This is a genomic window from Nocardia kruczakiae NBRC 101016 (genome assembly GCF_001612965.1).
GTDB classification, from domain to species: domain Bacteria; phylum Actinomycetota; class Actinomycetes; order Mycobacteriales; family Mycobacteriaceae; genus Nocardia; species Nocardia kruczakiae.
In genome coordinates this window covers 1-57,671 of record NZ_BDBL01000001.1, presented here as the reverse complement: position 1 = coordinate 57,671, position 57,671 = coordinate 1, and the positions used below count along the sequence as shown (strand labels likewise).

General features: G+C 69.6%; 25 protein-coding genes (1 of these 25 running past the window's edge). 6 read left to right on the top strand and 19 right to left on the bottom strand.

The window, feature by feature from the left end; genetic code table 11:
- Positions 1-15,275, bottom strand: the beginning of a protein-coding gene (locus tag NK1_RS00125) for a non-ribosomal peptide synthetase (RefSeq protein WP_063006779.1). Its footprint begins 28,651 nt before the window's first position; only the first 15,275 of its 43,926 coding nucleotides appear in the window; it begins with the start codon at positions 15,273-15,275; the stop codon falls past the left edge of the window.
- A 393-nt stretch (positions 15,276-15,668) separates the two neighbouring features.
- On the bottom strand, positions 15,669-16,436 hold the full coding sequence (cobM, locus tag NK1_RS00120; RefSeq protein ID WP_063006610.1) for a precorrin-4 C(11)-methyltransferase: 768 nt from the start codon (positions 16,434-16,436) through the stop codon (positions 15,669-15,671).
- 72 nt (positions 16,437-16,508) lie between these two features.
- Here cobM and NK1_RS35495 point away from each other — a divergent pair, with 72 nt between their 5' ends.
- Positions 16,509-17,183, top strand: a complete 675-nt coding sequence (locus NK1_RS35495) for a cupin domain-containing protein (RefSeq protein WP_245660281.1) — start codon at positions 16,509-16,511, stop codon at positions 17,181-17,183.
- A gap of 11 nt (positions 17,184-17,194) precedes the next feature.
- Here the strand turns inward: NK1_RS35495 and NK1_RS00110 are convergent, their stop codons facing one another.
- The 3 genes from NK1_RS00110 to NK1_RS00100 all read right to left on the bottom strand — a co-directional run bounded on the left by NK1_RS00110 (position 17,195) and on the right by NK1_RS00100 (position 19,532).
- Complete coding sequence (locus NK1_RS00110) at positions 17,195-17,620, bottom strand: PPOX class F420-dependent oxidoreductase (RefSeq protein WP_063006609.1); 426 nt, start codon at positions 17,618-17,620, stop codon at positions 17,195-17,197.
- A gap of 98 nt (positions 17,621-17,718) precedes the next feature.
- Complete coding sequence (locus NK1_RS00105; RefSeq protein ID WP_063006608.1) at positions 17,719-18,336, bottom strand: response regulator transcription factor; 618 nt, start codon at positions 18,334-18,336, stop codon at positions 17,719-17,721.
- Positions 18,333-19,532, bottom strand: coding sequence for a sensor histidine kinase (locus NK1_RS00100; RefSeq protein ID WP_063006607.1), 1,200 nt, complete (start codon positions 19,530-19,532; stop codon positions 18,333-18,335). The genes NK1_RS00105 and NK1_RS00100 overlap by 4 nt, the downstream gene beginning before the upstream one ends.
- Before the next feature lie 129 nt (positions 19,533-19,661).
- On the opposite strand from NK1_RS00100, the gene NK1_RS00095 reads away from it, so the two are divergent.
- The gene (locus NK1_RS00095) at positions 19,662-20,711 is read left to right on the top strand and encodes an ABC transporter permease (protein WP_063006606.1); all 1,050 of its coding nucleotides are present in this window, start codon (positions 19,662-19,664) and stop codon (positions 20,709-20,711) included.
- A gap of 25 nt (positions 20,712-20,736) precedes the next feature.
- A complete protein-coding gene (locus NK1_RS00090; protein WP_063006605.1) occupies positions 20,737-21,465 on the top strand; it encodes an ABC transporter ATP-binding protein in 729 nt (242 codons plus the stop codon).
- 14 nt (positions 21,466-21,479) lie between these two features.
- On the opposite strand, the gene NK1_RS00085 is transcribed toward NK1_RS00090, so the two are convergent.
- From NK1_RS00085 to NK1_RS00060, 6 genes are read right to left on the bottom strand one after another with little or no spacing between them, the layout of a single operon-like run.
- On the bottom strand, positions 21,480-23,426 hold the full coding sequence (locus NK1_RS00085; protein ID WP_063006604.1) for an acetoacetate--CoA ligase: 1,947 nt from the start codon (positions 23,424-23,426) through the stop codon (positions 21,480-21,482).
- A gap of 7 nt (positions 23,427-23,433) precedes the next feature.
- Positions 23,434-24,252 carry an HpcH/HpaI aldolase/citrate lyase family protein gene (locus tag NK1_RS00080; RefSeq protein WP_063006603.1) on the bottom strand — a complete coding sequence of 273 codons (819 nt, stop codon included), beginning with the start codon at positions 24,250-24,252 and terminating at the stop codon, positions 23,434-23,436.
- 8 nt (positions 24,253-24,260) lie between these two features.
- On the bottom strand, positions 24,261-24,746 hold the full coding sequence (locus tag NK1_RS00075) for a MaoC family dehydratase (protein WP_063006776.1): 486 nt from the start codon (positions 24,744-24,746) through the stop codon (positions 24,261-24,263).
- An 8-nt stretch (positions 24,747-24,754) separates the two neighbouring features.
- Positions 24,755-25,915: an acyl-CoA dehydrogenase family protein gene (locus NK1_RS00070; protein ID WP_063006602.1), complete on the bottom strand. Its 1,161-nt coding sequence runs from the start codon at positions 25,913-25,915 to the stop codon at positions 24,755-24,757.
- Positions 25,912-27,945: an acetyl-CoA carboxylase biotin carboxylase subunit gene (locus tag NK1_RS00065; RefSeq protein WP_063006777.1), complete on the bottom strand. Its 2,034-nt coding sequence runs from the start codon at positions 27,943-27,945 to the stop codon at positions 25,912-25,914. The genes NK1_RS00070 and NK1_RS00065 overlap by 4 nt, the downstream gene beginning before the upstream one ends.
- Before the next feature lie 5 nt (positions 27,946-27,950).
- Positions 27,951-29,528, bottom strand: a complete 1,578-nt coding sequence (locus tag NK1_RS00060; protein WP_063006601.1) for a carboxyl transferase domain-containing protein — start codon at positions 29,526-29,528, stop codon at positions 27,951-27,953.
- 126 nt (positions 29,529-29,654) lie between these two features.
- Between NK1_RS00060 and NK1_RS00055 the strand changes: the two genes are divergently transcribed.
- Positions 29,655-30,278 (top strand): SACE_7040 family transcriptional regulator, encoded by a 624-nt coding sequence (locus NK1_RS00055; protein WP_063006600.1) that lies wholly within the window; start codon positions 29,655-29,657, stop codon positions 30,276-30,278.
- On the opposite strand, the gene NK1_RS00050 is transcribed toward NK1_RS00055, so the two are convergent.
- Complete coding sequence (locus NK1_RS00050) at positions 30,275-30,718, bottom strand: SRPBCC family protein (protein ID WP_063006599.1); 444 nt, start codon at positions 30,716-30,718, stop codon at positions 30,275-30,277. The genes NK1_RS00055 and NK1_RS00050 overlap by 4 nt on opposite strands.
- Positions 30,719-31,161: 443 nt before the next feature.
- Between NK1_RS00050 and NK1_RS00045 the strand changes: the two genes are divergently transcribed.
- Positions 31,162-32,415 (top strand): TetR/AcrR family transcriptional regulator, encoded by a 1,254-nt coding sequence (locus NK1_RS00045; protein ID WP_063006598.1) that lies wholly within the window; start codon positions 31,162-31,164, stop codon positions 32,413-32,415.
- A 5-nt stretch (positions 32,416-32,420) separates the two neighbouring features.
- Here the strand turns inward: NK1_RS00045 and NK1_RS00040 are convergent, their stop codons facing one another.
- Genes NK1_RS00040 through NK1_RS00030 form a run of 3 tightly spaced genes read right to left on the bottom strand, consistent with a single transcriptional unit; the run spans position 32,421 to position 34,319 of the window.
- Positions 32,421-33,071 carry a hypothetical protein gene (locus tag NK1_RS00040; RefSeq protein ID WP_063006597.1) on the bottom strand — a complete coding sequence of 217 codons (651 nt, stop codon included), beginning with the start codon at positions 33,069-33,071 and terminating at the stop codon, positions 32,421-32,423.
- A gap of 47 nt (positions 33,072-33,118) precedes the next feature.
- A complete protein-coding gene (locus NK1_RS00035) occupies positions 33,119-33,829 on the bottom strand; it encodes an NUDIX hydrolase (protein WP_036505725.1) in 711 nt (236 codons plus the stop codon).
- A gap of 52 nt (positions 33,830-33,881) precedes the next feature.
- Entirely contained in the window at positions 33,882-34,319 is a 438-nt protein-coding gene (locus NK1_RS00030) for a hypothetical protein (RefSeq protein ID WP_036505726.1), read from the bottom strand.
- 530 nt (positions 34,320-34,849) lie between these two features.
- On the opposite strand from NK1_RS00030, the gene NK1_RS00025 reads away from it, so the two are divergent.
- Positions 34,850-38,194 (top strand): ATP-binding protein, encoded by a 3,345-nt coding sequence (locus NK1_RS00025; protein ID WP_084460462.1) that lies wholly within the window; start codon positions 34,850-34,852, stop codon positions 38,192-38,194.
- Between the two features lie 140 nt (positions 38,195-38,334).
- Here the strand turns inward: NK1_RS00025 and NK1_RS00020 are convergent, their stop codons facing one another.
- The 4 genes from NK1_RS00020 to NK1_RS00005 all read right to left on the bottom strand — a co-directional run.
- Entirely contained in the window at positions 38,335-38,736 is a 402-nt protein-coding gene (locus tag NK1_RS00020; protein ID WP_063006595.1) for an ArsR/SmtB family transcription factor, read from the bottom strand.
- Positions 38,733-39,392: an SRPBCC family protein gene (locus tag NK1_RS00015; protein WP_063006594.1), complete on the bottom strand. Its 660-nt coding sequence runs from the start codon at positions 39,390-39,392 to the stop codon at positions 38,733-38,735. The genes NK1_RS00020 and NK1_RS00015 overlap by 4 nt, the downstream gene beginning before the upstream one ends.
- 125 nt (positions 39,393-39,517) lie before the next feature.
- On the bottom strand, positions 39,518-39,736 hold the full coding sequence (locus NK1_RS00010; protein ID WP_063006593.1) for an MbtH family protein: 219 nt from the start codon (positions 39,734-39,736) through the stop codon (positions 39,518-39,520).
- Positions 39,737-40,157: 421 nt separating this feature from the next.
- Positions 40,158-57,671: non-ribosomal peptide synthetase (locus NK1_RS00005; RefSeq protein WP_063006592.1), on the bottom strand; the 17,514-nt coding region annotated here is incomplete at its 5' end.

Here is a 57,671-nt window from a genome sequence, read left to right as displayed (position 1 = left end):
TCACCGCCGAAGACCACGTAGCGCAGAGCCAGCGGCCGGCCACCGGCCAGGCGATCGGCCTCGGCCAGCTGATAGAACGCCGAGGGGGTCTGGTTCAGCACCGTCACCCGTTCGCGGCGCAGCAGTTCCAGGAACTGCTCGGGCGAGCGCGAGGTGTAGTAGTCGACCACGACCAGCGTGCCGCCGAACAGCAGCGGACCCCAGATCTCCCACACCGAGAAGTCGAAGGCGAAGGAGTGGAACATCGTCCACACGTCGTCGGCGCCGAAACCGAACTCGCGATCGGTGTTGGCGAACAGCCGCACCACGTTCCGGTGCGCGACCGCCACACCCTTGGGGCGGCCGGTCGAGCCGGAGGTGTAGATGACGTAGGCGATATTGCTCGCCGACAGCGGCGCGTTGCGATCGGCATCGGTGATCGGGCCCTCGCCCGCGTCCACCAATTCCGGTGTCTCCGCGCCGAATCCGTCCATCAGCACGGTCGGCAGGCCGGTCGGCAGCTCCACCTCGGTGCCGCCGTCCACGATCACCCCGGCCGGGCGCGAATCCGCGAGCACATAGGCGATGCGTTCGGCCGGATAGCTCGGATCGATCGGCACGTATCCGGCGCCGGACTTGACTACCGCCAACAGGGCGACGACGAGATCCAGTGAGCGCGGCAGCACCACGGCGACCAGTGTCTCGGGGCCGGCGCCGTCGGCGATCAGCCTGCGCGCCAACTGGTTCGCGCGCCGATCCAGTTCCGCGTAGGTGAGCTGATCGGCGCCGAACTTCGCCGCCACCCGGTCGCCGTGCTCGGCGACCGCGGCGTCGAACAGATCCGACAGCGTCACGGCCCGGTCGGCGAACCGCCCGGTGCCGCCGTCCTCGCCGGCCGAGACCCAGCGCTGCGAGACGTCCAGGCGTTCGCCCTCGCCGAGCAGATCGATATCGCCCACCACCGTGGTGGCGTCCTCGGCGACACTGCTCTCGGTGACACTGCGCAGGATCCGCAGCAGTCGGTCGGAGAAGGCGGCGACGGTTTCCGGATCGAACAGATCGGTGGCGTAGGTCCACGACAGGGCGAGCCCCGCGCCGTCGGTGGCGTCGCCGACGGTCAGCTGGATATCGAATTTCGCCATTCCCGGATCGGCGTCGACGACCGCGAGATCCAGGCCGGGCAGGGCGGCCGTGGTGGCGTCGCGCTGTCCGGTGGCCTCGAAGGTCAATGCGACCTGGAACAGCGGGTGATGCGCCTGGGAACGCACCGGGCTGAGCACGTCCACCAGCCGCTCGAACGGCACGTCGGCGTTGGCGAAGGCGGCCAGGTCGGTCCGGCGCACCTCGCCGAGCAACTCGGCGAACGTGGCATCCGGGCGCACCGGAGTGCGCAGCACCAGCGTGTTGACGAACATGCCGATCAGATCGTCGAGCGCGCGCTCACCGCGGCCCGCGATCGGCGTGCCGATGGCGACGTCGGTGCTGCCCGACAGCCGCGCCGCCCAGGTGGCCAGCGCCGCGTGCATCAGCATGAACAGCGTCACGCCGTGGGCGCGCGCGTACTCGGTGAGCCGTGCGTGCAGGTCGGCGTCGATCGAGAACTCGTGTGTCGCACCGGCATTGGTGGCGATCTCCGGGCGCGGGCGATCGGCCGGCAGTTCGATCTGCTCGGGCAGATCGCGCAATTGCTCGGTCCAGTAGGCGATCTGGCGAGCGGCGACCGATTCCGGATCGTCCTCGGCGCCGAGCACCTCGCGCTGCCACAGCGCGTAGTCGGCGTACTGCACCGGCAGCGGCGCCCACTGCGGAGACTCGCCGCGCGAGCGCTCGGAGTAGGCGGCGACCACATCGCGCAGCAGCGGGCGCAGCGAGAAGCCGTCCCCGGCGATGTGGTGCATGACCAGCACGACCACGTGCTCGCGCGGGCCGAGTTCGAGCAGGGTGGCCCGGAATGGGACCTCGGCGGTCACGTCGAAGAAGACGTTGACCAATTCCGCCACGCGCGCGGGCACGTCGCCGGCGTCCACCGTCTCGGTGGCGAGTTCGACACCGGCGGCCTGCGCGGGCAGCACCCGCTGGTAGCCGTCCCCGGCGACCTCCGGGTACACGGTGCGCAGCGATTCGTGCCGCGCGACCACGTCGCGCACGGCCGCGGCGAAGGCCTCGCGGTCCAGCGCGCCGGTCAGCCGGATCGCGACCGGGATGTTGTTGACCGCGGTGCGGTTGTCGAACCGGTTGAGGAACCACATCCGCTGCTGGGCCGGCGAGAGTGGCACCAGTTGCGCGGTCTCGCCGTCCGGGAGCGCGACGGGCTCGGGCCGCGGCTGCGCGGTCAGCGCGAGCCGGCCGCCCTGTCCCGCTCGGGTTTCCAGTCGCGCGGCCAGCGCCGCCACCGTGGAGGCCTCGAACAGGGTGCGGACCCCGACCTCGGTGTCGAGCGCCGCGCCGAGCCGGGCCGCGACCTGGGTGGCGAGCAGCGAGTTGCCGCCGAGTTCGAAGAAGTCGTCGTCCAGGCCCACGCGGCCCAGGCCGAGGATTTCGGCGATCACGTCGGCGACGGACTGTTCCACCGAGGTGCTGGGCGCGCGGAACACCGTGGCCGCGAAGGTCGGTGCCGGCAGCGCCTTGCGATCCAGTTTGCCGGAGGCGTTGAGCGGGAAGCTGTCGAGCACCACGAAGGCCGCGGGCACCATGTACGCCGGAAGTTGTTCGGCCAGCGCGGATTTCACCGCGTCCACGGCGATCTCGGCGCCCGGTGCGGCGATCAGGTAGGCGACCAGCTGATCGCCGGTGCGATCGTCGGAGCGCACCACCACCACGGCCTGACCCACCGATGCGACGGCGGTCAGCGCGGATTCGATCTCCCCGAGTTCGATGCGCAGGCCGCGCACCTTCACCTGGAAGTCGGTGCGCCCGAGGTATTCGAGCTCACCGGATTCGGTCCAGACCACCAGGTCGCCGGTGCGGTACATGCGCTCACCGGCAGCTGCGCCCCTGCCCCCGGACCCGCCCCCGAAGGGATTGGCCACGAAGCGGTCCGCGGACAGATCCGGCCGCGCCACATATCCGCGGGCCAGCTGGGCGCCCGCCAGATACAGCTCACCCGCGACACCCACCGGAACCGGCTGCAGCCGCGCGTCCAGCACGTAGACCTGGGTGTTGAATACGGGCGCACCGATCGGCACCGACGCCACATCGGCGTCGACGACCTCGTGATAGGTGACGTCGACCGCGGCCTCGGTCGGGCCGTAGAGGTTGTGCAGGCGAGCGCCGGTCAGGCGGCGCAACTGCTGCGCGGTGGTGCCGGGCAGCGCCTCACCCGAGGCGAAGACGTTGCGCAGACCGGTGCATTCGGCCGCGGCCGGCTCTCCGACGAAGACCGCGAGCATGGACGGCACGAAGTGGGTGACCGTCACGCCCTCGCGCACGATGACCTCGGCCAGATAGGCCGGATCGCGGTGGCCGTCCGGCCGTGCCACCACCAGGCGCGCGCCGACCTGCAGGGGCCAGAAGAACTCCCACACCGACACGTCGAAGGTCGCCGGGGTCTTCTGCAGCACCACATCGTCGGCGGCCAGGCCGTACTGGGCGTGCATCCACACCAGGCGGTTCACGATCGCGGTGTGCGGAACGGCCACACCCTTCGGGCGGCCGGTGGAGCCGGAGGTGAAGATCACGTAGGCGGTGTTGCCCGGTCGCAGCGGCGCGGTCCGGTCGGCGTCGGTGAGCGGTGCGTCCGAATATCCGGACAGCTCGAGCCGATCGATACGCACCTCGGGCGCGATATCGCTTGCGGTGGAAGCATTTTCGCGCAGCGCCTCGCCCGAGGTCAGCACGCAGACCGGGCGGGCGGTGTCGAGGATGTAATCGGTGCGCTCGGCCGGATGATCCGGATCCAGCGGCACATAGGCGCCACCGGCGGCGGCCACCGCGTACATGCCGACCACCAGATCGATCGACCGCCGCATCCCCAGAGCGACCAGCGACTCGGGTCCGACCCCCTGGTCGACGAGCCAGCGGGCGAGCCGGCGCACGCGAGCGGCGAACTCGGCGTAGGACAGACTCGTCCCCTCGAAGATCACCGCGGTCGCGTCCGGCGTGCGCGCGACCTGCGCCTCGAACAGCGAGACCAGCGTCGCGGCGGCGTCGTCGGACACCGTCGGCAGCGCGGCGTCGATGGGGAATTCGGTGTCGTTCCAATGCCGCAGCACCAGAGCGTTCTCGGCGGCGTCGAGGACCGGCAGGGCGCCCACGGCGACCGACGGATCCGCGGCCACGGCCTGCAGTACGCGCACGAAGCGACGGGCGAACGTTTCGGCGAACACCTCGTCGAACAGATCGGTCGCGAAGACCAGTTCGGCGGCCATCTCCGCGCCGGCGGCGTCCGCGCCGGTGCCGACCGGCCCCTCGCTCAGCGTCAGCTGCAGATCGAATTTCGCCGTCTGCGAATCGATTCCGAGTTCGGCGACGGTCAGCCCGGGCAGCTCCAGGGCGGTGCGGCCGAGGTTCTGGAAGGACAGCATCACCTGGAACAGCGGATGCCGCGCCTGCGAACGCGCCGGGTTGAGCACCTCGACCAGCCGCTCGAACGGCACGTCGGCGTGGGCGAAGGCCGACAGGTCGCGCTCGCGGACCTGGGCCAGCAGTTCGGTGAACCGCGCGCCCGGGTCGACCTGGGCGCGCAGCACCAGGGTGTTGACGAACATGCCGACCAGGTCGTCGAGGGCCCGCTCACCACGGCCGGCGACCGGAATACCCACGGCGATGTCGTCGGTGCCGCTCAACCGCGCCAGCAGCGCGGCGAAGGCCCCGTGCACCACCATGAACAGCGTGCTCTGCTGGCCCTGCGCGACCCGGCTCAGCCCGTCGACCAGTTCACCCGGCAGGCGGAACCGGTAGGTCCCGGCCTCGTAGGTGGCGACGGCAGGCCGCGGACGGGTCGACAGCCGCAGTTCGTCGGGCAGGCCGTTGAGCGCGTTGTGCCAGTATCCGAGTTGTTCGGAGATGACCGACCGCGGATCGTCCTCCGAGCCCAGCGATTCCCGTTGCCACAGTGCGTAATCCGCGTACTGCACGGGCAGCGGCGCCCAGCCGGGCTCCGATCCGGCGGTGCGGGCCAGGTAGGCGGTCATCAGATCGCGCACCAGCGGGGTCATCGAGAAGCCGTCGGTGGCGATGTGGTGGACCACCACGACGAGCACATGGTCGGCGTCGCCGAGGCGGTAGAGCCGCAACCGGGTCGGCGGCACGGCGGTGACATCGAAACCGCGGCCGACGAATTCGATCAGCGCGGCCGTCAGGTCCGCCTCGGTCGTATCGACCACGTCCAGTTCGGGCACGGCCCGGGTCGCGGGCAGGATCTGCTGGTAGGCCAGGCCCTCGTGCGAGGGGTAGATCGTGCGCAGCGATTCGTGCCGGGCCACCACGTCCGCGATCGCGGTACGCAGCGCGTCGACATCGAGTTCGCCGGTCAGCCGCACCGCGGCCGGAATGTTGTTGGTCGCCGAATCGGTGTCGAAGCGGTTGAGGAACCACATCCGCTGCTGCGCCAGCGACAGCGGCGGGAATTCCGGGCGGGTGCGCGGCGTAAGGGCCTGGCGCACACCGGATCCCACCTGGGATTCGACGCGCGCGGCCAGACCGGCCACGGTCGGCGCCTCGAAGACGGTACGCACGCCGACCTCGGCGTCCAGCGCCGCACTCAGCCGCGCCACCACCTGGGTGGCGATCAGCGAGTTGCCGCCCAGATCGAAGAAGTCGTCGTCCACACCGACCGGACGCTCACCGGTGTCCAGGCCGAGGACGTCGGCGAAGGTCGCCGCGACGATCTCCTCGACCGGCGTCGACGGCGCCCGGAATTCGCGGGCCGCGAACACCGGCTGCGGCAGCGCGCGCCGGTCCAGTTTGCCGTTGGGGTTCAGCGGCATCGCGTCCAGCGTGACGATCGCGGCCGGAACCATGTAGGACGGCAGCAGCTGCGTCAGATGTGCCCGCAGCACCTCCAGGTCCACCACGCCGGCGGCCGGCACCACATAGGCGACGAGCTGATCACCCAGACGCGCGTCCGTCCGCACCACCGCGACCGCCTGGGCCACGGATTCGTGTGCGGTGAGGGCGGATTCGATCTCGCCGAGCTCGATGCGCAGACCGCGCACCTTCACCTGGAAGTCGGTGCGGCCCAGGTACACGATCGCGCCGTCGGCGCCGCGGCGCACCAGGTCACCGGTGCGGTACATCCGGGAGCCGTAGTCGGCGAACGGATTCGCGACGAAGCGGTCCGCGGTCAGGTCCGCCCGGCCCAGATAGCCTCGGGCCAGCTGATCGCCGGCGAGGTACAACTCACCCGCGACACCCGGCGGCACCGGATGCAGCCGCGCGTCCAGCACATAGGCCTGCGCGTTCCACACCGGCAGACCGATCGGGACCGCGCCGCGCACGTCGTCGGCCACCGCGGCATGGGTGGCGTGCACGGTGAATTCGGTGGGACCGTACAGGTTGTACAGCCGTGCCGTGCCGACCCGGCGGAACGCCTCGACCGCATCGGAGGTGAAGGCCTCACCGGCGACGAACAGCGCGCGCAGCGAGGCCAGCGCGGAGCTGTCGACGGCACCGGAGAAGACGGTGAGCATCGAGGGCACGAACGAGGTCATGGTGACCTGCTCGGCGGCGATCACATCGGCGAGATAGCGCGGATCGCGGTGCCCGTCGGGGGTGGCCACGACCATCCGGCCACCGACCGACAGCGGCGCGAACAGCTCCCACACCGAGACGTCGAAGGTGGCGGGCGTCTTGAACAACACCACATCGTCGGCGCCGATGCCGTATTCGCCGGTGATCCAGCGAATCTGGTTCACCACCGCGGAATGCGGGACGGCCACACCCTTCGGGCGGCCGGTCGAACCGGAGGTGAAGATCGTGTACGCCGGATTCGACGGGCGCAGCGGGGCGAGGCGATCCGCATCGGTCAGCGGCTCGTCGGAGTAGTCCGCGAGATCCAGCTCGTCCAAGCGCAGGACCGGACGGTCACCGGCCTCCAGGTCGCCGGCGTTCGCCGAGGTGGTCAGCACGCAGACCGGTTCGGCGGTGTCGAGTACGTAGCCGATGCGGTCGGCGGGCTGATCCAGGTCCAGCGGCACATAGCCGCCGCCGGCCTCGAGCACCGCGTACATGGCGACCACCAGGTCCGTCGAGCGCCGCAGTGCCAGCGCCACCCGCGCCTCGGGACCCACGCCGGCCTCGACCAGCCGCCGCGCCAACCGGCGCACGCGAGAGCCGAATTCGGCGTAGGTCAGGCTCTCGCCGGCCTCACGATCCACCACCGCGACCGCATCCGCGTGGGTGCGGGCGGCCTCGGCGAACAGCTCGGGAAGCAGTGTCGCGGAACCGATCTCGCGCGAGGTGTAGTTCCACTCGCGCAGTTCCCGATCGGCCTCGAGCGCGTCGATCAGCGCGATGTCGCCGATGGGGCGGTCCGGATCGGCCACCACCGCGGCCAGCACCCGGTCCAGGCGCTTGGCGAATCCGGCGATCGTCGGCTCGTCGAAAAGGTCGAGCGCATAGGAGAATTCGGCGGACATACCCGCCGCCACACCCTCGGCGTCCGGCGCCTCCTGCAGGGTCAGCTGGAGGTCGAATTTCGCCAGTCGGGCGTCGTAGTCGATGCCGTTGACCGACAGGCCCGGCAGTTCCAGGCTGGCGTGGCGGATGTTCTGGAAGGCCAGCATCACCTGGAACAGCGGATGCCGCGCCTGCGAACGCGCCGGGTTGAGCACCTCGACCAGCCGCTCGAACGGCACGTCGGCGTGCGCGAAGGCCTGCAGGTCGGTGTTGCGGGCCTGGGCCAGCAGTTCGGCGAAGGTCATGCCGCCGTCGACGTTCGTGCGCAACACCAGCGTGTTGACGAACATGCCGATCAAATCGTCGAGCGCGGCCTCACCGCGACCGGCGACCGGCGTGCCGATCGCGATATCGGAGGTACCCGACAGCCGCGCCAGCAGGATCGCCAGCGCACCGTGCACCACCATGAACGGCGAGGCGTTGTGGGTGCGGCCGAGCTCGGCCAGGCGCCGCTGGGTCTCCGGCGAGATGACGAACGAATAGGTACCACCGCGATACGACGCCACCGCCGGGCGCGGCCGGTCGGCCGGCAGCACCAGTTCGTCGGGCAGGTCGGCGAGTTCGCGGGTCCAGTACCGAATCTGGTTGGAGATCAACGAGTTCGGATCGTCCTCCGAACCCAGCACCTCGCGCTGCCACAGCGCGTAGTCGGCGTACTGCACCGGCAGTTCGGTCCAGGCCGGCTGCTCCCAGTTGGTGCGCGCGGCGTAGGCGACCATCACGTCGCGGGCCAGCGGATGCATCGACCAGCCGTCGGCGGAGATGTGGTGCACCACCATACCGAGCACGTACTCGGTTTCGCTGATCTCGAAAAGCCGTGCGTGCAAAGGCACTTCGTTGGTCACGTCGAACGACATGGAGGCCAGTTCGACGAGGTGGTCGATCAGATTGTGCTCGGTCACCGGCACCGGGGTCAGGTCCGGCACGATCTGCGCGGCGTCGAGCACCACCTGCACCGGCGCACTGCCGGTCTCCGGGAACACCGTGCGCAGCGATTCGTGGCGGTCGATCACGTCGATGACGGCGACCTGCAGCGCGGCCACGTCCAATTCACCCGAGAGCCGCATGGCGACCGGGATGTTGTTGACCGCCGAGGAGGTGTCGTAGCGGTTGAGGAACCACATCCGCTGCTGGGCGAGCGAGAGCGGCACCTGCTCGGGCCGCTCGCGCGCGACCAGGGATTTGCGCGCGCCGTCGCCGGCATGCGATTCCACCCGGGCGGCCAGCGCGGTGACGGTGCTGGCCTCGAACAGCATGCGCACCGGCACCCGGGTGTCGAGTGCGCTGCCGAGCCGGGAGGCGACCTGGGTGGCGATCAGCGAGTTGCCGCCCAGATCGAAGAAGTCGTCGTCGGCGCCGACGCGCGCCAGCCCCAGCACCTCGCCGAAGATCTGGGCGACGATCTCCTCGATCGGCGTTGCGGGCGTACGGAATTCGCGCACCTCGAACACCGGGGCGGGCAGCGCCCTGCGATCCAGCTTGCCGGAGGCGTTGAGCGGGAACTCGTCCAGCACCACGACCGCCGAGGGCACCATATAGCTCGGCAAGCGCTCACGCAGTGCGGCCTGGATGTCGGTGGTCTCGACCGACTCGTCGGCGGCCACCACATAGCCGACCAACTGGTCGCCGGTGACGGTGTCGATCACCAGGACGGCGGCCTGGTTCACGTCCGGCAGTTCGGTCAGCGCCGATTCGATCTCACCGAGCTCGATGCGCTGGCCGCGGAATTTGACCTGGAAGTCGGTGCGGCCGATGTACTCGAGTACGCCCGGCTCGCCGCCGGGGCGCTCCTTCCAGCGCACCAGGTCACCGGTGCGGTACAGGCGCGCTCCGGGCTCCCCGAACGGATCGGCGACGAACCGCTCCGCGGTCAGATCCGGACGGTGGCGGTAGCCGCGCGCGATCTGCGTGCCACCGAGGTACAGCTCACCGGCCACTCCGGCCGGTACCGGCTGCAACCCCTCGTCCAGCACGTACGCCCGCGCGTTCCACACCGGCCGGCCGATCGGCACCGCGCCGCCGTTCACCGCGCCGACCGGCCAGGCCGTGGCGTTGACGGTGAACTCGGTGGGGCCGTACAGGTTGTAGACCGCCGCGCCGCTGAAGCGCCGGAACAGTGCCACCGTGGCCGGGGCCAGCGCCTCACCACCGACGAAAATGGCTCGCAGCGAGGTGCATTCGGACGCGGGCGCGGTGGCCGCGAACACGGCCAGCAGCGACGGCACGAACGAGGTCATGGTGACCTGATGCCGCCAGATGACCTCGGACTGGTACAGCGGATCGCGATGCCCGTCCGGCGCGGCGACGATCACCTTGGCGCCGACGGCCAGCGTCGCGAACAGTTCCCACAGCGAGGCGTCGAAGGTGAACGGCGTCTTGTGCAGCACGACGTCGACGTCGCTGATGCCGCTCTCGCTGATCTTCCAGGAGATCTGGTTGACCATCGCGGCGTGGTCGACCGCCACACCCTTGGGCCGGCCGGTGGAGCCGGAGGTGTACAGCACGTAGGCGAGGTTGCCGGGCCGCAGCGCCGCACGACGCTCGGCGGCGGCGATCGGGCCGGCCTCGAAGCCCGCGAGATCGACGGTGTCGATCTCGAGCACCGGGCATTCGGTGGTCGACACCTCGTCGCGGGAGGTGGTCAGCAGCACCACCGGGCGCGAATTGGCGAGGACGTATTCGGTACGCTCGGCCGGGTGGTCGGGATCGATCGGCACATACCCGCCGCCGGCGGCGAGCACGGCGTAGATCGCCACGAACATGTCGATCGAGCGGCGGATGCCGACGGCGACGAGTTCGTCCGGCCCGACGCCGGACTCGATCAGCTTGCGCGCCAAGCGGTTCACCCGCTCGGCGAACTCACCGTAGGTGATCTCCCCGGCCGGTTCGACCGCCCCGATCGAGCGCTCGCCCGGGTCGAACAGCAGCGCGGTGGCGTGCGGCCGGATGCGCACCTGTTCGTAGAACAGATCCAGCACCGTGGCGAGCGCCGGCACCTGGTGCGCGGTGTCGTTCCAGTCCACCAGCACGCGGTCGCGCTCGGCCGGATCGAAGACCTCGATATCGCGGACCAACGTGTCCGGCCGGGCCACCACGGCTTCCAGCACCCGCAGATAGCGCCGATTGAATTCGGCGACGGTCGCGGCGTCGAACAGGTCGGTGGCATACGACAGCGCCGCCGAGATTCCGGCGGGTTCGCCGCGCCCGCCGCGCTGTTCGGTCAGCGTCCACAGCAGATCGAATTTGGCGATGTCGACATCGAGTTCGTCGGCGGTGACCGAGAGCCCGGGCAGTTCCAGGGCGGCGTGCGACATCTCCTGGAACGACAGCATCACCTGGAACAGCGGATGCCGGGCCTGTGAACGGGCCGGATTCAGCACCTCGACCAGTCGCTCGAACGGCACATCGGCGTGAGCGAAGGCCGACAGATCGGATTCCCGCGTGCGGGTGAGGAATTCGCTGAAGCGCTCGGCGCCGTCGACCTCCGACCGCAACACCAGCGTGTTGACGAACATGCCGATCAGATCGTCGAGGGCCTGTTCACCACGGCCGGCGACCGGCGTGCCGATCGCGATGTCCCTGGTACCGGACAGGCGGGCGAGCAACGTCGCCAGGGCGCCGTGCAGCACCATGAACAGCGAAACACCCTGCGCCCGAGCCAGATCCGACAGCCGGGCGTGCAGGTCGGGATCGATGTCGAAGGTGACGCGGCTGCCGTGGAAGCTCTGCAGCGGCGGGCGCGGCCGGTCGGCCGGCAACTCGAGCTGATCCGGCAGTCCCGCCAAAGCCTCACGCCAGTAGGCGATTTCGCGGGCGGCGACCGAGTCCGGATCGTCCTCGGCGCCGAGCACCTGACGCTGCCACAGCGTGTAGTCGATGTATTGCACCGGCAGCGGCGCCCACTGCGGAGCGTCGCCCTGTGCGCGCGCCAGATAGGCGGCGGCGACATCGCGGGCCAGCGGGCCGAAGGAGAAGCCGTCCGCCGCGATGTGGTGCACCACGAACGCCACCGCGTAGTCGTCGTCCACGCCGTCGGTGTCGGTCACGCGGTAGATGCGCACCCGGATCGGCAGTTCGCGCGAGACGTCGAAACCCGTGGAGGCGAATTCGGCCAGCACGGCGGGCAATTCGCCGCTGGTGATGGGCGCGACCGGAATGACGAAGTCGACCTCGTCGATCGGCACCACCAGCTGGTAGCCGCCGTCGCCGGACTCGGGGAACACGGTGTGCAGCGATTCCTGGCGCTGCATCACGTCCAGCAGCGCCTTGCGCAGCGCGTCGATGTCGACGGTGCCGCGCAGCCGCACCACGAACGGCAGGTTGTAGGTGGGCGCGGCGGGGTCGAACTGGTTGATGAACCACATCCGCTGCTGCGCCAGCGACAGCGGCACCCGGTCCGGGCGATGCTGCGCGACCAGCGGCGGGCGCGCCGCGAAGTCGCCGTCGCCGCCGTGTTCGGCCGCGGCGTCGGCCCGGGCCGCGATACCGGCCACGGTCGGCGTCTCGAACAGCGCGCGCACGCCCAGCTGCACGCCGAACGCGGCGGAGATGCGCGCGACGACCTGGGTCGCGACCAGCGAGTTACCGCCGAGGTCGAAGAAGTTGTCGTCCACGCCGACCCGGGGCTGGCTCAGCACGTCGGCGAAGACGCCGGCGACGATCTCCTCGGCCTGGGTGCGCGGAGCGCGATATCCGGTCGCGTCGGCGCTGAACACCGGTTCGGGCAGCGCTTTGCGATCCAGCTTGCCGGAGGTGTTGAGCGGGAACGCGTCCAGCACCATGATCGCGGCGGGCACCATGTAGCTGGGCAGCTTCTCGGCCACGAACCGGGTGAGATCCGACCCGTCGATCGAATATCCCGGCGCCGGAACGACATACGCCACCAGCTGCTGACCGGTCGCGGTGTCGACCACCAGCACGACGGCCTGACTGACCGCCGGATGGGCGAGCAGATCGGTTTCGATCTCGCCCAGTTCGATGCGCTGGCCGCGGAATTTCACCTGGAAGTCGGTGCGTCCGATGTACTCCAGGACGCCGGTTCCGTCGGCCTGCCGGCCCCAGCGCACCAGGTCACCGGTGCGGTACATCCGTTCGCCGGCGGTGCCGAAGGGGTTGGCGACGAACCGGTCCGAGGTCAGATCGGGCCTGCCGCGATAACCGCGCGCCAGCTGCCGCCCACCCAGATACAGCTCACCCGGGGCGCCGATCGCGACCGGACGCAACCGCGAGTCCAGCACGTAGACATCGACATTCCACTCCGGAATACCGATCGGAACCGTCGTGGTGTCGGCGGCGGTGGCCTCCCAATAGGTCACCGAGACCGCGGCCTCGGTGGGGCCGTACAGGTTGTGCAGGCCGGCATCCGGGTTGATCGCCCGGAACATCGCGGCGGTCTCCGGCGGCAGCGCCTCACCGATGACGAAAACCGCACGCAGCGAATCACATTGGCCCGCGGTGGCGTGCGAGGCGAAGACCGTCAGCATCGACGGCACGAAATCGGTGACGGTCACCGCGTGCCGCTCGATCATCTGCGCGACGTAGACCGGGTCGCGATGGCCGTCCGGATCGGCGACCACCAGTTTCGCGCCGACCATCAACGGCAGGAAGTAACCCCACAGCGAGACGTCGAAGGTGGTGGCGGTCTTCTGCAGATAGACGTCGGCCTCGGTCAGGCCGTATTCGTGCAGCATCCACAGCTGCTGGTTGACGATCGCGTGGTGGGTGACCGCGACGCCCTTGGGCCGTCCGGTCGAACCGGAGGTGTAGATGACGTAGGCGGTGTTGTCCGGGCGCAGCGGGGCGAGCCGGTCGGCATCGGTGATCGGCGCATCGGACACACCTGTGGTGTCGAGCGTGTCGATCTGCATCTGCCGCACCGAATCCGGCAGGTCCACCTCGTCGGCGGAACTGGTGAGCACACAGACCGGGCCGGCGCTGTCGAGAATGTAGGCGGTGCGTTCGGCCGGGTGATCCGGATCGATCGGCACATAGGCGCCACCGGCTTTCAGCACGGCGTGCATACCGACGACCAGATCCAGCGAGCGCCGCATCCCCAGTGCCACCAGCGATTCCGGGCCCACACCGTCGGCGATGAGAATCCGCGCCAGGCGATTGACCCGGGCGCCGAATTCGGCGTAAGTCAGCGTGCGGCCCTGGAAGTCGATCGCGGTCCGGTCGGGCGTGCGCGCGATCGCGGCGTCCAGCAGGGCCGAGAGCGTGGTGGTCGCCACGTCGTGAGCGGAGCGGTTCCAGCCGGTGACGGTGGCGTCCCGCTCGACGGCCGTGGTGATCGGCAGATCCCACAGGCGGTCCTGTTCACCCGCCTGCAGGAACCGGTCGAAGAACTCGAGGAAGCGCGAATGATGGTGGCGCGCTTCGTCTTCGGTGTAGAGGTTCGGGTTGGTCTCGAAGTCGATCCGGGACCGCGCACCGCCCTCGGTCTGATAGAAGTTGACGCCGAGATCCTCGATGGAACCGGTGGAGAGCACATGCAGGCGGCCCGGCGTATCGCCGAGTTTCAGCTCGTCCTGGAACAACATGATGTTGACCCAGGGGCCGAAGAACTCCGTCGTCACCACACCGTCGCCGGCGCCCGATTCGCGGCTCGCGGCGGCCGCGTCGCGGCGGATGTCCTCGTGCCGGTACCGCTGGTGCCGCAGCGCGCCGGAAACCTCGGTCTGCACGGACCTGAGCAGCTCGGCGACCGTGGTGTCGTGGCCGACGTGCAAGCGCAGCGGAACGATATTCGAGGTGGCGCCGCCCGAACGCCGCATCACGGCGGTGGTGCGCGCGGTGACCGGCAGGCTGAGGATCACGTCCTCGGCATCGGTCCACTGCGCCAGATAGGCGGCGAAACCGGCGATCAGCAGGGCGGACGGTGCGGAGTCGTGGGCTCGCACGGCCGCGGCGAGCAGATCGTTGCGCTCGTTCGACAGTGCGGCGCCGACCACCGTGTTCAGCGGCGCGGGCGGGGCATTGCGACCGGCGAGGCTCGTGCCCTCCTCCAGGCCGGCCACCCGCTGCGCCCAGTGTTCCTTGTCGGTCTGAAAGCGGGTGCTGTCGCGGTAGGCGAGTTCGGATTCGACGAGATCGCGCAGGTCGGAGGCCTTGAGCGGCTTCGGTTCGACCCCGTTGCGGTAGGCCGTGTAGCGCTCGGCGATCCGGTTCACCTGGTTCACCGCGCCGAAACCGTCGAGTGCGATGTGGTGGGCGCGGGAGTACCAGAACCAGTGGTCGTCGGCGAGCTGCAATGCCACCGAACGCACGAGGCGGTCGGTGACCATGTTCAACGGGTGGGCGATGTCGGCGCGCATCCACTCGTGCGCGGCGGCCTCCGGATCCTCGGCGTCACGCAGATCGACGTGGTCGACCCCGTCGATATCGGCGAGGGTGTGGTCGACGTACTGCAGCGGCTGACCGTCACGTTCGACGATGCGCACGAAGCCGGAACCCAGCTCGTGCGAGGCGTCCAGACTCGCGCGCGAGAGCACCTCGACGTCGATGTCGCCGCGCAGGTCGACGTACTGGGCGATCGTGATCGGCACCTGTGGATCCAGGTGCTGGGCGTACCAGATTCCGAGCTGCGCCGGCGACAGCGGGAACAGTTGATCCCCCGATACTGCCGCGGGCGTTACCTCGCCGCCAGCTTCGCCGTTTCCGCCGAAATCCAGCCGGTCCAACCCGTAACCTCGCTTCCGGAACGCCACGCAGCGCTCCCCGATGGCACACCGATGCCGACGCTCACCTCATCCGAGCGTGGCGTCCGGCATTCGGGGCTCACTTCGATTGCAATCAGACAAAAATGTTCATAGGACCTATCCGTCCGTCGGGCCGATCTTGTTACATGGGCCCGACCACACCCACCGGCCACGGATCGGCCTCGTTTCGAGATTCGCTGATGAACACCGAACCAATCTACCGCCAGGTACCGACAATGAGCCAAGAAGGGCGATAGCGCTCCGACATCAGCACTGGACTGCGTTGTCCCCGCCACCTCGCGGTTCGGTCCGGCACTGGGAACCTGCTGGGAATCCCCGGTTCCGAGTGACGGAAATCGCGGTGCGGGCGGTGGGTCACGCGCCGGGTCCGGACACCGGGTGCCGCTCCCGGCCGGGGTCGTAGAGATGCGACTGCGCACAGTCGAGCGCGGGCGTCAGCGCCCGCCCGACCAGTATCACCGCGGCCTGCCGCAACCCCGCCGCCTCCACCCGGCCGGCGATGTCGGCGAGTGTCCCGCGCAGAATCCGCTGCTGGGGCTGGCTGGCCCGGTAGACCACCACGGCCGGACAGTCCGCGCCGTACTCGTCCGCCAGTTCCGCGGCCAGCTCCCGAATCCGCGTGATCGCCAGATGCAGCACCAGACTGGCCCGCGTCCGCGCGAAGTTCCCCAGCGCCTCCGACTCGGGCATCGCGGTCGAGCGCGCCCGCGTGCGCGTCAGCACCACCGACTGCACCACCTCCGGCACGGTCAGCTCACTGCCCAGGACCGCGGCCGCCGCCGCATACGCCGGCACCCCCGGCGTCACATCCCAGGAGATGCCCAGTCCGTCGAGCCGCCGGGTCTGCTCGGTCAGCGCCGAATAGATCGACGGATCCCCCGAACACAGCCGAGCCACATCCTTACCCGCGGCATCGGCCCGCGCACAGTGCGCGACGATCTCGTCCAGATCCAGTCCCTGGGTATCGATCAATTCCGTCTCCGGTGCGCAATGCGCCAGCACCTCGGGATCCAGATACGTCCCCGCATACAGGCACACCGGAGATTCCCGCAGCAACGCCACCGCCCGCAGCGTGAGCAGATCGGCCGCCCCGGGGCCCGCTCCGATGAAATGCACGGTCATGCCGGGAGTCTAGGGGTAGCGCGCGGCGTAAAATCATGCCCGGGGTCATCCACAACTTCGAAGGTGACCACGATGACGAAATTCGTTCAGACCATCGAGTTCAAGACCTCGCAACTCGACGAGTTCAATCGCACGCTCGATCGGTGGCTGACCGCCACCGAGGGAACGCGTTCGGCGACGCACAGTATGGAAACCCGGGACCGCGACCATCCGGACACGTATCTGCAGATCGTGGAATTCCCCTCCTACGAGCAGGCCATGGCGAATTCCGCGCTGCCCGAGACGACCGGCTTCGCCGAAACCCTCGCCGCCCTGTGCGACGAGCCGGCGGTCTTCCGCAATCTCGACCTGGTGCGCGAAGACGATATGGATGGGGCGGCGCGGACGTCGTTGCTGGTGCGGAATTTCGATGCCGCCGACGAGACGCGGGAATTCGAATCCGGCAGCGGGCGCCTCGAGGTCGTGCAGGCACCGTCCGGCGCGGTCGGCCGGGCGGTCTTCGAGCCGGGCTGGCGCTGGTCGACCCACGTCAAGCCGATCGCGGGAACCGACAGCTGTCAGGCCGCGCATATCGGCTACTGCGTGTCGGGGCGGATGCACATCCGGATGGACGACGGCACCGAATGCGAGATCGGCCCCGGAGATTTCATGCAGTGCCCGCCCGGCCACGACGCCTGGACCGTGGGCGAACAAGCCTGCGTGATGATCGACTGGGCCGCGGCCGCGGAGTACGCCCGGCGCCGCTGAGTTTTTTCCGGCTACCCGGTCATATTCAGCCCACCGAGGATCTTGGCCGGTCGTACCCGCACGACCAGCTCGCCGGGGACGGCGTTGCGGCGGCCGAATTCCTCGGCGCGGTCCGGACCCATGTACCGCGCGGCGATGGCGGTGGCGGTGCGCAGGAGTTCGGCGGGGTCCTCGGAGAGGGTGGCGACCCCTTGCACCTGGAAATAGGCGTACGGCGGTTCGTCGAGGTCCACGCAGAGGGCGACGCGGGGGTCGCGCGCCAGCGCCTTGCCCTTGGCGGTGGTCTTGCCGGTGTTGAAGACCAGGTCGTCGCCGTCGAGGATGAACCACACCGGATTGACGATGGGGCGGCCGTCGGAGGCGACCAGAGCCAATTTGCCGGTACGGGTGCCGGCGGCGAGGAATTCCCGCACTTCGGGATCGGTGATGGAAGGCATGAACTCACCCTAGGAAGAGGCGGCCGGTGGGCGGGCCCCGACACGCGCCGACGGCCCCGGCCGCGATCGACGTCGGCGCCGGATGCGCGGGCCGCCGTTCAGATGGCCCCGCGCTCGCGCGCCCGCGCCACCGCCGAGGTCCGCGATCTCACACCCAGCTTCGAATAGATATGCACCAGATGGGATTTCACCGTCGTCTCGCTGAGGAACAGACGTTTGCCGATATCGCGGTTGGAATGGCCGTCGGCGACCAGGCGCAGCACCTCGATCTCGCGGGCGCTCAGGGTGGTGTCCGGTTTGCGGACGCGGGTCATCAGTTTGGAGGCGACCGAGGGCGAGAGCACACTCTCCCCCGCCGCCGCCGCGCGCACGGCGGCGAGGAGTTCCGGTGGCGGCGTGTCCTTGAGGATGTAGCCGCAGGCACCCGCCTCGATGGCGCCGAGGATATCGGCGTCGGTGTCGTAGTTGGTCACCACCAGGACATTCGGCGAATCGGGTAGGGAGCGCAGGGCCAGGGTCGCGTCCACACCGGATTTGCCGGGGCCGAAGCGCAGATCCATCAGCACCAGATCGACGGGTGTGGTGGTGCAGAAGGCCACGGCCTCCTCGGCGGTGGCGGCCTCCCCGACCACCGTGATGTCCTCGCCGGAATCCAGCAGGGCCCGCAGCCCGGCCCGGACGATGGCGTGGTCGTCGGCCAGCAGGAGACGTATCACGGCAGGTCCTCCCGCGAGATGAGCTCGGCGGCAGCGGTTTCCGAGTCGTGCAGCGGAAACGACACGGTGACGGCGGTATGCCCCGGTTCGGATTCGACGTCCATGACACCGCCCTGCTGTTCGACACGGCTGCGCATGGCGTTGAGTCCGAAGGTGCCGCCCCCGAAGACCGCCGGATCGATACCGACACCGTCGTCGACCACGTCGAGATGGACGGCGTCGTCACCGTAGGTGAGCGTGATCCGCATCCGGTCGGCGCGGGCGTGCCGCACCACATTCGACACCGCGCCCTGCGCCACCCGCACCAGCGCGGCCTCGACGGGCATGGGCAACCGCATCGGGGTCCCCTCGACCACCGTGCGGGCGCTCAGCCCGGGACCCTCGGCATGCCGGGCGATCCGTTCGAGCGCATCACTCAGCGATTGCCCCTCGAGCACCGCCGGGGTGAGGTCGCCGATCAACTGCCGGGTCTCGACCAGGTTGTCCGCGGCGGTCTCACGGGCGAGCCGGATCTGTTGCAGCGCGGGATGATCCGGCGCGTCGCGCTCGGCGGCATGCAGCAGCATCTGGATGCTGGACAGTCCCTGGGCGACGGTGTCGTGGATCTCCTGGGCCAGCCGTTCCCGTTCGGCGAGTTTGCCGGCGGTGCGTTCGCGTTCGGCGAGAGTGGCGCGGGTGGAAAGCAATTCGTCGATCAGCTGCTGACGGTCGGCGGCCTCCCGGAACAGCGCCCGATAACCCAGGCCGATCGCGATCGCGACGATCGCGCCCAGCACCGGCCCGGCGATTCCCGGAACCGTCCACCCCTCGTGTAATCCCCACCCGACCACCGAGACGACCGTGGCGGCGACGACCGCGGCCAGTCCCCACAGTCGCGGCAGCAGATGCAGGTAGAGGAAGAACAGTCCGAATACCAGGTACACGGCCTCCGGAACCAGCACGATCAGCGCCAGCCACAGCACCGTGAGCCCGCCCAGCCACACCCGGGCCGCGACCGGACGCCCGCGCAGCAGCCCGCCCGCGAAGTAGACGACCAGGAACAGCGCCGCGAGCACGATCACCGCGAGGGTGGGCCGGGTGCCGTCGTCACCGGGGACGGCCGCCCGCACCATCACCACGACCACCAGCGCCGTCATCAGCACATGCAGTCCTACCTGCAGTGCGGCGAAGACAGGGGTGAGTGGAGAGCGGTGCACGCTGCCAGCTTATGCGCGGTTATCGGGGCGGCATCCATCGAAAGGTGGAATCGGCACCCCACCGTCGGGCGGTCGCGAAGTGTCCGCGCAGGCGATGCCGACCGGCGGATTCACCGCGAGGGTGGAGACATGTTCGTCGCACTGCGAGATCTGCGGGCCGCCCGCGGCCGATTCCTGCTCATCACCCTGGTCGTCACCATGGTGGCCCTGCTGGTGAGCTTTCTGAGCGGACTCACGGCAGGACTCGCCCATCAGAATATTTCCGCCCTCGAGCGGCTGTCCGGCGGCAGCGTCGTCTTCGCCGATACCGGCGCCGACCCGTCGTTCGATTCCTCGGCGTTGACCGGCGAACAGGTGCGGCGCTGGCAGCGGGCCGGGGGAACCGTCGATCCGGTGGGCATCAGCCGTAGTCAGGCCGTCCGGGACGGGTCCGCGCCGACCCAGGTGGCGATATTCGGTGTCGACGGCACCGCGTTCGGCAAAGAGGTGGTTACCGGCCCCGGCACCGTTGTGCTGAGTAAGGCCGCCGCCGAAGACCTCTCGGCCACGGCAGGAGAGCGTGTGTCGATCGGCGATCGGACCTTCACGGTCGCGGGGATCGGCGGCGACGACTGGTACGCGCACACCCCGGCGGTCTGGACGACGCTGTCGGACTGGCAGCAACTCGATCCGCGTGGTGGGGCGGCCACGATTCTGGTCGCCTCCGGTATCCCCGGCACCGATGCGGTGAACAGCGCCGCGCACACCCGCACGACGAGCGTCGACGGCGCACTGCGGGCGATCGGGTCGTATCGGGCCGAGAACGGTTCGCTCACGCTGATGACCGTGATGCTGTTCGTGATCTCCGCCCTGGTGATCGGTGCGTTCTTCACCGTCTGGACCATTCAGCGCACGCCGGATATCGCGACGCTGAAAGCGCTGGGCGCCACCACGACCGCGCTGGTTCGCGACGCACTGGGGCAGGCGCTGATCGTGCTGCTGCTGGGGGTCGGCGTCGGGGTCGCAGTGACCGCACTGGCCGGGGCATTCCTCGGCGGGGCGGTGCCGTTCGTGCTCAGCGCGTCGACGACCGTGGTACCCGCACTGGCCCTGATCGGGCTCGGGCTGCTCGGCGCGGTGTTCGCCCTGCGCTTCCTCGTCACCGCCGATCCGCTCACCGCGCTCAACAACTCTCGTTGATTCGATTACCGCACAGGAGCTTTCGATGACCACCACCCTGACCGTCTCCGATCTCACCCTCACCTTCCCAGACGGCGCCGGCCGCGTCACCGCCCTCGACCGGGTGGCGTTGACCGTGCGCGGCGGCGAGATCGCGGCCATCACCGGCCCCTCGGGGTCGGGCAAATCCAGTCTGCTGGCGACGGTGTCGACGCTCGTGCGCCCGGATTCGGGCCGGATTCTGCTCGACACCGACGGCGGCGGTGTCGACCTCGCCCGAGTGTCCCGGCGCGAGGCGACGACCCTGCGCCGGGAACGCATCGGGATCGTGTTCCAGCAGCCCAATCTCATTCCGGCCCTGACCGCGGTCGAACAACTCGAGGTGATGCGGCATCTGGGCGGCCACGTGGTCGTCTCACCGCGCCTGCGACGCCGAACCCGGGACAAGGCGATGGATCTGCTCGATGCCGTCGGCCTGCGCGGTCACGAGAGGAAGCGCCCGGCACAGCTGTCCGGCGGTCAACGACAGCGCGTGAACATCGCCCGCGCGCTCATGCACGACCCCGCGCTGCTCGTCGTCGACGAGCCGACCAGCGCCCTCGACCAGGAACGCGGGGCCGCCGTCATCGACCTGATCCTCGGGGTCGTGCACACCCACGCCGCCGCCACCCTGCTGGTGACCCACGACCGCACCCACCTGCACCGCATGAACGCGGTCTACCGCATGGTCGACGGCCGGTTGTCGGTGGAGGGATCCACAAGCTTGGCGGCGTGACCACCGTGTGGCTGCTACTTCCGCGCCGCGGGAACCTGCACCGCCGCATACCAACCCAGCAGGTCCGGATTGTCGACAGCACTGCGCTCGACGATTCGGTCCACGTCCGCGCCCTGGAACAGTTTCTTGATCGGCACCTCGAGCTTCTTGCCGGTGCGGGTGTGCGGAATGCCCGGGGCGGCGATGATGTCGTCGGGGACGTGACGCGGCGAGACCTCGCTACGGATCGTCGCGTTGATGCGCTGTTTCAGCTCGTCGGTCAGTTCGGCGCCCGGGGCGAGGGTGACGAACAGCGGCATCCAATAGCCGCCGTCGGGCTGTTCGACGCCGATCACCAGCGCCTCGGCGATCTCCGGAAGTTGTTCCACCGCTTGGTAGATATCGGCCGAGCCCATCCGGATGCCGTGCCGGTTCAGCGTCGAATCGGAGCGGCCGTGCACGACGATACTGCCGTGGTCGGTGACGGTGATCCAGTCACCATGCCGCCAGACACCGGGAAACATCTCGAAATACGCTGCGCGATACCGGCTTCCGTCGGGATCGTTCCAGAACGACACCGGCATGGAGGGCATCGGGGCGGTGATCACCAGTTCCCCGACCTCGCCGCGCACCGGCCGGCCCGATTCGTCCCAGGCATCCACCGCGGCGCCGAGGAACGGCACCGACAGCTCGCCCGGCCACACCGGCACCGTGCGCACACCGCCGAGGAAGGCGGACACCACATCGGTGCCACCGCTGATGGAGTTGACCTGCACTCGCTCGCCGACGTGGTCGCGCAACCACAGTGCCGACGACGGCGGCAGCGACGATCCGGTGATACCGACCGTGCGCAGCGCCGAGAGATCGTGGTCGCGCCGCGGCACCACACCGGCCTTGATGCAGGCGAGCACATAACCGGGGCTGGTCCCGAGCACGGTGGTGCCGGTACGCGCCGCCAGGTCGAACAGCGAATCGGCGTGCGGGAAGGTCGGACTGCCGTCGTAGCAGACGATCGTCGCGCCCACCAGTAGGCCGGCGACCTGGAAGTTCCACATCATCCAGCTGGGGCTGGTGTACCAGAAGAAGACGTCACCGCGGCCGATATCCGATTGCAGCGCAGCGGCTTTCAGATGTTCGAGCAGGACGCCGCCGTGCCCGTGCACGATCCCCTTCGGCAGACCGGTGGTTCCGGAGGAGAACAGAACCCAGAGCGGATGCGCGAAACCGACAGGCTCGGTGGACAATTCGGCGCCCTCGGGCGCGGCGACCGCATTCCAGTCCAGGGCGCCGGGCACCGCACCGCCGAGACGCGGCACCACGACGGTGGCTCGAACGCTCGGCAGTCCGGCCCGCAGGGCGGCGATATCGTCACGTTTGTCGTGTTGCTTCCCGCCGAAGTGGTAACCGTCGGCGGTGACCAGCACGGCCGGCTCCAACTGTCCCAGCCGGTCGAGCGCCGCCTTGGCCGAATAGTCCTGTCCGCAGGCACTCCACACCGCCCCGATAGCGGCCGTACCGAGGAAGGCGATCACCGCCTCGGGGATGTTGGGCAGATAACCGACGACCCGATCGCCGGGTCCCACGCCGAGTTCGCGCAGCGTCGCCGCGAAGGAGGCGGCGCGGCCCAGCAGTTCCGCCCACGAGATCTCGGTCAGGCCGCCCTGTTCGCCGGCGTAGACGATCGCGGGCCGATCGGTGCGGGTATGGCGCGCGATCTGATCGACATAGTTCAGCAGCTGCCCCGGAAACCATTGCGCCCCCGGCATATCGGAACTCGCCAGCACCGTGTCCGGCTCGTCGCCGAGTTCGAAGTACTCCCACAGCGCGCCCCAGAACCCGGCGAGGTCGGTGATCGACCATTCCCACAACGAGTGGTAGTCGTCGAATTCTCGTCCGGTCCGGGCTCCGACGAATCGTGCGAAGTCGGTGACCCGCGCCGTTTCCACGTCCCCGGCATCGGGTTCCCACTGTGGTTGCGTCATGACTCTCCTAGCTCTGCCCGGTCCCGGCGCGCTGCAGAATGCGCTCGGCATGCCGGATCACCGGGCCGTCCACCATGCGCCCCTCGAAACTGAACACACCGCGATTGTCGGGCACCTCCGCCAGCACACGGAGGGCCCAGTCCACTTCCTCGTCCGCCGGGGCGTAGGCGGCCCGGATCACCGCCAGCTGCTTCGGATGGATGGCGACCTTGACGTCGTAGCCGACCGCCACCGCCTCGTCGGATTCCGCGCGCAGTCCATCGAGGTCGGCGATGTCGAGATACACCGAGTCCAGCGCGATCTTGCCGTACGCCTTCGCCGCCAGCAGGGCGGTCGAGCGCAGCTGCCGTGCCACATCGCGATAGCCACCGTCGGCGCGGCGGCTGGAATTGCCACCGAGCCCGGCGACCAGATCCTCCGCCCCGGCCATCGAGGCGATCACATTCGGCGCGGCCATGACCTCTTCGGTGCGCAGCGCGCCCAGCGGCGATTCGAACAGGGCGAGCACCTCGTAGTCCGACAGCAGCGAGACCTGCTGCGCCGATTCACATTTCGGCAGCATGACGCGTCGGTAGGCGGTCGAGGCCAGCGCGGTCAGGTCGGCGTCGAAATCGTGCGTACCGGCCGCGTTGACCCGGACCACCGTCCGCTCCGGATCGAGCGGCGTGGCCATCAGCACCTCGCGCGCGGCCTCCTTGTCTCCGGCCGCGACACCGTCTTCCAGATCGATGATCACGGCATCGGCCGCGGCGGCCGCCTTCTCGTAGCGTTCACCCCGGTCGGCGGGGCAGAACAGCCAGGCCGGGCCCGGGAGTTCCCAGTTCATCCGCTCTCCTATTCGCCGTTCGGGCGCATCCGCATCAGGGTTTGACGGACCGCGGTGGCCACCACGTCACCGTGCTGGTTGCGTCCGGTGTGCGCGAAGGTCGCGATCCCCTCGCCCGGGCGGCTTTTCGACTCGCGCTTGGCGGTCACCAGGGTTTCGGCGTACAAGGTGTCGCCGTGGAACATCGGCTTCGGGAAGGCGACCTCCGAGAAACCCAGATTGCCCACGATGGTGCCCTGCGTCAGCTGCGTCACCGACAGTCCGACCAGCGTCGACAGTGTGAGCATGGAATTGACCAGCCGCTGATTGAACGGCGGCAGACCGTCGGCGAAGGCCGAGTCCAGATGCAGCGCCTGCGTATTCATCGTCTGCGTGGTGAACGCGACGTTGTCCGCTTCGGTGATGGTGCGGCCGGGCCGATGTTCGTACAGCACACCGACTTCCAGCTCCTCGAACCACAGTCCGCGCTGCACCACCCGGCGCACCGGCTCCATCGGCTCGCTCACAGTCCCAGCTCCCGTCCGATCAGCATCAACTGCACCTCGGTCGTGCCCTCGCCGATTTCCAGAATCTTGGAATCGCGGTAGTGCCGGGCCACAGCATATTCGTTCATGAAGCCGTAGCCGCCGAAAATCTGAGTCGCATCGCGAGCGTTGTCCATCGCGGCCTCACTGGCGACCAGTTTCGCGATCGCGGCCTGCTTCTTGAACGGTTTGCCCGCCAGCATCAAGGCCGCCGCGTCGTAGTAGGCGGTGCGCGCGGCGTGCGCGCGCGCCTCCATCCGCGCGATCTTGAACGCCACCGCCTGATTGCGGCCGATGGTGCGGCCGAACGCCTCCCGCTCACCGGCGTAGCGCACGCTCTCGTCGACACAGCCCTGCGCCGCGCCGACCGACAGCGCCGCGATCGCGATCCGGCCCTCGTCCAGGATCCGCAGGAAGTTCGCATAACCGCGGCCGAGTTCACCGAGCAGATTCGACTGCGGCACCCGCACGTCGGTGAAGCTCAGCGGATGGGTGTCCGAGGCGTGCCAGCCGACCTTGTTGTAGGCCGGTTCGGCGACGAATCCCGGGGTGTCGGCCGGCACCAGGATGGTGGAGATCTCCTTCTTGCCCTCCGACTCGCCGGTCACCGCGGTCACGGTCACCAGCCGGGTGATGTCGGTGCCCGAGTTGGTGATGAACTGCTTGCTGCCGTTGATGATCCAATCGTCGCCGTCGCGCACGGCGGTGGTGCGGGTGCCGCCGGCATCGCTGCCCGCACCGGGTTCGGTGAGACCGAAACCGGCCAGCGCGCGACCGGAGGTCAACTGCGGCAACCACTCCTGCTTCTGCGCTTCGTTGCCGAACCGGTAGATCGGCATGGCGCCCAGCGAGACCCCGGCCTCCAGCGTGATCGCCACGCTCTGGTCGATCTTGCCGAGTTCCTCGAGCGCCAGGCACAGCGCGAAGTAGTCGCCGCCCATACCGCCGTACTCCTCCGGGAACGGCAGGCCGAACAGGCCCATATCCGCCATGCCGGAGACGACCTCGTACGGGAAGGTATGGGCCGCATCGTGTTTCGCCGCCACCGGCGCGACGACCTGATTCGCGAAATCGCGGACCGTCAGCGCCAGTTCCCGGTACTCCTCCGGCAGCGTGCCGGTGGACAGGAAATCGCTCATGCCTGTGCCTCTTTCTGCTCGGTGTCCGATATTTCGGCGGGTTCGGCGGCGATCCGCGCCAGGACCTGTTCGACCTGTACCTGGTCGCCCGCGGCGACCAGCAACTCCACCTTTCCGGCGACCGGCGCGGTCAGGGTGTGTTCCATCTTCATCGCCTCGACCACCACGATCGGGGTGCCGGCGGCCACCTCCGCGCCCGGCGCCACATGCACCGCGATCACCGAACCCGGCATGGGGCTGAGGATTTCGGCGTCGGTGAGCTGTTCGTCGCCACCGCGCAGGCTCGGTTCGGCCACCTCGCGCACCGCCGCGACACCGTCGGCGCCGGCCACCCAGATCGGGCCGGCCTGTTCGGCGACCCGGTACCGCAGCCGGATTCCGTCGAGGACGATCGTCAGCACCGTGTCGTCCAGCACGGCGGTCAGCGAACGCGGCAGTCCGGTGTCCACCGCCACCCACGCGTCGGCGGGTGTGCCCGTAATCGCCACGTGCACAACGCGATCGCCGCCTTCGAGCCGTAGCACCGTGGGCGCCGCGGTGCCGATGCGCCAGCCGTCCGGAATTTCCCAGGGGCCTCGAGGCGCCGGCGGCCACGCCCGCAGCCAGCGCGCCACCGCCGCCGCGACGAACTGATCGTCGGTGACCGGTGCGGGCCGGAAATCTCCGGCGCGCCGGTCCAGCAGCCCGGTGTCGAGATCACCGCGCAGCACATCGGGATCGGCGAGCAGGAACCGCAGGAAGTCGGTATTGGTCCGCACGCCGAGGACCTGGGTGCCGGCCAGCGCCTGATCCAGCCGGGCGATCGCGGTGGCGCGATCGGGGCCGTGCGCGATCACCTTCGACAGCATCGGGTCGTAGTCGCTGCCGATCACACTGCCGGTGCCCAGCCCCGAATCCACTCGCACGCCCGGTCCCTGCGGTTCGGCCAGCGCCAGCACGGTGCCGCCGGTGGGCAGGAAGTCGCGGCCGGGATCCTCGGCGTAGACGCGGGCCTCGACGGCGTGCCCGGTGAGCTGGATGTCGTCCTGTTCGGCGACGATCTTCTGCCCCGCCGCGACCCGAACCTGGCATTCCACCAGATCCACCCCGGTCACCAGTTCGGTCACCGGATGTTCGACCTGCAGCCGGGTGTTCATCTCCATGAAGAAGAATTCGTCCGGCCGGTCGGCGGAGACGATGAATTCGACCGTGCCCGCGCCCACATAGTCGACGCTGCGCGCGGTATTGCAGGCGGCGGCGCCGATCCGGGCCCGCGTCTGCGGATCCAGCAGCGGCGAGGGCGCCTCCTCGATGACCTTCTGATGACGGCGTTGCAGGCTGCATTCCCGCTCACCCAGATGCAGTACGTTGCCGAACCGGTCGGCGAGGATCTGCACCTCGATATGCCGGGGTGTGGCGACGAAGCGTTCCAGGAACAGGGTGTCGTCGCCGAACGCCGCGGCGGCCTCCCGGCGCGCGCTCACCAGCGCCGCGGGAAGATCGGCGGGATCGTCGACCCGGCGCATCCCCTTGCCGCCACCGCCCGCCGACGGCTTGACCAGCACCGGATACCCGATTTCGGTTGCGGCCGTGATCAATTCGTCGTCGGTGAGACCGGGCCGGGCGATACCGGGCACGACCGGCACGCCGAAGTCGGCGACCGCGGTCTTGGCCGCGATCTTGTCGCCCATGATCTCGATCGCCCGCACGGGCGGGCCGAGGAAGACGATGCCGGCCTTCTCCAGCGCCGCGGCGAAGGCCGAATTCTCCGACAGGAAGCCGTAACCGGGATGCACGGCCTGCGCACCGGACCGCACGGCCGCATCGACCACCCGATCGATGTCGAGGTAGCTCTGCCGTGCCGGCGCCGGGCCCAGCCGCACCGCCACGTCCGCCTCGGCCACGTGCCGGGCGGCGACATCGGCGTCGCTGTAGACCGCCACCGAGCGAATACCCATGGCGCGCAGCGTGCGGATCACGCGCACCGCGATCTCGCCGCGGTTGGCGACCAGCACGGTGTCGAAGGGCACCGGGTGAGATTTGTTCAGCATGGTGATCACATCCGGAATACGCCGTAGGAGACAGGTTCGAGGGGCGCCTGCGCGCAGACCGACAGGGCCAGGCCGAGCACGGTTCTGGTGTCGGCGGGATCGATGACCCCGTCGTCCCACAGCCGGGCGGTGGAGTAGTACGGATTGCCCTGGCGCTCGTACTGGTCCCGGATCGGCGCCTTGAACTGCTCCTCCTGCTCCGCGCTCCAGGCATCGCCGAGCTGATCACCGCGAACGGTGGCCAGCACCGAGGCCGCCTGTTCACCGCCCATCACCGAGATGCGGGCGTTCGGCCACATCCACAGGAAGCGCGGCGAATAGGCCCGCCCGCACATCGAATAGTTGCCGGCGCCGTAGGAACCACCGATCACCACCGTCAGCTTCGGCACCCGCGCGCAGGCGACCGCGGTCACCATCTTCGCGCCGTGTTTGGCGATACCGCTCGCCTCGTAGTCGCGCCCGACCATGAAACCGGTGATGTTCTGCAGGAACACCAGTGGAATGACCCGCTTGTCGCATAATTCGATGAAATGCGCGCCCTTCTGGGCGGATTCACCGAACAGCACGCCGTTGTTGGCGACGATGCCGACCGGGTGGCCGTGGATGCGCGCGAATCCGGTGACCAGGGTCCGGCCGTATTCAGCCTTGAATTCCTGGAATTCACCGCCGTCCACGATCCGCTCGATCACCTCGTGCACGTCGTAGGGGGTGCGCAGGTCCACCGGAACCACGTCGTAGAGCTCCGACTGCGGGGCGATCGCGTCGACCGGCGCCGTGATCTCCCACGGACTCGGCGACTTCGGCGCGAAGGTGCCGACGATGCGGCGCACGATCCGCAGCGCGTCCTCGTCACTGTCGGCCAGATGATCGGTGACACCCGATGTGCGCGAATGCAATTCACCACCGCCGAGTTCCTCCGCGGTGACCACCTCGCCGGTGGCGGCCTTCACCAGCGGCGGCCCGCCGAGGAAGATCGTGCCCTGATTGCGCACGATCACGGCCTCGTCGCTCATCGCGGGAACATAGGCGCCGCCCGCGGTGCAGGAACCCAGCACCGCCGCGATCTGCGGAATTCCCTTGGCGCTCATGGTCGCCTGGTTGTAGAAGATCCGGCCGAAGTGCTCGCGGTCGGGGAAGACCTCGTCCTGATGCGGCAGATGCGCACCACCGGAGTCCACGAGGTAGATACACGGCAGATGGTTCTGCAGTGCCACCTCCTGGGCGCGCAGATGCTTCTTGACCGTCATCGGGTAGTAGGTGCCGCCCTTGACCGTCGCATCATTGGCGACGATCACACATTCCCGGCCGGACACCCGTCCGATACCGCCGATCACCCCCGCGCCGGGGCAGTCGTCGCCGTACATGCCGTCGGCCGCCAGCGGCGAGAGTTCCAGGAACGGGCTGCCGAGATCCAGCAACCGGTCCACCCGCTGGCGCGGCAGCAGCTTGCCGCGCGCCAGATGGCGCTCGCGGGCCCGCTCGGGTCCGCCGAGCGCACTCGCCGCCAGCTTCGCGCGCAGCTCGTCGAGCAGCGCCAGATGTGCGGCACGATTGCCGGCCCGCACGTCCTGCGTCAGGGTCATCACGCCATCCTGCCCATTCGGTTAGTGGCCAATAACTGGAAACTAAGATAATCTTCGTTAACTGAAATGTCCAGGCGTGCCGGAAACCGGACCCGTCGAACGCCCCGGCCTGCGGAGAGGAGCCCGATGAGCAGCGGTGAGGCCATCGCCCCCACACGCCGGGAGCAGCTCAAGGCGCAGCGGCGGCAACAATTACTGGAGGCCGGGGCACGACTCATCGCCGACCGCGGCTTCCCCGGGGTACGGCTCGACGACCTCGGGGCGGCGGCCGGTATCAGCGGCCCGGCGGTCTATCGGCACTTCCCCAACAAGGAAGCCCTGCTGGTGGAATTGCTGGTCGGGATCAGCACCCGGCTGTTCGAGGGCGGCCAGGCGGTCGCCGAACAGGCCGAATCACCGCGCTCGGCGCTGTCCGGATTGATCGAGTTCCACCTCGACTTCGCCCTCGGCGAGCCCGAACTCATCCGTATCCAGGACCGGGACCTGGAAAGCCTGCCCGAATCCGCCCGCCGGCAGGTGCGCCGCCTGCAGCGGCAGTACGTGGAGATCTGGGTCGGGGTGCTGCGCGGCCTGCATCCGGAGCTGGACGAGACCGCCGCGCGGGTCAAGGCGCACGCCACCTTCGGCCTGATCAACTCCACGCCGCACAGTGCCTCCCCCACCCTAGCCGGGCGCGCTCGGCCCATCCTGCGGGAGATGGCCTGGGCAGCGCTGAACCGGGGGGCCGATCAGAGGGCCGAGCCGGCCTAGTCGCGGCGCAGTTCGGCCTCGGCGGTGGACAGGACCGCGCTCACGCCCAGATAGACGGCGGGGATCAGCGCCAGGGTCCACGCGGCGGCGAAAAGCGGTGTGGCGACCTCGAATTGGGAATGCCAGCGCACCCGGGTACCCGACGGATGGTCGTCGAAGGTCACGGTTCCGTCCTGGCGGCGCAGCGGCGGAAGCGATTTCAGCACTCGATAACTGAACAGCCGCGGCGGGTCGTAGTCGACGACCTCCTCGGTCAGTCGCAGCAGCGGCGTCACCAGCAGCCGCACCGCCCCGACCCCATGTTCGGAGACATTGCCCGGACGGACCGGAGTGACCCGCCGGATCGCCGGAACGCGCTGGTAGTTGGTGGCGTCGGTGATCCAGTCGAAGACGTCGGCGCGAGGTGCCCGGATGATCCGTTCCAGGTCCAGCGTGCGCATCGAGGGTCCCTTCGCTACCGCGGTGTCGGATGAGATCGGCGACCGGCGGGGATGCCGGATCGGTGCCGAGTGCCAGCGCAGCGTACGGCGCTGCGGGCCCCCGCTGCCAGTGACGAGAGTCGAAACGATGCTATTTCGATACGAGCAAGCGATCTGGTCGTCCGCCCAAGCCGGGTGGGAGCCACGAAAAGATGAATCCGGTCGGTATTTCCTTGTGACAGAAAGCCTTTCGTTCACCCCTGCGCACCCCCGTCGCCCGCGCGTCGGCGGCGATGGTCCACAATTGTCCCGATCCGACGCGGAACCGGCCTTCGCCACCGCACCGATCCCCGGTCGACCTCCCGGAACCGGCGGTAACACCGGGCAGCCGGAAATCACCCGGTGACTACCATGGCATTCATGAGTGCCGAGGAGTGCCGCCGCACCACAGACAGGCCGGAACCGTGAGCGTAGAGCGTGGCACCGCGAGCCCCGCAGAACAGCCGACAACAAAGCCGCAGGAGCGGGTGATTCGCCGACGCCCGAAGAATCGGCGCGCCCAGATCGCCGCGACCTCGGCGGCGGCCTTCGGCTCGCTGGGGTACCACGGGGTCAGCATGGAGGACATCGCCTCCCGTCTCGGCATTTCGTCGGCGGCCCTGTACCGGCACTATCCGAGCAAGTACGCGCTGTTCCGGGAGGAACTGCTGCGCCTCGGCGCGCTGACGGTGGAATCGACCACGGTGGCCCCCGAGGCCGCCGAGCTTCCGGCGCAGCAGCGGCTGGCCGGCGTGCTCGACGCCATGATCGCCGCGACCATCGCCAATCGACCGACCGTGACGCTGGCCCGGTGGGAGGGACGTTATCTCGACGACACCGATCGCGCCACGCTGGACGAGCAGTTCACCACCTCGATCCGCGCCCTCGCCGGCCTGCTCGGTGAACTGCGCCCGGAGCTGACCCGGCGGGATCGGCTGGTACGGGCGGTGGCACTGCTCAGCATCGTCAGCAGCATCGGCGACCACCATGCCACCCTCCCCGTGAAATCGCTGACCGCGGTGCTGAATTCGGCGGCGTGGGCGATCATCGGCGCCGAACTTCCGGACGCCGCGCCCTCGGCCGGCACGCCGCGGGCGGCGGAGATCCCGCAGTCGTTCAAACACGAACTGCTGCTGAAGAAGTCGGTGGAGCTGTTTCATCAGCGCGGCTATCCGAATGTGAGTGTGGAGGATATCGCGACGGCCGCGGATCTGTCCGCGGCCTCGGCCGTCTACCGGTATTACCGCAGCAAGAGCGATCTGCTCGCGGCCGCGTTCCGGCGGGCGGCGGATCGGGTGTCGGGCGCGATCGGCCCGGCCACCGCCGCGTCGAAATCCCCGGCCGAGGCACTGTCGAAACTGATCGGCCTGTACGTCACCGGGTCGTTCGAAGAACGCGAATTGACCTTCGTCTACTACGCCGAGTTCAGCCACGTCCCGCCCGAGGAACGCACCGTACTGCGCAATATCCAGCGCCTGATCGTGGCCGAATGGGTGAAATTGCTGGTCGCTGTGCGGCCGGAGCTGTCCGAGGCGCAGGCGCGCATTCTGGTTCAGGCCGGCTTCGGGCTCGTGGTCGATCTGGGCCGGGTCTTCGGCGACGACGAAAACCTCTGCCCTCCGGAGCGAGTCATGGCGCTGATGGAGGTCGTGCTGTTCGGGTCGCCGCGCCGCGAGTGATCGCCTCAGCTGTTCATCCGCGGCCACGGGTACAACGCGAGGTGGATGAGCAGGATCGCCAGCAGTCCGAGCAGCAGCGCGGCGACGAATCCCGCGCGATGCTCGAGATAGCCGATGGTGCGGAACAGGGTGGGGAACGGCACTTCCCGCGCGAAGAACATCGACAGCACGCTCGGCACGATCACCCACATCACCGCGATGGTTCCGTACAGCACGTAGGCGCCGGCGAAGGACCCCGGATCGACCGCGCGCGCTCCACCGGCGAAGGCGACCGCCACGGCCAGCGCCGCGCAGGCCAGCACCAGATAGCCGCCCATCCCCTCGGTGCGCACGGCGTCCGGGTCGGGGGTGAGCCGGCCGTTGGCCGTGGTCTGCCGGCCCGCGACCGCGGCCGGGCGCTGCGGCGGTATCGCCAGCTGCGGTAGCGAATAGTAGGCGAGCACGACGACCACGAACACGACCACGAGCCGCACCCACGAATGCGCGTCCTCGAGGTGGCCGATCGTCGCCGAAATCGTCGGCCAGTCCGCCAGATCGAAGACCGCGGCCAACTCCGGGACCGCGATGACGATGCCCGCCAGCCCCCACATCAGATATCCCCAGAACTCCGCCGAACGCCCGGCGACAGTCGGCGCGCCGGTAGTGACCTCCGTCATACTCCCGGTTTACCACCGTGGGGGCACACGGCGGCAACGGCGGGGAATCAGCTGGGCCGCAACATCGGTGGGTGCAGCACCTGCGCGGGCCCGGCGCGATAGAGCTTGGCGGGGCGACCGCCGTCGCGGGTCGTAGTGGCGCCGGTGGCCAGGACGAAACCCGGTGTGGTGGTGACCTTGCGGTGGAAATTGCGCGGATCGATGTCGGTGCCCCACATGACCTCGTAGACCCGGCGCAGTTCGGCCACCGTGAATTCGCGGGCACAGAAGGCCGTGGCCAGCGGCGTGTATTCCAGCTTCGCGCGGGCCCGCTCGACACCGTCGGTGAGGATTCGCCGATGGTCGAAGGCGATGCGGCCGCGCTCGGCGAGCAGTTGCTCCACCGACCAGATGCCGGCCGCGGTGGCCTGCGAACCCGCTTGCGGCGCGGGCAGATTCGGCGCCAGCGCCAGATAGGCGGTACTGATGACCCGGCCGCGCGGATCACGGCCGGGTTCACCGTAGGTCGCCAGTTGCTCCAGATGCATGCGGTCGCCGCGTATTCCGGTTTCCTCGCGCAACTCCCGGACCGCGGCGGCGGAGAGGCTTTCCTCGGGGCGGACGAAACCGCCGGGCAGCGCCCATCGTCCGCGATAGGGGGCGTAGAGCCGCTGGACCAGCAGCGCGCACAGCGTGTCGTTGGCAGTGTGGCGGGCGCCCAGGGTCAGAACCACCAAATCGACCGCGACCGCTGCATTGAGGCGAAAACCACTGCCCATGACGGGCATTGTAATCGTCAGTCTGACGATAAAAACTCCGCCGGTGAATTGCTCAGCTGGCGGCGACGAAAGTGAACGGGCCGAATTCACCGACATGGCCGAGGATCCAGTCCCAATGTGAAACCGGGTCGACCACCACGCCGGCCTGCAGCAGTAACCGCCAGCCGAGCTCGTCGTGCTCCCAGACGTCACCGTCGGCGTCGACATAGAGACCGCGGGTGACCGGTTCCGGTTCCGTGACGGAATTCTCGCCCGCGTCCCCGAAGGCGCCGAGCGTCCCCTCGTCCGGGCGGTCCGCGTGAATTCCGCCGCCGACCAGGGCACGGTCGGCCAGTTGCGCTACGGCGCGGGCCATGGCCACGAATTGCCCGGCCGGTACCGCGATCACCTCGTCGGTCCGCATGAACAGTTCTCCCGCCTGATCGTCGTCGTGAAAGAGGGCCACGATGTCCGGCACGGTGGGCCGGGGACGGATCCTGTTCTGACTCATGATTTCTCCTGCCCTGCGCCACCGAATTCCGTTACCGCGTTCTGTGACATTCGAACCATTCGAAACCTCCCCATCCATCAGGTTTGTGAACGTCAGCCTCGTCCATCCCACTTCTGGTTCACTTCCGGTCGAATCGGGCGACAAGCAATTGGGCCCGATATCGAGAGCAATTCCGAAGTTGCGTTGAAATATACGAGCCGAGGGTGATCATCCGTCCGGAAAACCACAGTTCGGCGAAAAAGTCACAATTGCATTACAGGCCGCTCACCTCGCCACTCAGGATCGAACCACGTGTGTCGCAACCCGGAACAGCCGGAACGCGATGCACAGCACACTCGCGCCGGTACTACCACCCGGAATGGATATAACGATTTGGCAACCATGAGGCTAACGACAGACAGTGCCGAAAATTTATAGTAGAGATTCTGATTTAAATCAGATGTCCAGCGTTTTGGCCGTCCCGTCGGCGCACGGACGGGGCCGGGCCATGGGGAAGGTGTCCGGGATGTCACGGTGGCAGGGGGCATGGCATGGCTGAACGGCGCATCCATGTCCTCGGGCCGATGCATATCGCACTCGACGGAACACCGATCCGGCTCGCGGGCCGGCTCACCCGGGCCCTGCTGGCGCGTTTGGTGGTCGCGCAGGGCCGGGCGGTATCCACCGATCGGCTGGTCGACGAGTTGTGGGACGGCGAACCCCCGCCGAAGGCGACGTCGGTGCTGCAGGTGCACGTCCACAACCTGCGGCGGGTGTTCGAACCCGAACGTCCCGCCCGCGCGCCGGCGACGGTGGTGGTGTCGGAGGGTCTCGGTTACGCGCTGCGGTTGCGCGATACCGAAGTCGACGCCTGGCAGTTCGAATCGCTGCTGCACGAATATCTGCAAGTCAGCAGCGGTGCCCATGCCCCCGAGGCGGCCGCCCGTACTCGGATGCTGGATATCGCACTGGCCTGCTGGAACGGGCGCGCGCTGGAGAGTTTCGCCGATTGCGGCTGGGCCGCGGCCGAGGCGGCGCGGCTGACCGATCTGTATCTGACCGCCGGTGAATTGCGCGCGCAGGCCGCGCTGGAACTCGGCCGCACCACCGAGGTGATCAGCGGCCTGCGGCGCACCGTCGAGGACCGGCCGGACCGCGAGGAGAGCGTGCGACTGCTCGCCCTCGCGCAATATCGACTGGGGCAGCAGACCGAAGCGCTGGCCACGCTGCGGCGCACAGCGGAATTCCTCACCCGGGAGATGGGGCTGGACCCGGGACAACGCATTCAGGAACTGGAGACCGCCATCCTCAACCAGGCGGTCCCGGTGCTCGACTCCACCGCGGCGACCGCGCCCATCGCCGTGCGCGCCGACATCGCGCGGGACATCACGCGCTCGCCGACCGAGCCGGTCGAGCGGGCCGCGACCGCGACGGCGCCCGGATATCCGGTGCAGCGCAAGGTCGTGCTGGAAGCGGCCTGCGAGGCCGCCGAACACGGCGCCCGGGTGGTGTGGGTCTGTGGCGGCGCGGGTTTCGGCAAGTCCACTCTCACCGAGACCGTCGCCGCCGAATTGCGCCGCCGCGACTGGGTGGTCGCGACCGGACGCTGCCCGGAGGTCGACGGAGCTCCGCAGGCATGGGTGTGGGCGGAGGTCGCCGCGCGATTCGGCGCCGATCTGACCTCGCGGCCGGTGCTCGGTGGGGCCTTCGAGATTTCGCGAGTGATCGCCGACCGATGCCGCAAGGCCGTCGCCGACGGCCCGGTCGCGTTGATTCTGGAGGATCTGCACCGGGCCGACGAGGCTACGCTGCAGATCCTGCGTCAAGCCATGGCATGGCTGCACGATCAGCCGCTGCTGGTCATCGCCACTCTGCGCGAGGCGGAGGCGCCGGCGCCGGTGCGGGCGGCGGTGGCCGCCCTGGCCGATCCGACCGCCGCGCATATCGAGCTCACCGGCGTCGATCTGGACGGGACCTGTGCCATCGCGCGCGCCGCCGGACTGTCCGGACTCGACACCGATCTACTGGCGCTGCTGCACGAGCGCACCGGCGGCAATCCGCTGTTCCTGCGCGAACTCACCGCCGCGATGGCGGTGGGCGGCGACGTCCACACGCTGCCGCCGAGCACCCGAGGGGTGATCGAACAACAACTGGCGCGGATGCCGGATCCGGTCCGCGAGGTCCTGGAGTACGCGGCCGTCTGCGGCGAACGGGTGGAACCGGCGACGCTGGTGGCGTTGACCGCACGATCCGAGCAGGAGATCGTCGACCTCGTCGGCACCGCCGAGGTGGCACGGCTGGTGATCATCGATCCCGCCGGCCGGATCATGTTCGCGCACCCGCTGATTCGTGACACCGTCTACGCGGGCATCGCACAACTGCGCCGGACGCGGATGCATCAGGGTGTGCTGGCACTGCTGGGCGGGTGCCGGCCCGACGACACCCGGGCCGTGGAGGTGCTGGCCCATCACGCCGTGCGCGCGGCCACGGCCGGTACCGCCGATTCCGCGGTCGACTACATCACGACGGCGGCGCGCCACTGTGTCGAACGCGGGATGCGCGCCGACGCGGCGCCGCTGTGGCGCACGGTGATCGAACTGCGGCGCCTGGCCGGGCACGAGGACGACGACGCCCCGGCCGCGGATCGGATCGCCTGTGTGGACGCCTACTGCGAACTGGTCACCGCCTCCGCGTACGCGGGACGGATCGTCGCGGCCCGCGACGCCCGGGAACAGGCGCTGCGGCTGGCCACCGCACTGGGCGACGGGGAGTTGGTGGTGCGCGCGCTGACCAGTTGGCGGGCCCCGGTGGTCTGGGCGATGCGGGACTGGAGATGGACGAATCCGCGGCTGCGGCGCGCACTCGCGGTGGCCTCCGCGCGTGACCAGCCGGTGGCGACCCAGGCACGCCTGCTGATCACGGCGGTATTCGAAGCCGGCCCCACCGCACACCGGCTCGCGCACACCCGCGCCCACGCCGCCCTGAAACTGGCGCGCAGCACCGGCGACGCCGAACTGCAGTGCATGGCCTTGAACGCGCTGACCCATCTCGTCTTGGACGGACATTCCGGCGACGGTCTGGGGCACTGGACCGCCGAGCTCGAGCGCATCGCCACCGCCGCCGACCTTCCCCACTATCGTGCCCTCGCACACTATTTGCACTTCCGCACCGCCTGCCGCAACGTCGACCTGATCGAGGCGGGCCGGCAGGCGACGCTGGCCCTGGAGTTCGCGGCGACCGCGCAGGTGCGCCCGCTGGCGACGATCTTCGGATACTTCCGCGCGGCCACCGAGATCCTGCGCGGCGATATCTCCCGGGCGGCACACTACTTCGACGAATGCATCTCGGCGGCAAGAGATTCCGGCTTCCCACACGGTGACGAGGCGGCCCTGATCGCGTTGCTTCCACTCGGCTGGGCGCGCCGCGATCTCTCCCTCGCCGCGGACGCCCTCGCCGATATCGAAGCCGCCCTGCCCGGCATGCTCACCCAGATCTACATCGTCGCCCTCCTCGACGCCGGCGCGCGTGCCGAAGCCGCCGCCCTGTTCCACCACGGCCCCGAGGTCGACGAGCACTTCTACCCTGTCCTGATGCGAGCCCACCGCGCCCGCGCCGCCATCGCCCTCGGCTCCACCGCCGACTGCGCCGAACTGTATCGCCGCCTCCTCCCCGCCGCCGGCACCGTCGCCGGCCTCGAAACCGGCTTCACCCCACTGGATCCGGTGGACGAGATCCTCGCCGATCTGGCGGCGGCATGCGGAGACGGCGTCACCGCGGCCAAGCACCGTGCCGCCGCCACCCGGCTCCGCGAGCGAATCCGCAAGCAGCTGCAGCGAACTCAACTCATGAACACCGATGCTGCCGGTGCGACCGCGAGGGATTTCCCGGCGTTCTGAGCAGCGGCGAACAGACGTTCGACCACGGTCGGCGAGTGATCGCCCGGCACCGCACGACCCACCCCGCGGTCAGTGCGATCAGCTTCGGCGCTCGGCGTAAGACGCAGGCGCCGAGACGATCTCGGATCAGCCGAACGCGCTCACCCCGTCGCCCGCTTCTGCTCGCCATCTGTTCCTCGGACTCCGGATGCGGAATCCCGCGTCCGTTTGCCGCGGGCGATTTCGGTGGCGAGCGCATCGAGAGGGTTCGCCAGGTGGTGCAGGGGGTCGAGCAGGGCGGTGAGCCACGTTCGGGCGATGTCCACGCCGCCGGGGTCGAGGCGGTAGTACCGGCGGGTGCCTTCGGCGCGGACGGTGACCAACCCGGTGTCGCGCAGGGTTTTCAGGTGTTGCGAGACCGCGGGCTGGGAGATCGGGGTGGCGGCGCGGATCGACTCGACCAGGGCGCCGGCGGAGTGTTCGCCGGCGGCCAGGAGTTCGAGGATGTGACGGCGAACGGGGTCGCCCAGCGCATCGAAGATGCGGGCGGGTGGGGCGGTCATCGAGGTTCCGGGGTGTCCTCTGGTTCGGTGGTGTAGAAGGCGAAGGTCTGTTCGGCGGCGGCGCGAGCCGCGGCGGGGTCGTCGCCGTCGGCGATCGCGGCCTCACCCCACGCCGTGGCGGCGGTGCGGATGAATGTACGACCCTCCGGCGTGGTGTGCAGCGTGAGCGCGACGGTCGGATCGACCGGCTCGCCGCTGTCCAGGTGCATCCCCAGGCCGAGGAGGGCGAGGTCCCAGCCGACACCGACCGCACCGGGACCGAATTGCGTCCACATGGCCGGATCGATCGGCGCCTCGTGCTCGAGCTTCAGTTCGGTACCGTCGCCGGCCGGGCCGAGAGTGACTTCCAGCCAGGAGATCTGCGGGCCCATCTCCCAGGTGACGGCGAAGTGTTTCGGCGCGTCACAGCGTTCGACCACGCCGTTGGCGTTGCCCTCGAGCTGGTATCGGCCGCCGACCTCCAGTGAGCCGCTGATCGGCAGGAACCAGCGCGGAATGCGGTCGGGATTGGTCAGCGCGTCCCACAGATCGGCCTGATCGGTGGGATAGCTGCGGCGGGCGACGGCGATCCTGGTGGTCGCGCCGTCGCGGGAGCCGGTGCGGACCTCGCGGGTGACGAGGCCGGCAAGAGCGGCAGGGTCGGAAAGCAAGGGCATGACATACCTCCTTCTATAAGTTGCCACTTATATTAGCAGGCCGCCTCCGCCGATGCGAGGAGGACGTGAACGCCGCGGCGTGCCGGGTGCAGGGGGTTCGGAGGGCACGCCGCGGCGCGACGCATTCAGTTGGCTTGCAGGCGCATGGCCTCGATCAGCGATTTCGGGCGCATATCGGTCCAGTGCGATTCGACATAGTCGAGGCAGAGCTGACGCAGGCAAGGGCCGTGAGCGATCGTCCATCCGCTCGGCACGGCCGCGAACACCGGCCACAACGAGTGCTCGCCCTCATCGTTGGTCAGGACGTAGAACTCGGCGTCCTCATCGTCGAATGGGTTGCTCATTCGAATACCTTTCGTGCGGAACTGTTTCCGGTGCGGTAGCGCCGCCACCGCGCCGGGGGGTGGTGCGGGCCCGCGGTATTCGAGCCCGCACCGCGATCAAGCGCCCGGTGTCACCGACACCGCCGATCCGGTGGAGAGCAGGTTCGCGAGGGCGGTGAAGATGCTGCCGAGGCCGGAGCTTCCGGTATCCATCAGTCGAAAATCCTTTGCTGGTGCGGGTTTACTTCGGGGTGTAGGCGATGCTGGAACCGGAGCTGAGGAAGCTCAGCACCTGAGTGATGATCGCGGCGTAGTCGACAGTGCCGTCCATACTTTCTTCCTTCTTCCTTTCACGGTCGCGAACCGCGGACGCCGGACCGGCGCCCGAGGGCCGCACGGAACCTGATCGGCTCCGGGCTGATGAGGCGACAAGCGATGCGGGTCAGGCCGTTTCGCCGCCGTCCGGGTATTCGCCGACTACCGCGCCGATGCGTCGCAACGATTCCGCGGAAGTCATGCGCCAGTGGGTGGTGGGCAGGTGGTGGCGCCGCACCGTGCCGCTGACCGCCGGTATCCACCGTTCGGCGGCCGGCTCGCTCGAGGCGTCGTGGGCGGCGACGAAGTACGTCAGATCACCGCGGTAGATCCGGGGCCGGTAGGCGGCGGCCAGATCGACCGATCCCAGCGCCGCCTCGAGGATGGGGGTGATCCGCTCCCGGCCCAGCGACGCGAACGGTTCGGGCAGCGCGGCGAGGATCGCGGCAGGATCGTCCGGCATGGTGTCGCCGAACTCCTCGAACCGCTCCCCCAGCAAACCGCCGAGCAGTTCCGCCGTCGCGACCGGCTCGGACCCGTCGGCATCCGGTTCGCCGAACCGGCTGTCCATCACGGCCAGCAGGCCGACCCGCTCACCCTCGTCCTGCAGTTGCACCGCGACGGCATGGGCGAGCACACCGCCGAGCGACCAGCCCAGCAGGTGATAGGGCCCTTCCGGCTGCACCGAGCGGATCGCCTCGACATAACGCCGTGCCCACTGTTCGACGGTGCCGGGCAGGTCCTCCCCGCTCAGGGCCGGCGATTGCAGGCCGTAGAGCGGCCGCTGCACCGAGGCGGCCAGGCCGGCGAACGACCAGGCGACGCCACCGACCGGATGCACACAGAACAGCGGCTCGCCGATACCGTTGCGCCGCAACGGAAGCAGCACGTCGAAGGCGGCATCGGGATCGACCTCGCCGGACGCCCGGTCCAGTTCGGCCAGCACTGCCGCGGGCGTCGGCGCGGTGAACAGCGTCAGCACCGGCACCTGTCGCCCGAGGGCCGCACTCAGCCGCGCCGCGAGCGTGGTCGCCGAGAGCGAGGTACCGCCGAATTCGAAGAAGTTGTCCTCCAAGCCGATCCGCTCCACACCCAGGACCTGGGCGAAGGTGGTACACACCAGCGCCTCGGCCGGGGTCCGCGGCGCGCGGAATGCGCGCACCGCGCGCGGCGGCGCCGGCAGGGCGCGGCGGTCGAGCTTGCCGGACGCGTTCACCGGAAGTTCGTCGAGGACGACCACCGCCGCCGGAACCATGTAGCCGGGCAGACGCCGCGCGAGTTCGCTCCGCAGTCGATCGGCGTCGACGGCATGCCCCGCCTCGGCGACCACATAGGCCACCAACTGCTGGTCGGTACCGTCGTCGCCGCGCACCAGTGCGACGGCCTGAGCGACCTCGGGCTGCGCGACGAGCGCCGCCTCGATCTCCCCGAGCTCGATCCGCAACCCGCGCAGCTTCACCTGGAAGTCCGAGCGGCCGCGGTACTCCAGCTCACCGTCGGCGTTCCACACCACCAGATCGCCGGTGCGGTACATGCGTTCCCCGCCCGTGCCCGCTGCGCCCATGCCCCCGGACCCGCCCGCTGCATCAATGCCCCCGGACCCGCCCATGAAGGGGTCGGCCACGAACCGGTCCGCGGTCAGATCGGGTCGCGCGAGATAGCCGCGCGCTAGCTGGGTTCCGGCGAGGTACAGCTCGCCGGTGACACCCGCGGGCACCGGGCGCAGACGCGAATCGAGCACGTAGACACGGGTGTTGAAGACCGGCCGGCCGATCGGCACCACAGCGGTGTCGGCATCGGTGACCTCGTGGTACGTCACGTCCACCGCCGCCTCGGTCGGCCCGTAGAGGTTGTGCAACCGGGCGCCGGTCAGCGTCCGCAACCGCTGCGCCACCGCCGGCGGTAGCGCCTCGCCGGAGGCGAATACCCGCCGCAGCGAGTTACCGGCCTCGGCCGCCGACTCGGCGACGAACACCGCGAGCATCGACGGGACGAAATGCACGGTGGTGACCGATTCGGCCGCGATCAGGCGGGCCAGATATGCGGGATCGCGGTGCCCCTGCGGTGCGGCCAGCACCAGTCTCGCTCCGACCTGCAACGGCCAGAACAGCTCCCACACCGATACGTCGAAGGTGACGGGCGTCTTCTGCAGCACCACATCGCCGGTGTCGAGCCGATATTCCGACTGCATCCACAGCAACCGGTTCACGATCGCCCGGTGGCTGACCGCCACACCCTTCGGGCGGCCCGTCGACCCGGAGGTGAAGATCACGTAGGCGATGGTCTCGGGACGCAACGGGCGCACCCGGTCCGCATCGGTGACGGCGGCGTCGCTGTATTCGGTGAGGTCCAGCCGATCCAGGGCGAGCGCGCCGTCGATCGTCGAATCCGTCAGTGCCAGTGTGCATTCCGGCGCTGCGGTGTCGAGGATGTGCCGAATGCGCTCCTCCGGCTGATCCGGATCGATCGGTACGTAGGCGGCGCCGGCCTTGAGTACCGCGTAGACGGCGACCAGCAGTTCGACCGAGCGCGGCAGCGCCACCGCCACCCGCTGCTCGGCGCCGATCCCGCGGCCGATCAGATACCGCGCCAGCCGGTTGCTCCGGGCATCGAATTCTGCGTAGGTCAGAACCCGTTGTGCCACAGCGCTTCCCGAGCGATCCTCGGCGAGTGCCACCGCCTCCGGATGTGCGGCCACCGCGGACGCGAACCGGGCGGTCAGCGTGTCCGGGTGGTCACTGCCCGAGACGGGTGGCAGCTCGCGCGCGGTGTCGTTGTAGTCGACCAGGATGCGGGTGCGTTCGGCGTCGTCCAGCAGGTCGATATCGCCGATCGCGATCTCCGCGTCGGCGGCGATCCGGTCGATCACCCGCAGGAAGCGCTGCACGAACCGCTGCACCGTGGCCGCGTCGAACAGGTCGGTGGCGTAGGTGACGGCGGCCGAGATGCCCGCCGGGACGCCCTGCTCGTCGTAGGTGTCGGTCAGATACCAGTGCAAATCGAATTGCGATGTGCGCGTGTCGATCTCGAGTTCGTTGACCATCACGCCGGGCAGCCGCACCTCGGTCCGATTGAGGTTCTGGAACGACAGACCCACCTGGAACAGCGGATGCCGTGCCGTCGACCGGGCCGGATCGAGCAGTTCCACCAGCCGCTCGAACGGCACATCGCTGTTGGCGAAGGCCGCCAGATCCGTCTCGCGCACCTGGTCGAGCAACTCGGCGAACGACGCCTGCGGCGCGACCCGTGCCCGCAGGACCAGGGTGTTGACGAACATGCCGATCAGGTCGTCGAGTTCCGCCTCACCTCGGCCCGCGATCGGCGCGCCGATCGCGACATCCTCGGTGGCGGCGAGCCGGCCCAGCAGGACCGACAGCGCGGCGCGGACCACCATGAACAGGGAGGCGTGCCGGGTCCGCGCCAACCGGTGCAGGGCGGCATGCCGCTCGGCGCCGATCTCGAACGTCAGCGCCCGGCCCCGTAGCGACTGCACCTTCGGGCGCGGCCGGTCCGTGGGCAGTGGCAGCTGTTCGGGCAGATCCGCGAGGGCGGACCGCCAGTGCGCGAGCTGACCCGCGACCAGCGACCCCGGATCGTCCTCCGGGCCGAGCAGTTCGCGCTGCCACAGTGCGTAATCGGCGTACTGCACCGGCAGCGCGGACCATTGCGGCGCCGCACCGGCCGTGCGCGCCGCGTAGGCGGTCAGCAGATCCCGGGCCAGCGGCACGGCCGAGGCGCCGTCGGCGCAGATGTGGTGCATCGACAGCACCACGATGTGCTCGGAGGTATCCGTGACCCGCAGCAGTGCCGCGCGCACCGGAATGTCACGCGTGACGTCGAAGGGACGCGAAAGCAGCTGCGCGACTGCGGTTTCCACCTCGTCGGCGGTCACCGATCCGACCGTGAACTGGGCGTCTGCATCGGCCAGGATCTGCTGGAACGGTCCGTCGTCGGCCTGCGGGTAGACGGTCCGCAAGACCTCGTGCCGCTCGACCACATCGGCGAAGGCGAGCTCGAGTGCCGCGGCGTCCACCGCACCGGTCAGGCGTACCGCGAACGGCACGTTGTAGGCCGCGGAGGCGGGATCCATGCGGTTGAGCAACCACATCCGCTGCTGGGCCGGCGACAACGGGATCCGTTGTGGCCGGGGCCGGGCGGTGAGCTCGACCCTCGTCGTACCGGCGTGGGCGGCGAGCCGTTCGGCCAGCGCACGCACCGTCGGCGCCTCGAACACCGTGCGCACCGGGATCCGGGTCGCCGTCCGCGCGCCCAGGCGCGCGACGACCTGGGTGGCGATCAGCGAGTTGCCGCCGAGTTCGAAGAAGTCGTCGTCGGCGCCGACCCGGGGCACACCGAGCGCCTCGGCCAGCACCGCGGCGACCAGACGCTGCTGCGGCGTGGCCGGTTCGCGATACGGCCGCGCCTGGAACTGCGGTTCCGGCAATGCCTTTCGATCCAGTTTGCCCACCGGGGTGAGCGGCACGCGGTCGAGGACGACGACCGCGGCCGGCACCATATGCGACGGCAGACTGCGCGCGGCGTAGGCGGTCACCTGCTGCGGATCGATCGAACGTCCCGGCACCGCCCGCACATACGACACCAGTGCGGTGGCACCGGCCGGGGTCTCGCGGCCCAGGGTGACCGCGAAATCGATGTCGTCGTGACCGGCGAGCACCGCGTCGATCTCGCCGAGTTCGATGCGGAAGCCGCGCACCTTGACCTGGAAGTCGGTGCGGCCCAGATATTCCAGCTCCCACTCACCCGTGCCGCCGACGATCCAGCGGACCAGGTCGCCGGTGCGATACATCCGGGTGCCGGGCGCACCCCACGGGCAGGCGACGAAACGTCCGGCGCTCAGCCCCGCCCGGGCGTGGTACCCGCGGGCCAGCGCCTCGCCCACGACGTACAGCTCACCCGCGACACCGGGCGGCACCGGCTGCATACGCGCGTCGAGCACGAGCGTGGTCGTGCCCGGCACCGGGGTGCCGATGGTGATCGGCACGCCCGCGACCAGCACCGCGTACGCGGAGGAGATGGTGGCCTCGGTCGGGCCGTAGCTGTTGACGAAGCGGCGGCCGGGCTGCCATCTGGCCAGCAGTTCCGGCGTGGTCGCATCGCCGCCGGCGCCGACGACCTCCAGGTCGGGCAGTCCGGACGGATCCACGGTGGCCAGCATGGCCGGGGTGATCATGGTGTGGGTGACCCGCTCGTCACGCAGCAGATCCGCGAGTTCCTGTCCGCCCAGCACCGACGGCGGCGCGATGACCAGGGTGGCCCCGCTGCCGAAGGTCAGCAGCCACTCCTCCAGCGACTGATCGAAACTCGGCGAGCAGACGTGCAGGAAGCGGTGCCGCGGTTGCACCCGGCACAGTCGGGTGGCATGGGCGGCGAGGTTGGCGACCCGCCGGTGCGTGACGGTCACGCCCTTCGGCAGACCGGTCGAACCCGAGGTGTAGATGGTGTAGGCGGCATTGTCCGGGCGCAGCGGACGGAGGCGGTCGGCGTCCGTGATCGGATCGGGCGAGCGGCGCGCGCAGGCTGCGGCGGTGGTCTCCTCGTCCAGTGCCCACCAGGTGGTGGCCGTGGGCAGATCGGCGGCGAATTCCCGTGTGGTGATACCGATTACGGCGGCGGAGTCGACCACCATATGCCGCACCCGATCGGGCGGGTAGCTCGGATCGACCGGCACGTACGCGCCGCCGGCCTTCGCGACCGCCCAGACCGCGGCGATCATCTCGTAGGAGCGCGGCAGCGCGATCGCCACCGACCGCTCCGGGCCGACGCCCGCGTCGATGAGCAGGCGGGCCAGCCGAGAGGACTGCCGGTCCAGCTCCCCGTAGGTCACCGATCGGCCGTCGACGCGCACCGCGACCCGGTCGGCGCCGTGACGCAGGCCGCGCGTGAAGATCTCCGGCAGCAGCCCGCCGGCGAGGACCGGGCCGCCGTCCATCCGGGTGAACTGCTCGTACTCCGCCTCGGACAGCAGCGGCAGGCTGCCGACGGTCCGCTCCGGGGTGGCGGCCACGGCCGTGAGCAGTCCGGTGAAGCGCCGGGCGAACGACTCGACCGTGATGTGGTCGAACAGATCACGCGCGTACGAGAGGTCGGCGAGCAGCCCCTCCCCGGTCTCCTGCACGGTCAGCGACAGATCGAATTGTTCGGCGTCGAAATCGAAATCGACGGCCTCGACCCGCAGACCGGGCAGTGCTATATCGCGCTGCGGCAGGTTCTGGAAGGTCAGCATCACCTGGAACAGCGGATGGCGTGCCGTGGAGCGCTCCGGATTCACCAGCTCCACCAACCGCTCGAACGGCAGATCGGCGTGCCCGAACGCCTGCAGGTCGGTATCGCGTGCGGCGCGGAGCAATTCGGCGAAGCTCACCTCGCCCGGCACCCGGGTGCGCAGCACGAGGGTGTTGACGAACATGCCGACCACGTCGTCGAGTTCGGCCTCGCCGCGGCCCGCGATCGGGGTGCCGACGGCGACGTCGTCGGTACCGGCCATCCGTGCCACGAACAGCGCCCACGCGGCGTGCACCACCATGAACAGCGTCGCGTTGTGCGCGCGGCCGAGCTCGACCAGATCCGCGCGCAGCTGCCCCGAGAGGGGGAACACCACTCGGCCGCCGCGCGCGGACTGCACGGCCGGGCGCGGGCGATCGGCGGGCAGATTCACCTCGTCCGGCAGACCGGCCAGCTGCTCGCGCCAATAGCGCGCCTGCGTCGAGATCAGGCTTCGCGCATCGTCTTCCGAGCCGAGCACCTGCCGCTGCCACAGCGCGTAATCCGCGTACTGCACCGGCAGCGGGGACCAGTGCGGTGTCTCGCCCGCGCGGCGGGCGGTATAGGCGAGCATCACATCGCGGGTCAGCGGCCGCATGGACCAGCCGTCGGCGGCGATGTGATGCACCACGACCACCAGCACGTGTTCGTCGGCCGAAAGCCGCAGCAGCGCAACGCGAATCGGCACCTCGGTGCTCACGTCGAACCCGGCCGAGGCCAGCTCGGCGATGCACGCCGCGACCTCCTGCGCGCCGACCGGCCGCGGCGTGAGATCCGCGCCCACCTGCGACGCGGGCAGGATGTGCTGCACGACGCCCTGGGCCGTCTGCGGATAGACGGTGCGCAACACCTCGTGTCGGTCCAGCACGTCGAGTACCGCCTGCTGCAGGGCGTCGACCCGCAGCTCACCGCGCAGCCGCACGGCGGCGGGCACGTTGTAGGCCGCGGATTCGGGTTCGAACTGGTTGAGGAACCACATCCGCTGCTGTGCCAGCGACAGCGGCAGCGCCTCGGGCCGCGGCCCGGCGGTCAGCGCCGTGCGGCCGCCGGAGCCGATGTGGCCGTCCACCCGCACCGCGAGCGCGGTCACCGTCGATGCCTCGAACAGCAGCCGGACCGGGATCCGGGCGTCCAGGGCCGCGCCGAGGCGGGCCGATACCTGGGTGGCCAGCAACGAATTGCCGCCGAGGGCGAAGAAATCGTCGTCGGCACCGACCCGAGGCGATCCCAGCACCTCGGCGTAGATGTCGGCGATGGTCTGTTCCACCGGGCCGGCGGGGGCGCGGTAGGCCGTCGCCTCGAAGGCGGGGCGGGGCAGCGCGGCCCGGTCCAGCTTGCCGTTCACGGTCAGCGGCAGCGCGTCGAGGACGACGAACGCCTCGGGCACCATGTACGACGGGAGTGTCTGTGCCAGCGCCTTTTTCACGTCGGCGACATCGATATCCCCGGCGGACGGCACGAGGTAGGCGACCAGCCGGTCGGCGGTGCGCGGATCGGAGACCGCCAGCACGGCGACCTGGGCGAGCGCCGGCAGCGCGAGCAGCGCCGCCTCGATTTCCCCGAGTTCGATGCGGAAGCCCCGCACCTTCACCTGGAAATCGGTGCGGCCCCGGTATTCGAGTTCGCCGGCCGCGTTCCACGCCACCACGTCGCCGGTGCGATACATGCGCGTTCCGGGTTCGAACGGATCGGCCACGAACCGTTCCGCGGTCAGATCGGCGCGGCCGTGATAGCCGCGAGCCAGCTGCGCACCGGCGAGATACAGCTCACCGGGCACGCCCACCGGTACCGGCAGCAGCCGCGAATCCAGCACGTACACCCGGCTGTTGGCCTCCGGGCGGCCGATCGGGACCGCCACCGTATCGGTGTCGTCGACCGCGTGGACCGTGATCGAGACCGCGGCCTCGGTCGGGCCGTAGAGGTTGTACAGCCGGACGGAACTGTCGCGGCGCACGCGCTGCGCGGTGGTGGCGGGCAGCGCCTCACCGATGGCGAGGACGCGGCGCAGCGAGGGCGGCAGGCTGCCGCCGGAGGCGGTGAGCAGCGCGTCGAGCATCGACGGGACGACGTGCAGTGTGGTCACCTGCTCGCGCCGCATCAGCTCGTCGAGGTAGGCGGGATCGCGATGGCCGTCCGGTGCGGCGACCACGAGCCGGCCGCCGGAGACGGCGGCGGACCAGAATTCCCAGACCGAGAGGTCGAAGGTGGAGGCGGTCTTCAGCAACACCGAGTCGTCGGCGCCCAGATCGAACTGCGCTGTCTTCCAACGCAATTGATTGACGATCGCCTCATGGGAGACGGTGACGCCCTTCGGCCGGCCCGTCGAACCGGAGGTGAAGACCACATAGGCCGGATGCTGGGGCAGCAGCGGAGCGCGGCGGTCCCGATCGGTCACCGGCGCGGTGGACAGATCCGGTACGGCGTCGACGTCCACCACTCGCACCGTCTCGTCCTGCAGCGTCGGTGCGATATCCGAGGTGGTCAGCACACACAGCGGTGCGGCGGTCGAGAGGATGTAGCCGACCCGCTCGGCCGGCTGGTCCGGATCGACCGGCACATACGCACCTCCGGCGACGCTGACCGCGTACATGGCGGCGATCAGCTCCCGGGATCGGCGCAGGGCCAGCGCCACGCGCGTCTCCGGGCCGACACCCAGCGCGATGAGATGCCGGGCGAGCCGATTGACCTGCGCCGACAGCTCGGCATAGGACACCGCTTCACCGGTACCGTCGCGATCGATGATCAGCGCCGGTGCCGTACCGGCGGCGGCCACCGTCGCGTTCCACATCTCGGGAAGCGTTGTCGCACAACCTGGTTCGGCCGTATCGTTCCAGGTTCGCAGAATCCGCACCCGCTCCTGCGGTGCGAGCAGATCCACCGAGCCGACGGCCCGGTCCGGATCGGCACAGACGGCGTCCAGCAGCCGCAGCAGCCGCTCGCCGAACCCGGCCACGGTGGGGGCGTCGAAGAGCGCGGTGGCGTAGGTGAGCGATGCGGCCATGCCGAGCGGCGCACCGGACGCGTCGTAGCGGTCGGTGATCACCAGATGCAGGTCGAACTGCGAGACGGCGGTGTCGAAATCCGCCGCGCTCACCGTCAATCCGTCCAGCGCGAACTCCGCGGCGGCCTGATTGTGGAAGGAGAAGCCGACCTGGAACAGCGGATGCCGAGCGGTCGACCGGACCGGGTTCAGCACCTCGACCAACCGCTCGAACGGGATGTCGGCATGGGAGAAGGCGGCCAGATCGCGGTCGCGCACGCCCGCGAGCAGTGCGGCGAAGCCCGCACCCGGATCGACCTCGGTGCGCAACACCAGGGTGTTGACGAACATGCCGACCAACTCGTCGAGCGCTCCGTCGCCGCGGCCGGCGATGGGCGTGCCGATCGCGATATCCGTGGAGGCGGCCAGCCGCGACAGCAGGGTCGCGAAGGCGGCGTGCATCACCATGAACAGCGTCGCGCCGTGGGTGCGGCCGATCTCGATCAGGCGGGTGTGTGTCACCGCGTCCACGGTGAAGTCCACGGTGGCGCCGGCGGTGGAGACCGTCGCCGGACGCGGCCGATCGGTGGGCAGCGCCAGCTGGTCGGGCAGCCCCGCCAGCGCGCGCGTCCAGTAGCCGATCTGCCGGGCGGCCGGCGATTGCGGATCGTCCTCGGAGCCGAGCACCTCCCGCTGCCAGAGCGCGAAGTCGGCGTATTGGACGGGCAGCGGAGTCCAGCCGGGCGCGGTCCCGGCGCGGCGGGCGGCGTAGGCGGTCATCACGTCGCGGGCCAGCGGGACCAGCGAGGAACCGTCGGCGGCGATGTGATGGACGGCCACGACGAGCACGTACTCGCTGCCCGGTGCGTCGGTGACGGCGAACAGCCGGGCCCGCAGCGGCACCGCGGCCGTCACGTCGAACGGCTCGGTGACGAACTGCGATACCGCATCGAGCACGTCGGCACCGGGCAGCGGCACCGGCGCCAGCCGCGGCGCCGAGGCGTCGGCGACGGGGAGGATCACCTGCACCGGTCCGGCCTCGGTCTGCGGATACAGCGTGCGCAGCACCTCGTGCCGGGCCACCACATCGGCGAACGCGGCGTTCAGCGCGGCCACGTCGAGATCGCCGCTCAGCCGCATGGCCAGCGGGATCGTGTACGCGGCGGACTGTTCGTCCATACGGTTGAGCAGCCACATGCGCTGCTGGGCGAGCGAGAGCGGTACCGGCCCGTCGACAGCGCGCGGGGTCAGCGCCACCCGGGCCGGCGCGCCCTCCGGCGCCGCGGCGGCGGACGCCAGCGCGGCCACCGTGGGATGTTCGAAGACGGCACGCACCGGCACCGTCGTGTCGAACGCCGCGCCGAGCCGCGCGGCCAAACGCGTTGCGGTGAGGGAATTTCCGCCGAGCGCGAAGAAGTCGTCGTCGAGCCCGAGGCGGCGGGATTCGCCGAGGCCGAGCACCCCGGCCACGATCTCGGCGACCGTGGATTCGGCGGCGGTGCGCGGAGCACGGAATTCGGCGACCCGGAAAACCGGCTCCGGCAGTGCCTTCCGATCCAGTTTGCCGGTCGGCGTCAGCGGAATCCGGTCGATGACCATGATCGCGGCCGGAACCATGTACGCGGTGAGGCTGCGCGAGGCGTGGGCCACCACGTCGTCCACGTCGACGGTGTGCCCGGGCGCGGGGACCACATAGGCGACCAGCGACGTCTCCCCTGTCGCATCCAGATGGCCCAGGCTGGCGGCGAATTGGATCGACTGGTGCGCGCCGAGCACCGCGTCGATCTCGCCCAGTTCGATGCGCAGGCCACGCACCTTCACCTGGTGATCCGAGCGGCCCACGTATTCGACGACGTATTCCTCGCCGCGCGCGACCCAGCGCACCAGATCGCCGGTGCGGTAGAGCCGCTCGCCCGGCGCGCCGTGCGGATCGGCGACGAAACGTTCGGCCGTCAGCGCCGCCCGCGCGTGGTAGCCGCGCGCCAGACCCGGGCCGCGCAGATACAGCTCACCGGTGACGCCGGCCGGCACCGGGCGCAACCGCCCGTCGAGTACCACCGCCGACATCCCGGCGATCGGAGCGCCCATATCCAGCGGGTCGCCCGGACGCTTCACCGCGCTCACGGTCGCGAAGACGGTGGTTTCGGTCGGGCCGTAGGTGTTGTGGAATTCGCGATCCGCGGCCCAGCGGGCCATCAGGTCCGGACCGTAGGCCTCACCACCGACCGTCAGCCGCCGCAGTCGCGGCAGTGCGGCGGGGTCGAGGGTCCGCAGTACCGCGGGAGTGATGAACGCGTGCGAAACCCGTTGGGCTGACAGCAATTCCGTCAGTTCATCGCCACCGTAGACGCCGACCGGCGCGATGACGGCGGTCGCCGAACCCGCGAAGGCCATCAGTAGTTCCAGCATGGAGGCGTCGAAGCTCGGCGAGGAGGCGTGCAGGACCCGCGCGCCCGAGTCGATCCGATAGTGCCGGCGATGCGCGGTCACGATCGCCCCGATTCCGCCGTGGGTCACCACGACGCCCTTCGGCTTCCCGGTCGTGCCGGAGGTGTAGATCATCCATGCCGGATTCTGCAACCGGACCGGGCGCAGCAGTTCGTGCGCCGCGATCGGCTCTGCGGAGGTAGTGCGCAGGCGCGCAGCGATATCCGGTGCGTCGACGGTGATCGCGCGCACCGTGCCGGGAAGCGCGGCGGCGTCGGCGACGGTCGTGATGCCCACGGTCGCGCCGGAATCGGCGAGCATATGCGCGATTCGCTCCGCCGGATAGTCCGGGTCGACCGGCAGGAAGGCGGCTCCCGCCTTCGCCACCGCCCACCAGGCCACCACCCACCGCACCGAGCGGGTGATCGCGATCGCGACGAAATCCTCTGTGCCGACGCCGGATTCGATCAGGACCCGCGCCAACCGGCTGGACTCGGCATCCAGTTCCGCGTAGCTCACCTCCCGGCCGTCACCGCACAGCGCGGTCCCGGTGGGATTGCGCCGGGCCGCCTCGGCCAGGAACTCCGCCAGGGTGCGGGCGGCGACGAACGGGGTAGGGCGGGCGTCGAGCAGGGCCGCGCGTTCGGCCGGGGACAGCAGGTCGATATCGCCGACGGCGCGCTGCGGTTCCGCGACGGCCGCGCCGATCACCCGGCCCAGCCGCCGCAGCAGTCCCGCCGCGGTGGCCGGGTCGTACAGATCGGTGGCGTAGGTGAGTTCGAGCGGCAGATGCCCGTCGGCGTCGAGTTCGTCCGACACGGTGAACTGCAGGTCGAATTTGGCCACGGGACGGTCGAACTCGACCGGCTCGAGGATCAGTCCGGGCACGGCATGGGTCTGTGAGCCGAGGTTGAGATAGCTCAGCGATACCGTGAACAGCGGGTTGCGATCCGCCGTGCGCGCCACTCCCAGAGCGTCGACCACGCGATCGAAAGGCAGTGCCGCATGGGCGAATGCGGCCAGATCGACGGCCCGCGTGTGGTCGAGTACCGCATCGAAGCTGTCGGTGCTCCGTGGCCTCGTCCGCAACGTCAGGGTGTTGACGAACATGCCGACCAACTCGTCCAGTGCGCTGGCGCCGCGCCCGGCGACGGGGGTGCCGACGGCGATGTCGTCACCACCGGACAGCCGGCCCAGCAGCACGGTCAGGGCGGCGTGCCAGACCATGAACGGGGTCGCGCCGTGCGCCTTGGCGAGGCGGTGAACCGCACCGGCGACGGCGCCGTCGATGCGACCGCGCACGACCGCACCCCGGCGCGAGGCCACGGGCGGGCGCGGCCGATCGGCGGGCAGGGCGAGTTCGTCCGGCAGATCCGCCAGCGTGCGGGTCCAGAAGTCCAGGTGTTCGGCCTCGGCGGCACCCAGCGACTCCCGTTGCCACAGTGCGTAATCCGCATACTGCACGGGCAGTTCGGGCCAGTTCGGCGCGGTCCGGGTGCGGCGGGCCAGATAGGCGGCGATCAGATCCCGCAGCAGCGGATTCAGCGAATAGCCGTCGGCGGCGATGTGATGGACGACCACCACGAAGACGTGGCTGGTCTCGGATTCCCGGACGAGCAGGGCCCGCACCGGCGGTGCGGCGGTCACGTCGAAACCGCGTCCGGCGAAGTCGGCGATCGGCTCCGCCGCGGCGCCGGCCAGAGTTTCGAATGCGATGGGCGCCTGGTCGGGCGCCAGGACCACCTGGCAGCCCGCGCCCTCGGCATCGAGCGGATAGTAGGTGCGCAGCGCCTCGTGGCGGGCGACCACATCGGTGAAGGCGGCGTGCATGGTCGCCTCGTCCAGATCGCCGAGGATGCGGACCGCGACCGCGATGTTGTCGGCCGCCGAATCCGGGGCCAGGCGGTTGAGGAACCACATGCCCTGCTGCACCGGCGCCAGCGGAACGACGTCGGGGCGTTCGACGGCGACCGGGCCGAGCAGATCGGTTGCGGCGCCGTCGGTGTCGGCGATCATGGCGGCGGCCAGACCGGCGACGGTCGGGTGTTCGAACAGCATGCGGACGGGAATGCGGCGGCCGTGGCGCTCGCCCAGCCGGGCGAGTACCCGGGTGGCGACGAGCGAATTGCCGCCGAGGGCGAAGAAGTCGTCGTCGGCGCCGACGCGTTCGATACCGAGAACCTGTGCGAAGGTCTCGGCGACCAACCGCTCGGCAGGTGTGCTCGGCTCCCGGTATTCGTCACCGCCGAAGACCGCCGCGACCCGCGGGTCACCGGCATCGGGCAGTGCGCCCCGATCGAGCTTGCCGGAGGCGTTGAGCGGGAACGCATCCAGCGCGACCACGGCCGAGGGGACCATATATCCGGGCAGTTGGGCGACGGCCGCATCGCGCGCCCGGTCACCGATGCGGGGGTCGGCGGATCCGCCGACCGGGGTGACGAAACCGATGAGGTGGTCGCCACCCGGAGCCGCCACGATCCGCACGGCCGCCGCGGCGACACCGGGCACCGCCGCGAGCACGGCCTCGATCTCACCGAGTTCGATGCGCTGGCCGCGGAATTTCACCTGGAAGTCGGTGCGGCCGAGGTAGATCAGCTCGGGTGTGTCACCGCTGACGTCCCAGCGCACCAGATCGCCGGTGCGGTACATGCGGGAACCGGCCTCGAACGGGTCGGCCACGAATCGGTCGGCGGTGAGGTCGGCGCGGCCGTAGTAGCCGCGCGCCAGCTGGGCGCCGGCCAGGTACAGCTCGCCCGCGACGCCGGGCGGGGTCGGCTGCAGCCGGGAATCCAGCACGTAGACCCGGCTGTTCCATTCGGGCCGGCCGATCGGCAGGGCCGGGCGGTCGGTCACCCCGGTGACGTCGCGGTAGGTGATGGAGACGGCGGCCTCGGTGGGCCCGTACAGGTTGTGCAGCCGCGCCGGGCTGATCGCGCCGAACGCCCGCACCGTCTCGGCGGGCAGCGCCTCACCGATGACGAACACCTGTCGCAGCGACCGCACCTGCGCCGGAGCGACCTGGGCGGCGAAGACGCTGAGCATCGACGGCACGAAATCGGTGACCGTGACGCCGTATTCGGCGATGGTGTCGGCGAGATAGCCAGGATCGCGGTGGCCGTCCGGGGCGGCGAGCACCAGGGTGGCGCCGATCCGCAACGGCAGGAAGTAGCCCCACAGCGAGACGTCGAAGGTGGTCGCGGTCTTCTGCAGGTACACGTCCGCGGCGGTGAGCCGGTACTCGGCCTGCATCCACGTCATCTGATTGACGATCGCGGCGTGGGTAATGGTGACGCCCTTGGGCTTTCCGGTGGAACCGGAGGTGAAGAGCACATAGGCCGCATGGTTCGCGTACATCGGGCTGTGGCGTTCGTTCACCGCGATCGGATCGTCGCGGTAGGCATCCAGCGCGACGGTGTCGACCGCGACGGTCGGGCCCTCGAAGTCCACCTCGGCGCCGGTGGTGGTGAGCAGCACCGCGGGCCGGGCCGTATCCAGGATGTGGGCGATGCGCTGGGCCGGATGGTCGGGATCGATCGGGACGTACGCACCGCCGGCCTTGAGCACGGCGTACATCGCCACCACCAACGCCGGTGAGCGCCGGATCGACAGGGCGACCAGCGATTCCGGTCCCACCCCGGCGGCGATGAGGTGGCGCGCGAGGCGGTTGCTGCGGCTGTCGAGTTCACCGTAGGTGAGGACGGTCGGCGCCGAGCCGTCGTCCGGGACGTAGCGCACGGCGGGCAGCCGCGGTGCGGTCGCGGCCTGCGCTTCGAACTCGTCGAGCAGCAGTTCCGCCCCGAAACCGATATGCGCCGAGTCGTTCCACTCGGTGAGGACGCGCTCGCGCTCACCCGCGGCGAACAGGTCGATATCGCCGACGACGCGCTGCGGATCGGCGATGACCGCCTCGATCACCCGCAGGAACCGCGCGGCCAGGCTCTCCACCGTCGCGGTATCGAAAAGCTCTGTGGCGTACGTGAATCCGATCTCGCGTTCGGTGACGGTGACCTGCAGGTCGAACGGATTCACCGCGGTGTCGAGGCGCACCTCTCCGACGCTCAGCTCACCCAGTTCGACCGTCACCGGGTTCAGGTTCTGGAAGAACAACGCCACCTGGAACAGCGGATGGTGGGCTTGTGAACGTGGCGGGTCGAGCACCTCGACGAGGCGCTCGAACGGGATGTCGGCGTGGGCGAAGGCGGCGAGATCACCCTCGCGCACCTGCCGCAGCACGGCCGAGAACGGCTGCGCCGGCTGGATCTCGGCACGCAGTACGAGGGTGTTGACGAACATTCCGACCAGATCGTCGAGGACCGCCGCACCGCGCCCGGCGACCGGTGCGCCGATGGCGATGTCGCCGGTGCCCGACATCCGGGCGAGCAGCACCGCGAGCGCGGCGTGCACCACCATGAACGGCGTGCTCTCGTAGCGTCCGGCCAGTTCGTCCAGGCCGGTTCGCAGCCGCGCGTCGAAGTCGACGGTGACCGTGGCGGCGGTGTGACCGGCAACGGCCGGGCGCGGCCGGTCCGTGGGCAGGTCCAGCCGGGTCGGGAGTCCGCGCAACCGATCGCGCCAGAACTGCAGTTGGCGCGCGGCCGAGGAATCCGGATCGGATTCCGCGCCGAGTACCTCGCGCTGCCACAGCGCGTAGTCGGCGTACTGGATCGACAGCTCCTGCCACTGCGGGGCGGTGCCGGTGCTGCGGGCCGCGTACGCCGTGGCGATATCGCGGGCCAGCGGCCCCATCGAGAAGCCGTCCGCGGCGATGTGGTGGACGACAAGCACCAGAATATGTTCGGGCGCACTGCTTTCCGATCGCACGGGCAGCAGGGCCACGCGCAGCGGAACCTCGGTGGTCACATCGAACGGTTCGGCTATGAATGTGCCGATCGCCGTGGCGATGTCGTTTCCGTGCAGCCGCGACAGCACCGGTACGTGGTCGGCGGGCCGGATCTGCTGATAGCCGATGCCGCCGATATCCGGATACACCGTGCGCAGTGTTTCGTGCCGCGCGACGATATCGGCGAGCGCGGCTTCCAGGGCCGCCGTATCGAGCGCACCGGTGAGGCGCAGCGCGACGGGGATGTTGTGCACGCTCTGCCCGGGGTCGAACCGGTTGAGGAACCACATGCGCTGCTGCGCGGGCGAGAGCGGCACCAGATCCGGGCGCGGGCGCGCGATCAGCGGCACGGCGGCGCCGCGGCCCGCGAACTCCGCGGCGCGGGCGGCCAATGCACCGACGGCGGGCGCGTCGAAGACCAGGCGCACCGGCAGTTCGGCATCCAGTTCGGCGCCCAGCCGGGCGGCGACCCGGGTGGCGGTCAGCGAGTTGCCGCCGAGGGCGAAGAAGTCGTCGTCGAGTCCGACGCGCTCCAGCCCGAGCAGCTCCGCGTAGACGGCGGCGACGGCGAGTTCGGCTCGGGTACCGGGAGCACGGAAGGCACGCGCCCGGAAAGCGGGTTCCGGCAACGCTTTCCGGTCCAGCTTGCCCGACGCGTTGAGTGGCAGCGCGTCCATGATCATGATCACCGCGGGGACCATGTATTCGGGCAGCCGCCGGGCACAGTCGGCCCGCAGCCGGTCGGCGTCGACGTCACGGCCGGATGCGGCGACCGCGTAGGCGACGATCCGATCGCCGGTGTCGCGGTCGTCGCGCACCACGGCCACCGCCTGGGCGACGCCCTCGGATTCGCGCAGGGCGCTCTCGATTTCGCCGAGTTCGATGCGCAGGCCACGCACCTTCACCTGGAAATCGGCGCGGCCCACGTATTCCAGTTCGCCGGTGGCGTGCCAGCGCGCGATATCGCCGGTGCGATACATGCGTTCGCCGGCGCGGAACGGGTCGGCGACGAAGCGGTCCGCGGTCAGGTCCGGGCGGGCGACATATCCCTCGGCCAATTGCGTTCCGGCGAGGTACAACTCACCCGCCACACCGACGGGTACCGGGCGCAG

Bases quoted from the DNA above. Each gene is read 5' to 3' on its own strand.
- cobM (WP_063006610.1), bottom strand. From the start codon at position 16,436: ATGACCGTGCATTTCATCGGAGCGGGCCCCGGGGCGGCCGATCTGCTC.
- NK1_RS00065 (WP_063006777.1), bottom strand. From the start codon at position 27,945: ATGCTGAACAAATCTCACCCGGTGCCCTTCGACACCGTGCTGGTCGCC.
- NK1_RS00090 (WP_063006605.1), top strand. From the start codon at position 20,737: ATGACCACCACCCTGACCGTCTCCGATCTCACCCTCACCTTCCCAGAC.
- NK1_RS00110 (WP_063006609.1), bottom strand. From the start codon at position 17,620: ATGCCTTCCATCACCGATCCCGAAGTGCGGGAATTCCTCGCCGCCGGC.
- NK1_RS00020 (WP_063006595.1), bottom strand. From the start codon at position 38,736: ATGACCGCCCCACCCGCCCGCATCTTCGATGCGCTGGGCGACCCCGTT.
- NK1_RS00070 (WP_063006602.1), bottom strand. From the start codon at position 25,915: ATGAGCGATTTCCTGTCCACCGGCACGCTGCCGGAGGAGTACCGGGAA.
- NK1_RS00025 (WP_084460462.1), top strand. From the start codon at position 34,850: ATGGCTGAACGGCGCATCCATGTCCTCGGGCCGATGCATATCGCACTC.
- NK1_RS35495 (WP_245660281.1), top strand. From the start codon at position 16,509: ATGACGAAATTCGTTCAGACCATCGAGTTCAAGACCTCGCAACTCGAC.
- NK1_RS00040 (WP_063006597.1), bottom strand. From the start codon at position 33,071: ATGACGGAGGTCACTACCGGCGCGCCGACTGTCGCCGGGCGTTCGGCG.
- NK1_RS00015 (WP_063006594.1), bottom strand. From the start codon at position 39,392: ATGCCCTTGCTTTCCGACCCTGCCGCTCTTGCCGGCCTCGTCACCCGC.
- NK1_RS00095 (WP_063006606.1), top strand. From the start codon at position 19,662: ATGTTCGTCGCACTGCGAGATCTGCGGGCCGCCCGCGGCCGATTCCTG.
- NK1_RS00035 (WP_036505725.1), bottom strand. From the start codon at position 33,829: ATGGGCAGTGGTTTTCGCCTCAATGCAGCGGTCGCGGTCGATTTGGTG.
- NK1_RS00075 (WP_063006776.1), bottom strand. From the start codon at position 24,746: ATGGAGCCGGTGCGCCGGGTGGTGCAGCGCGGACTGTGGTTCGAGGAG.
- NK1_RS00085 (WP_063006604.1), bottom strand. From the start codon at position 23,426: ATGACGCAACCACAGTGGGAACCCGATGCCGGGGACGTGGAAACGGCG.
- NK1_RS00050 (WP_063006599.1), bottom strand. From the start codon at position 30,718: ATGCGCACGCTGGACCTGGAACGGATCATCCGGGCACCTCGCGCCGAC.
- NK1_RS00010 (WP_063006593.1), bottom strand. From the start codon at position 39,736: ATGAGCAACCCATTCGACGATGAGGACGCCGAGTTCTACGTCCTGACC.
- NK1_RS00055 (WP_063006600.1), top strand. From the start codon at position 29,655: ATGAGCAGCGGTGAGGCCATCGCCCCCACACGCCGGGAGCAGCTCAAG.
- NK1_RS00060 (WP_063006601.1), bottom strand. From the start codon at position 29,528: ATGACCCTGACGCAGGACGTGCGGGCCGGCAATCGTGCCGCACATCTG.
- NK1_RS00030 (WP_036505726.1), bottom strand. From the start codon at position 34,319: ATGAGTCAGAACAGGATCCGTCCCCGGCCCACCGTGCCGGACATCGTG.
- NK1_RS00080 (WP_063006603.1), bottom strand. From the start codon at position 24,252: ATGAACTGGGAACTCCCGGGCCCGGCCTGGCTGTTCTGCCCCGCCGAC.